The 54111-nt window shown below is 66.8% G+C and carries 60 protein-coding genes and 2 tRNA genes (1 of these 62 only partly in view); 31 read left to right on the top strand and 31 right to left on the bottom strand.

Annotated features, from left to right (window positions below; genetic code table 11):
* The 4 genes from CIW48_RS19480 to CIW48_RS19495 all read left to right on the top strand — a co-directional run.
* On the top strand, positions 1 to 434 hold the 3' portion of the coding sequence (locus CIW48_RS19480; protein ID WP_149312243.1) for a glycoside hydrolase family 19 protein. Its footprint begins 391 nt before the window's first position; the window shows 434 of its 825 coding nt (coding positions 392-825); the start codon falls outside the window, past its left edge; the stop codon is at positions 432 to 434.
* Position 435: 1 nt separating this feature from the next.
* On the top strand, positions 436 to 702 hold the full coding sequence (locus CIW48_RS19485; protein ID WP_149312244.1) for a hypothetical protein: 267 nt from the start codon (positions 436 to 438) through the stop codon (positions 700 to 702).
* Positions 702 to 1127: a hypothetical protein gene (locus CIW48_RS19490; protein WP_149312245.1), complete on the top strand. Its 426-nt coding sequence runs from the start codon at positions 702 to 704 to the stop codon at positions 1125 to 1127. The genes CIW48_RS19485 and CIW48_RS19490 overlap by 1 nt, the downstream gene beginning before the upstream one ends.
* A gap of 103 nt (positions 1128 to 1230) precedes the next feature.
* Positions 1231 to 1587 (top strand): hypothetical protein, encoded by a 357-nt coding sequence (locus CIW48_RS19495; RefSeq protein ID WP_149312246.1) that lies wholly within the window; start codon positions 1231 to 1233, stop codon positions 1585 to 1587.
* Between the two features lie 688 nt (positions 1588 to 2275).
* On the opposite strand, the gene CIW48_RS19500 is transcribed toward CIW48_RS19495, so the two are convergent.
* A complete protein-coding gene (locus CIW48_RS19500; RefSeq protein ID WP_149312247.1) occupies positions 2276 to 2602 on the bottom strand; it encodes a hypothetical protein in 327 nt (108 codons plus the stop codon).
* A 620-nt stretch (positions 2603 to 3222) separates the two neighbouring features.
* Here CIW48_RS19500 and CIW48_RS19505 point away from each other — a divergent pair.
* Positions 3223 to 4110, top strand: coding sequence for an FkbM family methyltransferase (locus CIW48_RS19505; RefSeq protein WP_149312248.1), 888 nt, complete (start codon positions 3223 to 3225; stop codon positions 4108 to 4110).
* Positions 4111 to 4471: 361 nt separating this feature from the next.
* On the opposite strand, the gene CIW48_RS19510 is transcribed toward CIW48_RS19505, so the two are convergent.
* A complete protein-coding gene (locus CIW48_RS19510) occupies positions 4472 to 5233 on the bottom strand; it encodes a hypothetical protein (RefSeq protein ID WP_149312249.1) in 762 nt (253 codons plus the stop codon).
* Between the two features lie 614 nt (positions 5234 to 5847).
* Complete coding sequence (locus tag CIW48_RS19515) at positions 5848 to 6489, bottom strand: DedA family protein (RefSeq protein ID WP_149312250.1); 642 nt, start codon at positions 6487 to 6489, stop codon at positions 5848 to 5850.
* A 229-nt stretch (positions 6490 to 6718) separates the two neighbouring features.
* Between CIW48_RS19515 and CIW48_RS19520 the strand changes: the two genes are divergently transcribed.
* The 4 genes from CIW48_RS19520 (at position 6719) to CIW48_RS19535 (ending at position 9962) form a co-directional block, all read left to right on the top strand.
* Complete coding sequence (locus tag CIW48_RS19520; protein WP_149312251.1) at positions 6719 to 7096, top strand: hypothetical protein; 378 nt, start codon at positions 6719 to 6721, stop codon at positions 7094 to 7096.
* A gap of 146 nt (positions 7097 to 7242) precedes the next feature.
* Entirely contained in the window at positions 7243 to 8331 is a 1089-nt protein-coding gene (locus CIW48_RS19525; RefSeq protein WP_149312252.1) for a phytanoyl-CoA dioxygenase family protein, read from the top strand.
* Between the two features lie 815 nt (positions 8332 to 9146).
* Positions 9147 to 9344 carry a hypothetical protein gene (locus CIW48_RS19530; RefSeq protein ID WP_149312253.1) on the top strand — a complete coding sequence of 66 codons (198 nt, stop codon included), beginning with the start codon at positions 9147 to 9149 and terminating at the stop codon, positions 9342 to 9344.
* A 159-nt stretch (positions 9345 to 9503) separates the two neighbouring features.
* Entirely contained in the window at positions 9504 to 9962 is a 459-nt protein-coding gene (locus tag CIW48_RS19535; protein WP_149312254.1) for a hypothetical protein, read from the top strand.
* A gap of 31 nt (positions 9963 to 9993) precedes the next feature.
* Here the strand turns inward: CIW48_RS19535 and CIW48_RS19540 are convergent, their stop codons facing one another.
* The 6 genes from CIW48_RS19540 to CIW48_RS19565 all read right to left on the bottom strand — a co-directional run bounded on the left by CIW48_RS19540 (position 9994) and on the right by CIW48_RS19565 (position 12360).
* On the bottom strand, positions 9994 to 10239 hold the full coding sequence (locus tag CIW48_RS19540; protein ID WP_149312255.1) for a hypothetical protein: 246 nt from the start codon (positions 10237 to 10239) through the stop codon (positions 9994 to 9996).
* Between the two features lie 12 nt (positions 10240 to 10251).
* On the bottom strand, positions 10252 to 10434 hold the full coding sequence (locus CIW48_RS19545; RefSeq protein WP_149312256.1) for a hypothetical protein: 183 nt from the start codon (positions 10432 to 10434) through the stop codon (positions 10252 to 10254).
* Positions 10435 to 10438: 4 nt separating this feature from the next.
* Entirely contained in the window at positions 10439 to 10645 is a 207-nt protein-coding gene (locus CIW48_RS19550) for a hypothetical protein (RefSeq protein ID WP_149312257.1), read from the bottom strand.
* Positions 10646 to 10829: 184 nt separating this feature from the next.
* On the bottom strand, positions 10830 to 11090 hold the full coding sequence (locus CIW48_RS19555) for a hypothetical protein (protein WP_149312258.1): 261 nt from the start codon (positions 11088 to 11090) through the stop codon (positions 10830 to 10832).
* Between the two features lie 391 nt (positions 11091 to 11481).
* A tRNA-Pro gene (locus CIW48_RS19560) sits at positions 11482 to 11558 on the bottom strand.
* A 58-nt stretch (positions 11559 to 11616) separates the two neighbouring features.
* A complete protein-coding gene (locus CIW48_RS19565; protein ID WP_149312259.1) occupies positions 11617 to 12360 on the bottom strand; it encodes a 4'-phosphopantetheinyl transferase superfamily protein in 744 nt (247 codons plus the stop codon).
* 130 nt (positions 12361 to 12490) lie between these two features.
* On the opposite strand from CIW48_RS19565, the gene CIW48_RS34090 reads away from it, so the two are divergent.
* The 5 genes from CIW48_RS34090 to CIW48_RS19580 all read left to right on the top strand — a co-directional run bounded on the left by CIW48_RS34090 (position 12491) and on the right by CIW48_RS19580 (position 17219).
* Positions 12491 to 12991, top strand: coding sequence for an MFS transporter (locus CIW48_RS34090; RefSeq protein WP_246695330.1), 501 nt, complete (start codon positions 12491 to 12493; stop codon positions 12989 to 12991).
* A 48-nt stretch (positions 12992 to 13039) separates the two neighbouring features.
* Entirely contained in the window at positions 13040 to 13477 is a 438-nt protein-coding gene (locus CIW48_RS34095; protein WP_246695331.1) for a hypothetical protein, read from the top strand.
* A 51-nt stretch (positions 13478 to 13528) separates the two neighbouring features.
* A complete protein-coding gene (locus tag CIW48_RS34100) occupies positions 13529 to 13780 on the top strand; it encodes a hypothetical protein (RefSeq protein ID WP_246695332.1) in 252 nt (83 codons plus the stop codon).
* A 64-nt stretch (positions 13781 to 13844) separates the two neighbouring features.
* Positions 13845 to 16277, top strand: coding sequence for an NAD-dependent DNA ligase LigA (gene ligA / locus CIW48_RS19575; protein ID WP_149312260.1), 2433 nt, complete (start codon positions 13845 to 13847; stop codon positions 16275 to 16277).
* Between the two features lie 72 nt (positions 16278 to 16349).
* Positions 16350 to 17219, top strand: coding sequence for a 3'-5' exonuclease (locus CIW48_RS19580; protein WP_149312261.1), 870 nt, complete (start codon positions 16350 to 16352; stop codon positions 17217 to 17219).
* 6 nt (positions 17220 to 17225) lie between these two features.
* Here CIW48_RS19580 and CIW48_RS19585 read toward each other — a convergent pair whose 3' ends face one another.
* Both CIW48_RS19585 and CIW48_RS19590 read right to left on the bottom strand, forming a co-directional pair.
* The gene (locus CIW48_RS19585; RefSeq protein WP_149312262.1) at positions 17226 to 18284 is read right to left on the bottom strand and encodes a GntG family PLP-dependent aldolase; all 1059 of its coding nucleotides are present in this window, start codon (positions 18282 to 18284) and stop codon (positions 17226 to 17228) included.
* Positions 18285 to 18299: 15 nt separating this feature from the next.
* Positions 18300 to 19208: an amino acid ABC transporter substrate-binding protein gene (locus CIW48_RS19590; protein WP_149312263.1), complete on the bottom strand. Its 909-nt coding sequence runs from the start codon at positions 19206 to 19208 to the stop codon at positions 18300 to 18302.
* A gap of 164 nt (positions 19209 to 19372) precedes the next feature.
* Here CIW48_RS19590 and CIW48_RS19595 point away from each other — a divergent pair, with 164 nt between their 5' ends.
* Positions 19373 to 20335: a LysR substrate-binding domain-containing protein gene (locus CIW48_RS19595; RefSeq protein WP_246695333.1), complete on the top strand. Its 963-nt coding sequence runs from the start codon at positions 19373 to 19375 to the stop codon at positions 20333 to 20335.
* Here the strand turns inward: CIW48_RS19595 and CIW48_RS19600 are convergent.
* Positions 20305 to 22506, bottom strand: coding sequence for a 3-hydroxyacyl-CoA dehydrogenase NAD-binding domain-containing protein (locus CIW48_RS19600; protein ID WP_149312265.1), 2202 nt, complete (start codon positions 22504 to 22506; stop codon positions 20305 to 20307). The two genes, CIW48_RS19595 and CIW48_RS19600, sit on opposite strands and share 31 nt — an antisense overlap.
* A 113-nt stretch (positions 22507 to 22619) precedes the next feature.
* Between CIW48_RS19600 and CIW48_RS19605 the strand changes: the two genes are divergently transcribed.
* Positions 22620 to 23399 carry an EAL domain-containing protein gene (locus CIW48_RS19605; RefSeq protein WP_149312266.1) on the top strand — a complete coding sequence of 260 codons (780 nt, stop codon included), beginning with the start codon at positions 22620 to 22622 and terminating at the stop codon, positions 23397 to 23399.
* A 30-nt stretch (positions 23400 to 23429) separates the two neighbouring features.
* On the opposite strand, the gene CIW48_RS19610 is transcribed toward CIW48_RS19605, so the two are convergent.
* From CIW48_RS19610 to ccmA, 6 genes are all read right to left on the bottom strand, one after another.
* A complete protein-coding gene (locus CIW48_RS19610; RefSeq protein ID WP_091781776.1) occupies positions 23430 to 23936 on the bottom strand; it encodes a hypothetical protein in 507 nt (168 codons plus the stop codon).
* Positions 23937 to 24057: 121 nt separating this feature from the next.
* Complete coding sequence (locus CIW48_RS19615; RefSeq protein WP_149312267.1) at positions 24058 to 25266, bottom strand: acetyl-CoA C-acetyltransferase; 1209 nt, start codon at positions 25264 to 25266, stop codon at positions 24058 to 24060.
* Between the two features lie 268 nt (positions 25267 to 25534).
* Complete coding sequence (gene dnaA, locus CIW48_RS19620) at positions 25535 to 27028, bottom strand: chromosomal replication initiator protein DnaA (protein WP_149312268.1); 1494 nt, start codon at positions 27026 to 27028, stop codon at positions 25535 to 25537.
* A 489-nt stretch (positions 27029 to 27517) separates the two neighbouring features.
* Complete coding sequence (gene rpsT, locus CIW48_RS19625) at positions 27518 to 27784, bottom strand: 30S ribosomal protein S20 (protein WP_007561677.1); 267 nt, start codon at positions 27782 to 27784, stop codon at positions 27518 to 27520.
* Positions 27785 to 28096: 312 nt separating this feature from the next.
* A complete protein-coding gene (gene ccmB, locus CIW48_RS19630; RefSeq protein WP_173009318.1) occupies positions 28097 to 28762 on the bottom strand; it encodes a heme exporter protein CcmB in 666 nt (221 codons plus the stop codon).
* Positions 28762 to 29400 carry a heme ABC exporter ATP-binding protein CcmA gene (gene ccmA, locus CIW48_RS19635; RefSeq protein WP_149312270.1) on the bottom strand — a complete coding sequence of 213 codons (639 nt, stop codon included), beginning with the start codon at positions 29398 to 29400 and terminating at the stop codon, positions 28762 to 28764. Before ccmA ends, ccmB begins: the two co-directional genes overlap by 1 nt.
* A 127-nt stretch (positions 29401 to 29527) precedes the next feature.
* Between ccmA and CIW48_RS19640 the strand changes: the two genes are divergently transcribed.
* Positions 29528 to 29713 carry a hypothetical protein gene (locus CIW48_RS19640; RefSeq protein ID WP_149312271.1) on the top strand — a complete coding sequence of 62 codons (186 nt, stop codon included), beginning with the start codon at positions 29528 to 29530 and terminating at the stop codon, positions 29711 to 29713.
* Here CIW48_RS19640 and CIW48_RS19645 read toward each other — a convergent pair whose 3' ends face one another.
* Positions 29714 to 30499, bottom strand: coding sequence for an RNA methyltransferase (locus CIW48_RS19645; RefSeq protein WP_149312272.1), 786 nt, complete (start codon positions 30497 to 30499; stop codon positions 29714 to 29716).
* Between the two features lie 206 nt (positions 30500 to 30705).
* Here CIW48_RS19645 and CIW48_RS19650 point away from each other — a divergent pair, with 206 nt between their 5' ends.
* Positions 30706 to 31920 (top strand): NADP-dependent isocitrate dehydrogenase, encoded by a 1215-nt coding sequence (locus CIW48_RS19650; protein WP_149312273.1) that lies wholly within the window; start codon positions 30706 to 30708, stop codon positions 31918 to 31920.
* An 82-nt stretch (positions 31921 to 32002) separates the two neighbouring features.
* Here CIW48_RS19650 and CIW48_RS19655 read toward each other — a convergent pair whose 3' ends face one another.
* Positions 32003 to 32182, bottom strand: a complete 180-nt coding sequence (locus CIW48_RS19655; RefSeq protein WP_149312274.1) for a hypothetical protein — start codon at positions 32180 to 32182, stop codon at positions 32003 to 32005.
* Between the two features lie 742 nt (positions 32183 to 32924).
* Between CIW48_RS19655 and CIW48_RS19665 the strand changes: the two genes are divergently transcribed.
* Entirely contained in the window at positions 32925 to 33149 is a 225-nt protein-coding gene (locus tag CIW48_RS19665) for a hypothetical protein (RefSeq protein ID WP_149312275.1), read from the top strand.
* Positions 33150 to 33188: 39 nt separating this feature from the next.
* Here the strand turns inward: CIW48_RS19665 and CIW48_RS19670 are convergent, their stop codons facing one another.
* Positions 33189 to 33626 (bottom strand): DUF3429 domain-containing protein, encoded by a 438-nt coding sequence (locus tag CIW48_RS19670; RefSeq protein ID WP_149312276.1) that lies wholly within the window; start codon positions 33624 to 33626, stop codon positions 33189 to 33191.
* Positions 33627 to 33764: 138 nt separating this feature from the next.
* Positions 33765 to 37001 (bottom strand): tetratricopeptide repeat protein, encoded by a 3237-nt coding sequence (locus CIW48_RS19675; RefSeq protein ID WP_149312277.1) that lies wholly within the window; start codon positions 36999 to 37001, stop codon positions 33765 to 33767.
* Positions 37002 to 37301: 300 nt separating this feature from the next.
* Here CIW48_RS19675 and CIW48_RS19680 point away from each other — a divergent pair, with 300 nt between their 5' ends.
* Positions 37302 to 39089, top strand: coding sequence for an acyl-CoA dehydrogenase C-terminal domain-containing protein (locus tag CIW48_RS19680; protein WP_149312278.1), 1788 nt, complete (start codon positions 37302 to 37304; stop codon positions 39087 to 39089).
* Between the two features lie 152 nt (positions 39090 to 39241).
* On the opposite strand, the gene CIW48_RS19685 is transcribed toward CIW48_RS19680, so the two are convergent.
* The 3 genes from CIW48_RS19685 to CIW48_RS19695 all read right to left on the bottom strand — a co-directional run bounded on the left by CIW48_RS19685 (position 39242) and on the right by CIW48_RS19695 (position 41097).
* Positions 39242 to 40522: an O-acetylhomoserine aminocarboxypropyltransferase gene (locus tag CIW48_RS19685; protein WP_149312279.1), complete on the bottom strand. Its 1281-nt coding sequence runs from the start codon at positions 40520 to 40522 to the stop codon at positions 39242 to 39244.
* A gap of 81 nt (positions 40523 to 40603) precedes the next feature.
* Entirely contained in the window at positions 40604 to 40819 is a 216-nt protein-coding gene (locus CIW48_RS19690; protein WP_091781807.1) for a hypothetical protein, read from the bottom strand.
* 35 nt (positions 40820 to 40854) lie between these two features.
* Entirely contained in the window at positions 40855 to 41097 is a 243-nt protein-coding gene (locus CIW48_RS19695; protein ID WP_091781810.1) for a hypothetical protein, read from the bottom strand.
* Positions 41098 to 41202: 105 nt separating this feature from the next.
* On the opposite strand from CIW48_RS19695, the gene CIW48_RS19700 reads away from it, so the two are divergent.
* From CIW48_RS19700 to CIW48_RS19710, 3 genes are all read left to right on the top strand, one after another.
* Positions 41203 to 41403, top strand: a complete 201-nt coding sequence (locus CIW48_RS19700; RefSeq protein ID WP_091781813.1) for a hypothetical protein — start codon at positions 41203 to 41205, stop codon at positions 41401 to 41403.
* A gap of 305 nt (positions 41404 to 41708) precedes the next feature.
* Positions 41709 to 43535, top strand: coding sequence for an ATP-binding protein (locus CIW48_RS19705; protein WP_149312321.1), 1827 nt, complete (start codon positions 41709 to 41711; stop codon positions 43533 to 43535).
* Positions 43532 to 45202, top strand: a complete 1671-nt coding sequence (locus CIW48_RS19710; protein ID WP_149312280.1) for an EAL domain-containing protein — start codon at positions 43532 to 43534, stop codon at positions 45200 to 45202. The genes CIW48_RS19705 and CIW48_RS19710 overlap by 4 nt, the downstream gene beginning before the upstream one ends.
* 552 nt (positions 45203 to 45754) lie before the next feature.
* On the opposite strand, the gene CIW48_RS19720 is transcribed toward CIW48_RS19710, so the two are convergent.
* The 3 genes from CIW48_RS19720 to CIW48_RS19730 all read right to left on the bottom strand — a co-directional run bounded on the left by CIW48_RS19720 (position 45755) and on the right by CIW48_RS19730 (position 47754).
* Positions 45755 to 45841: transfer RNA gene (locus CIW48_RS19720), tRNA-Ser, on the bottom strand.
* 78 nt (positions 45842 to 45919) lie between these two features.
* On the bottom strand, positions 45920 to 47077 hold the full coding sequence (locus CIW48_RS19725) for a tyrosine-type recombinase/integrase (RefSeq protein WP_149312281.1): 1158 nt from the start codon (positions 47075 to 47077) through the stop codon (positions 45920 to 45922).
* Positions 47074 to 47754 (bottom strand): hypothetical protein, encoded by a 681-nt coding sequence (locus tag CIW48_RS19730; RefSeq protein ID WP_149312282.1) that lies wholly within the window; start codon positions 47752 to 47754, stop codon positions 47074 to 47076. Before CIW48_RS19730 ends, CIW48_RS19725 begins: the two co-directional genes overlap by 4 nt.
* Positions 47755 to 47850: 96 nt before the next feature.
* Between CIW48_RS19730 and CIW48_RS19735 the strand changes: the two genes are divergently transcribed.
* The 3 genes from CIW48_RS19735 to CIW48_RS19745 all read left to right on the top strand — a co-directional run bounded on the left by CIW48_RS19735 (position 47851) and on the right by CIW48_RS19745 (position 50299).
* Positions 47851 to 48063, top strand: coding sequence for a helix-turn-helix domain-containing protein (locus CIW48_RS19735; RefSeq protein ID WP_149312283.1), 213 nt, complete (start codon positions 47851 to 47853; stop codon positions 48061 to 48063).
* 200 nt (positions 48064 to 48263) lie between these two features.
* Positions 48264 to 48551, top strand: coding sequence for a hypothetical protein (locus tag CIW48_RS19740; RefSeq protein ID WP_149312284.1), 288 nt, complete (start codon positions 48264 to 48266; stop codon positions 48549 to 48551).
* Positions 48548 to 50299: a DUF3987 domain-containing protein gene (locus CIW48_RS19745; protein ID WP_149312285.1), complete on the top strand. Its 1752-nt coding sequence runs from the start codon at positions 48548 to 48550 to the stop codon at positions 50297 to 50299. Before CIW48_RS19740 ends, CIW48_RS19745 begins: the two co-directional genes overlap by 4 nt.
* Before the next feature lie 32 nt (positions 50300 to 50331).
* Here the strand turns inward: CIW48_RS19745 and CIW48_RS34105 are convergent, their stop codons facing one another.
* Together CIW48_RS34105 and CIW48_RS19755 are read right to left on the bottom strand one after the other, a co-directional pair.
* Complete coding sequence (locus CIW48_RS34105; protein ID WP_149312286.1) at positions 50332 to 50574, bottom strand: DUF6522 family protein; 243 nt, start codon at positions 50572 to 50574, stop codon at positions 50332 to 50334.
* A 112-nt stretch (positions 50575 to 50686) separates the two neighbouring features.
* On the bottom strand, positions 50687 to 51055 hold the full coding sequence (locus tag CIW48_RS19755) for a hypothetical protein (protein WP_149312287.1): 369 nt from the start codon (positions 51053 to 51055) through the stop codon (positions 50687 to 50689).
* A 141-nt stretch (positions 51056 to 51196) separates the two neighbouring features.
* Here CIW48_RS19755 and CIW48_RS33365 point away from each other — a divergent pair, with 141 nt between their 5' ends.
* The 5 genes from CIW48_RS33365 to CIW48_RS19780 all read left to right on the top strand — a co-directional run bounded on the left by CIW48_RS33365 (position 51197) and on the right by CIW48_RS19780 (position 53661).
* Complete coding sequence (locus CIW48_RS33365; protein ID WP_173009320.1) at positions 51197 to 51478, top strand: hypothetical protein; 282 nt, start codon at positions 51197 to 51199, stop codon at positions 51476 to 51478.
* 627 nt (positions 51479 to 52105) lie between these two features.
* A complete protein-coding gene (locus tag CIW48_RS19765) occupies positions 52106 to 52387 on the top strand; it encodes a hypothetical protein (protein ID WP_149312289.1) in 282 nt (93 codons plus the stop codon).
* Between the two features lie 160 nt (positions 52388 to 52547).
* Positions 52548 to 53138, top strand: coding sequence for a hypothetical protein (locus CIW48_RS19770; protein WP_149312290.1), 591 nt, complete (start codon positions 52548 to 52550; stop codon positions 53136 to 53138).
* The gene (locus tag CIW48_RS19775) at positions 53135 to 53329 is read left to right on the top strand and encodes a hypothetical protein (RefSeq protein WP_149312291.1); all 195 of its coding nucleotides are present in this window, start codon (positions 53135 to 53137) and stop codon (positions 53327 to 53329) included. The genes CIW48_RS19770 and CIW48_RS19775 overlap by 4 nt, the downstream gene beginning before the upstream one ends.
* Complete coding sequence (locus CIW48_RS19780) at positions 53326 to 53661, top strand: helix-turn-helix domain-containing protein (RefSeq protein WP_149312292.1); 336 nt, start codon at positions 53326 to 53328, stop codon at positions 53659 to 53661. Before CIW48_RS19775 ends, CIW48_RS19780 begins: the two co-directional genes overlap by 4 nt.
* A 116-nt stretch (positions 53662 to 53777) precedes the next feature.
* On the opposite strand, the gene CIW48_RS19785 is transcribed toward CIW48_RS19780, so the two are convergent.
* Entirely contained in the window at positions 53778 to 53999 is a 222-nt protein-coding gene (locus CIW48_RS19785) for a hypothetical protein (protein WP_149312293.1), read from the bottom strand.
* Positions 54000 to 54111: the final 112 nt, after the last annotated feature.

Below are 54111 nucleotides of genomic sequence, written 5' to 3' on the forward strand. Positions count from 1 at the left end.
TGCTGCTCGGTGTGCCGCTGGCCGACGACCCGGATCTCGCGCTCGACCCGACCATTTCGAAGCGGATCCTTGTCGAGGGCGTCACCCGCGGCGTGTCGCAGAAGGGCGACTTCACCGGCAAGGCGCTGGAGGACTACATCCACGGCGACGTCTGCGATTACGTCAGCGCCCGCCGGACCGTGAACGGCACCGACAAGGCCGAGCTGATCGCCGGCTACGCTCGAAAGGCGGAGGCGGCGCTGGTCGCCGGCGACATGCCGCTCCTGGGCGCACGGATGCCCGATGCACTCGGCAAGCCCGCACCTGTCGCTATCCAGCCCGCGACGCCAGCCTCCTACGCCCCGGCCGCCTCGGTGGCGCCGGCCGGTCCGGCAGAGACCGGCTTCTGGGCGCGTGTCCACGCCGTGCTCTCCCGCAAAGACAAGGTCGCCTGACATGCGCCGCGCTCGCTTCCGCCGCCTCCGGCTCGGTATCCTGCGCTGGTACGCCGCCGCGCGCGGGTATCGGATCTACGCGCTCGCCCTCGTGCTGGCCGTGCCGGACATCCTCGACGCGCTGGCCGGTGTCGACTTCACCGTCCTGCTGCCGCCTGGCTGGGGCGCGAAGGCCGCCTCCGTCCTGGCGATCCTGCGCGTCGTGCTGGGCATCGTGATCCGGCGCCTCGCCATGGTCGGACCGCCGCCCGCCGGAGGGCCGCGCTGATGGGCGCCGTCCTCGCCATGGCCGGCAGCCTCCTCGTGAAGCTGTTCGGCTCCGGCATCGTCCAGGCGGTGCTCGCCTACCTCAACAAGCGCTCCGACAACGGCGTGCTGACGAACGCGCAAAACGTGACCGGCGACGTCACCGTCGCGCAGGCCCAGCTCACCGCCTACGTCGAGGAGCGCAAGGTGGTCGCGCAGGAGCGCGCCGAGCAGCACCTATCGCCGTGGACCGCGTGGATGATCCCGACGGCGTTCGGGTTCTGCATGATCCACTTCGGCGCGATCGTCCTCGACAGCACCTTCCGGTTCAACTGGCAGGTCGCAAAGCTGCCGGCACCCTACGACGCGATGGAATGGTCGATCGTCATGGCCGTGATCGGCGTCGCCGGCATCGCCCCAACCGTCCGCCGGATCTTCGGCAAGTAGCCCCTCACCCGCTGCACACAAACCGGCTTGCCTGTCACGGAAGGCCGGTTCTGCAACTCAACCTTCCCCCCTGCTTGGGGAGAGGCCGCGAAAGACCGCCGCCATGGACACGTCCTTCCTGTCGCCCGGGCCGATCACCTGGGCGCAGCTCGTCGCGCTCGCCGCGTTCCTGTTCGCGCTCGGCAAGGGCGTGGATTGGATATTCGGGAAGCTACGCACCGACACGAAGGAAGCGGTCTCACCGCTGACGATCGACATGGCAGCGACCAAGATCGAGATCCGCTCCCTCGACGAGAAGCTGAACGCCTTCAAGATCGAGGTGGCGCGGACCTACGTGACCGGCGACGTCATCACTCGGCTCGAGCGGCGCATCGACGACATGGTCACGTCGGTGCGGGGCGAGATGAAGGAGACGCGCGAGGCGATGCTGAAGGCCTTCATGCATCGGCCGCCCGACTGACCGGCGGCTGTTAACATCTGTCAACGCCCTTGGCGCTCTGGCTTCGGCCGGGGCGCCTTTCGTCGTTTCGGTCTCGGCGTTTTTTGCAGGGCGGCCGAAGGATCAGCTTCGTTGGATTAGCTCAGGCTCAAGCCGGGCAACGAAAGTGACTGCCACCGTGGTCATAGGGTGGTGATCGCCCGAGCCGCTGAAGGTAACGCTCAGGATTGGCTCTGATGAAGAAGTACGCTTTTCGTGCACACGCACGATTTCGGTCTGTCCTGTTCGCGGGTCATGAACGACATACCAGCCAGTTTCGTCCGGCTTCTCTCCAGCGGGTATCGGGCGAATGGCAGACTGCATGCCTTAACCTCAGCCTATCGCGCAGAGCGTACCGTCGGCGATCTTAGCTCGATCGTCTCGACGTTAAAGTCACTTTTGTGCGCAAGGCCTGCCTCCAATGCACTCAGCCCCGCCGGCATCCGCCGCGGGGCTTTTTCGTGCGCTGAACGGTGGTACGATCTCAGCCGACGTCCGCAGAACGCAGCAGACGTCCTCCAACTCAGCCCGTCCGGCTCACCGCCGCGGCGGGCATTTCTTTAACTACCAGGCGGCATCATGCGCATGGATCCAGCCGCGGCCAGGCCCCGAGGTATGGATCTGAGAAGCCCGCCCGGTTCGCCGGCGCTGGCTTTTTAGTGCCCGACTGTCAGCGTGGCTTCGGAGCCGGCGATCTCGGATCCTTGAAGAAGCCGCTGCGACCTTCGGCCAGCCCGGTGTTCACGAAATGCACCAGCGGGTTGTGGCCGGAGGCAGCTACGTCGGGGTTTGCAGCCAAGTAGCCGCTTGTGCTGAAGCCCGCGCTCGGGTCTCGGCCTTCCTTCCAGCCGTGGCGCAGGTAGTGGTCGAGCGGATTGAGGCCGGCCACGTGCACGTCCGGGTAGGCGTTCAGATAGTAGACCGGGTCGAAGCCCGGCAGCCGGACCTTGACGATCGAGGGGCGCCGCTTGAACGGCCGCAGCATGCGCAACTTCATGATGGATCCCCGAGCGCTCGAAGCATGCTCGATCCACCATCGCGCGGCGCGTCGCAAGCCTGAACCGGCAGATCTCGGCATCGGACGGCTTGCTCGTTGGGGTCCGCACGGCTCGGTAACCGCCGCCAGACATCCTGACGTCGAGCCAAGTTGCGTATCGGCTCGGGTCACTCGCTGGTGAGATCGGACGCTCCCCGCCCGGTGAGCAGATCGGGGCAGCGCCGAGCGGATGGTCAGCGGACCGGCAACCAACCATTCAGCCGTGCCGCGCCGGCATGTCCGACATACCGCCCGCCATCGCCTCCTGGCGCGAGCAGATCGAACGCCTGTCCGAGCCGGCCTCGTTATGCCGGTATCGCTCTAAAATTGGCGCCCAACCGATCGTTAACCACACGAGATCATGCTTTGACGTAAGCGCTACATCGGCGAGGTGTTCGACGCACCGGTGGGGTTGATGTCATTCAGGCATTTGACCTTCGCGGCCCGAACTCAGTGCCATTGTCCTTTATGTTCTATCCAAGGGGTGCGTTGTGAGCTCCAATCGACTGTCATCCAAGAGCGGAAGATTTGAATATCAGGGTGGTATTGATTTAGTTGATTGCGGAGATATACATCTCTTCATGATGATGCGGGACAATCTCTACAATATATGCGTCCCGCCCGATCGCAAGGGAAAAGCCCCCGCTGATTTTTATCGCAACGCTATTCAGAATGGGTATGCCCGACCTCCCGTTGATCGCGCCAGCATAAAGACTGAGCGCAGAGCACGATTTGCGCTATACAAAGTCGTCGATCACATGATCCGGAACTGTCCGGGCTTTACATTTTTCGACGTTGGAGCCTTTGTGGGCGACGTAAGCCTCAGGTTTGCAAATTATTGCCGGGCTGAGCAGGCCTCTTGCTCATTTGAATGCTTTGATCCGACCTTGGCTGGTGATCTGGTTCCGTTCAACATTGAATTAAACGGCCTGGAAAATTATATTAATCATCATAGTCTGGCTGTGTCCCATATCGACGGTCCTATATCTTTCGAGCAGCGATTGGGACACAGTGACTCGGGTAGTAGCGCTCTGTCCGGAGGCACAAAAAACACACTTGTACGATCCGTAAGGTTGTCAACAGTGTTGCAGGATATCGCGCCGCCTGCGGCGTTTATCAAAATTGACACCGAGAACTTGGAAAACGTAATCATCGAAGATTGCAATAGCTTCATTGCCGACGCTCCCAATGCGCTCTGCGTGGAGGTCAACGCGTCATCTGGGCCACTTTTCGACACTTTGGCGGAGCTGACGAAGACACACGCCTTATGGGACATCGGTTATGTTCCTCGGCCATTTCGTGCGAGGGCGGTGCGAGACATGCCTTCCTTGTTGCAGAATGTTCGAGGCCTTCCCTATGGTTACACGGATATTCTGGCTATCTCTCGTAAGATGCCGAATTTTGAGGAGATCGAAGCCGACCTCAATCTCGTTGAAGAAGAGCCGGTGGGGTATAGTCTAGTATATTGAGCTTCGACTGCCTTAAGTTGAGGCTGATCCAAGGTCGGCTTGGTGGTGCGCACTGAGCCGAAGCTCACGGTCTCAGCTGGACCGCGGAGCGACTCTTCGGCGCCCATCCGGAATACGGCTTCCTGCGCGTCGAGTATGCCGGCGCGCTGATGGTCAACGACCGGCCGGTGATCGCCGTCGAGCCCGACCGGATCGTGTTCGACCGCTTCTCCGGCTACCGGACGAAGCCCGGGCAGACCTGGGGGCGCCGGTCTGGGAGTTTGCCGCGTGTCGTATCTAGGCCTGACGCCCGACAGCAATCGCATCGCCCACCAGAGCAGTGGCGCCTAAGCAGATCACATCTTCAGCAACGTTCACATGTTTATCTAACGAGTTTGGCCTGAATTTGCGTCAACACCAAATTCATGGCCGGACCATACAGATTTTCGAAGTGCTCATAGGTGTCGGCAAATTGGTTCATCTCGGCGGCGCTGAGCATATCGTCCGCCAGTTTGCCTTGCACAATCGACGCGAGCGACACGCCCTCGGTTGGACTTTCGATCAAGAACCGTTCCGCGATCTCTCCGATGATGTAATCCGGCTGGTAACGTTCAATCATCTCATAGTCGAAGCCTGCCGCGTGCGTGAACACAACCTCGCTTACGTGAAGAGAAATTCCGTAGCAGAGATGCAAACTCGCGAAAGAGTCACCAAATATAAGGACCCGGCAGGGCGCGCCATAGGGATTGACAATTCGCGTGACGCATCCGCGATTGGTAAGGCCATTAGTTGTGATCTCAAGAGCAGGCGCGTTTGAAATCGCTCGCTCGCTTAGTTCCGGACAAGTCTCGCCTGGCTCAAATAGATCGAAACTAGTGACGGGCTTTATAGACCAAGCTGGTTGGAAATTATCCGTATCTATACCTAGTGTGTGCAGGATTTCAGCTGATGCTTCATAGCCGCCGAAGGTAGTCGTGTGGCTGTCGCCGACATGATACAATTCGTCGACCTTTTGATGTTTGATGCGGTCGTAGAAAACGTAATGCGCCCAACCGACATCAGCTAGAAATGTGGCGAACCTATCCGGCACTACTCGAAGGCCATTCGGCAGTAACTTTTCGTAGAGACAAGTCTTCTCCGGCATGATGAACGTTCTTGTGCGAGAACCGTATCTAAATGTTCGAGATCTCAGAACGTTCGACCATTGATGGCTTACGCTGCTCGACGCACGGGCTAATCCCGTCATCTGCGACATAGAGAGATTGTTGCCGTCGCCGAGGAAGCGCCAACCCTCGCTCCCAAGTAGGACACGGGGGAAGTTTTGGGCTGGGGCATTTGGCAAGGACATGATGGCGTACTTAGGTTGTGCTCGCTGAAGGCACCAGCGAAATCCATAGTTGGCGCCCTGGCTCAGCGAGCAACAGTCGGGCTGCCTGCCGCGTGGGTTTTCGGCTGACCTGAGAGTTCGCGGCCCGCGCCCGTTGACGATCGGCCTCATCCTCGGCCGAGCATCGCCTACCAGCTTTGCTATCCATGTGAATGCGGATGCCCTCAATCTCGGTAGGTTTGCGCGATCGAGAAGGCATCCGTCACTCATGCCGCCTCGATCTCCTGCGGGCGCCGCTTGAGACCTGTCGGCCGCCCGCGACTTCCCCGAGTCCAACTTCGCCCCGCCGCCACATGGTGCGCGGGCTTTTTCGTTTCGAGCGCCTGCCGATCTGCAGCGAGGCGATCTGATGTCGGCGACGGGTGAGGTTCTCAGGCGAGAGGACCCGGAATGGCTGCTTCTGCATCAACCATCAGGCGTGCCTCATGCCGACGCATGAAGAACCACAGAGCTACAGCGCCGAAGATCACGAAGGCCAGCAGCCCAAGACCGACCGGCCCCATGACGTTCTCAATCGAGCGGCCGCACAGATAGGCCCCGAAGCCCATGATCGACGCCCAGGCGACGCCGCCCAGCGCGTTAAAGGCGAAGAACCGGCGGGCATCGAGCTTGTTCACGCCTGCCAGGACGGCCGCGTAGGCGCGCAGCATCGCGGTGAAGCGGCCGAAGAACACAATTTTCCCGCCATGCTTCTTGAAAAGGTATTGGCCGAGCTTGAGCCGGCCATGATCGAGCGCGATCTTGTTGCCATGCTTCAGCAGGAGCGGCAGGCCCCAGCGACGGCCGACCCAGTAGCCCGCGTTGTCGCCGAGAATGGCTGCTGCTGCGGCGGCGGCGACAATAATACCGATGTTGAGGTTGCCGGTGCTGCCGGCGTAGGCCGCCGAGGTGAGCAGCACCGTCTCGCCAGGACAGGGCACGCCTGCGCTCTCCAGCGTGATGATCAGGAAGATAGCGATGTAGCCATAGTTCGCGATCAGGTCGGCGATGGGTAGGTCGTGTAGGAAGGCCACTCAGCGTCCTCCGATTTGGCGGGCGTGAACGCTTGAGCCGTTGTTCGTGGCGGGAGCGAGGCGCCGGCGTCGCGACTGCGGGCGTGGTCGGGCAGCCCCGAGCCAAGTTGCGTATCGGCTCGGCTCACACGCTGGTGAAATCAGGCGCTCCCCCGCCCCGTGAGCAGATCGGGGCGGGGCTGCGGGGACGGTTAGCGGACCGGCAACTATTCGGCTCTACCCCGCCGACATGTCCGACATACCGCCCGCCGTCGCCTCCTGGCGCGACCAGATCGAGCGCCTGTCCGAGCACGCCTCGCCGTGCCGATATTTGCTGCCGGCGAAGTGGAAAGCGATGCGCGAGAACGCGCTGTCCTTCCTCGACGAGCACGGCGCTGAGGCGCACCGACTCGGCTGGACAGCACCGCAGCTCTTCGGCGTGCATCCGGAGCATGGCTTCCTGCGCGTGGAATATGCCGGCGCCCTGATGGTCAACGACAGCAGGGTGATCGGCGTGGAGCCGGACCGGATCGTGTTCGACCGCTTCTCCGGCCACCGGACGAAGCCCGGGCAGACCTGGGGGCCGCCGGTCTGGGAGTTTGCGGCGCGGGTCAGCCAGAAGGCCTGAGGCCTCCTGCTGCGCGAAAGAGACACTGCATGCCAGATCTCCGCCGGCCGCCCTTACCTACTTCCGCCGCGATCGGGTGGCTCGTTAGGGTTGTGGGGACTTCTGTGATCGCGGCAACAATGGCCGCGGCGGGATAGGGTAGAGAGATGGCTCAGGGACTGTCGCGAGCTGCGGACCTTGCGCGCACCGTCAAGACGACTGTGCGCAATCTCACACTCGGCCGTGATGATGCGCTGCCTGTCGCACCAGAGCCGCCACGTGGTCCATCCTACACTGTCGACGCCGATGTGCCGGTGGACATCGGCTGCATCAAGGTTTTCCGCGCCGAGAGCTTTCCCGAGGCCGGCCCGAGCCCCTGGCTCGATCAGCCCGATGCCAAGGAGATCATCGAGCGGCGCGTGGCGCGACGGGAAATTAGCCCCAAGCAGGCCGAGATCTGCCGGTACTGGGAAGAGCACGGCTACTACGTCCTGCGCGGCGCGATCGATCCGGACACGATCGACGAAGCTTGGGGCGCCTACGAGGCCGCGGTCGCGCGCGGCGACCTGACGCTCGCCCCTGAAAAAGCCGCCGAGGATGATCCCCACCCAGGCCGCTACCTCAACCCACACCTGAAGGTTGAGGAACTCGATCACCTCCTGAAGCACCCGGTGCTGGTCAACTTCAGCAGCATGGTGCTCGGCCGCCCAGCAATCCCGTTCCAGACGATTGCCTCGCACAAGGGCAGCCAGCAATCCGAGCACTCAGACTCGATCCACATGACGACCTACCCGCTCGGCTATCTCGCCGCCTGCTGGATTGCGATGGAGGACATCCACGCGGATGCAGGGCCGCTGGTCTACTACCCCGGCACGCATCGACTGCCGTACCTGTTCAGCCACGACGTCGGCATCTCCACGGACGACTTCCGGGAGCGCGGCTACAGCGCCTATTCCGAGCGCTACGAACCCGCCATCAAGCACGAGATTGCGGAGCACGACGCGAAGCCTGAATACTTCACGGCGAGTAAAGGCGACGTGCTGTTCTGGCACGCCAACCTGCTGCATGGAGGCTCAGCCCGCGCGGACATGCAGCGCTCCCGCAAAGCGCTGGTGCACCACTACTTCGCTGAAGGCTGCATCTGCTACCACGACCTGTCGGCGAGCACCTCGGCCGTTCATGGTCCGGTCGAGAGCCTACCGACCTGTGGTGCGTCGAGCCCGGATATAAAGGTACGTGGCAAGATCGCGTCTTAGCTTCACTGGCAAATCAGGGCCGCCGGTCTGAGAGTTCGCGGCCAAGGGGCGCTGAACCCGCTGCTTCACCGCCGAAGCTCACCATGTCCTGATATCTCGACGGTCGTCCCATCCAGGGCCTGCTTGACGCTCGACGAGCCCCCGCGAGACGAGCGCGCTCCAGACTAGCGTGACCGCTGTCGTAATGACGGGCGCAGATAGCGCCGCAATCAGCTTGAAGGTCATGCCCAAGCCACCGGCGAACGATAAAATATGTTTCCGGTTTCGCCGACGATTTCGATCACCCAGGCCTTCGTCGCGCTGCAATTAGCCGTCGCTGTTTTTTGGCATGCTTGCGCCATCCTGTCAGCTATCTGCATAGCTTCGGCGAATGCTCGGGTTTCCATCGGAGATGGCGACCGCCAAACGGTCAAATCGAGGGCTTTTATTTGCAGACGGAACATGCGGCGAGCTTTAGCAATAGGAGCGCGATAGCAGGCAAGCCTATGCAGCTTTCACATAGTGCACGCAGTGTCTTCCGCGCCACATATGCTCTCATTGACCACTTGAGCCGGGATTTGGGACGCTTGGACAACTCGCTGAGACGCACAGTCAACAAACTGGCCGCCTGGCCTGTGGAAAGGTAGGCGGTGGGCGACAGGATAAACCGATGGGACTTCGCTCATCCTCTGGCTGATCGCGCCTGTGATCTGCGAGGATGTCGGGAGCAACCACGTCTTAGGCGGCACAGGTTGTTGCGTCCGCCAAGCCATTAACGCGGCTGGTCTTTTCGCAGTGCATCATGCCGGTATGTCCTCTCGCATACCGAGCCAGCCATGCACTTCGAGATCCGTTCGACCGGGCGCCACCTCTGGACCTGGGTGCTGCTCGACGCAGCGCATATGGCGGTGATGGAATCGGACCGGACGTTCCCATCCGAAGCTCAGGCTTCCGCCGCCGCGTTTGCGTTCTCGAAGCTCGTGACCCGCGCCGGCAAGACGTTGACCGCCGGGCCGGCGGGCGGCCTGCTCTGATCCGACCGTCCTTTCCGCGCAAGCCGATGTCGCGGCAAACGAAATCGGCCGCCATTCACATTCGTCCACCGGTCGCGAAGATCGTCGGCGCCGACGCCTTGAAGGAAGCCGTCGCCTCAGGTTTGTTCCGTATTCGTTCGCGAGCGGAGGGCCACCAGAATGGGGCGCCTGGGGGATGCGGTGCCCGGTCGGGTGTATGTCGACTGCGCTACCTGCAAGCGTTCGGGCCGCTACACTGTCGCCAACCTGGTCGGCCGCTACGGGGTCGACATCTCGACGATCGACCTACTCCGGCACCTGACGGCCTCGTGCCGCTACCAGCGCCCGCCCGGGGCGCCCCCCGCACGGAAGTACGAGCACCTGTGCCTCGCCGCGATCACGCTGCCGCCCGCGAAGCAGATCCCGCCGGTTCCTCCGGGCGTCCCTTACACGGTTGAGGTCTGGCGCGAGACCGGCGGCAACATCGAGCTGCACCTGGCGACGATCTATCCGCTCTCCATGGCGATCGTTGCGTTCGAGGCCGCCTGCCTGGAATGGCCGATGCACGAGGTCACGCTTCGGGATCGCGCCCGGATCGTGCGGAAGCGGGAGCGGCCGCCGCGGAGCGCCACCGAGTGAGGTTCTGCCGGGCTTGCCTGTCGATCGCGCCTCATTCCGACCGCGTCTCATCGCGGCCGACCTCGGCGAGCATCTCGCGGCCGGCACGGGTGAGGAACCACGCAGGCTGCGATCGGCCCGGGCCACGCACGTGGCGCTCCTCCATCAGGCCCAGGTCGACTAAGGCCGGCATGTAGCTGGGATAGGCGCTGCGCCGGAGCCCTTGCGGTTGGGCAGCCGCGGCGCGCAAGGCCTGGAGCGCACGGCCACGGATCGGTGCTTTCGGTTCGGAAGGCATGGTGGCGTCGAGCTATCGCGAGTCACCGTCCTCGACCAGCCCGCGGCTCGCGGCGAGGCGCCACAGCTCGGAATCCGAGAAGATTAGATCGCCGACCTGCCAGCGGTCCAGCTCATCGCCGATCGGCACGGCCCTTACGCCAGATGCCCACAGCGCCGCGGCCGCCTCGAGGATCGGATCATCGTCTTCGTGCATGCCGCTACCCCAGCGCGATAAGCATCCAAGTCCGCGCCTTGGCCATCAAGTCGCCGTCGCTGGCCGACGGATCGGACTCGATCACGCGCTTTATGATCTCGCGCGCCTCATTGCCGCTCATCCCGATCCCCTGCGCGAAGCCACTCAACCGCTCCATGAGACGTTCGGCTGCCGCCGCGCGTTCAGGCGCGGATGCGGGATCGTCGCTCACCACTGCCCCTATCGGCTCGTCGTTGGCTTAGCCACCAGAAGCGCGGGTTCACGAGGACGATCATCGCCATGGCGTACAGGCCCAGCCCGGCCCATGCTCCGAGCCTGAATGCCTCGAAGCCGAGAGCCAGTCCGACCGCCAGGATTGCGGCCATCCATCCGAGAGCTGTCGGGTTCATCCTCGCTCATCCCTTCACCGGGTGCGCCAGCAGGATCGCGGTCCGGACCATGTTCCGCTTCCATGCCGGCTTTTCGGTAGTCAGCGCTTCGGCGGCGTGGGTATTCGTGCGGAGCGTCTCGACGAGGTCGAGGGTCCAGCCCCTCGCGAGCGGGTAGGCCTCGGTCGCCAGATCGGCGAGCACGGCATCGACCGCGGCGTCGATCTCCTGGTCGGTGATCTCGGCCGCCTTGCGCAGTTCGGAGACGGTCGGGGGATCCTTGGCCATGGGCTCGGCTCTTTGGTTAGCGTCCGGTCGCGCCTATCGCGAAGCGCTATCTGCTGACGCGCTGGCAAACTAAGTGCGCGCTGGCAGCCGTCTTATACCCCGTTCTCGCGAGCCATCAGCACGTATGGGTCCAGCGTCGGCCGGCGCTCAGATGCCTGTCGCTGACATTCAGCATAGGTCGAGCGCTGATCCATGGTGATCGGAGGTGCCACGGTTTGGCCGGCAGCGTTGAGGATTATCAGGACCGCGACGGTGTCGAGCAATTCGCTTGTCCCCAAACGCCCGTCAGCTCACCGTGAGCGGCGGCCCAGGCGACAGGTTTAATGGATAGAGATAGGCGGTTTCTGTCGGGATAACTGTCGGGCCAGCTATCTAGGACAGAGCTAAGTATTGGTCGGAGTGGCAGGATTTGAACCTGCGACCCCCACGTCCCGAACGTGGTGCGCTACCAGACTGCGCTACACTCCGAAGGCCGACCCGCGTGACCGCCAGGGCCGGCGAGCGGGTGTATAGCCGCGCCTTTCCCCTACCGCAAGCGCGGTGTTACGCCTTTTCGGCCGAGATGGTCGGGCCAGTCGTCGGAGAGCCGGTGACATGTGACCGCTGCCTCGGCCGCTTGGACCGCTGCCGTGGCGACATGGTCTTCGCCGCAATCGAGATCGGTCAGAGTCCAGGGGCCGTCCAGGTCCCAGGATTCGTCGCCGACGGCCCGGAGAAGGCGCGGGACATCGGGGGGGATGCTGACGCTGAACCGATCGAGGGGCAGCGACAGACCGCTGCCGAGCGCCTTCACCACAGCCTCCTTACGCGTCCACAGGCCAAAAAAGCGTCGCTCGACCATGCTCAGCGGAGCTTTGGCCAGGGCAGACACCTCATCGGCGGCGAAATGCCCCCGTGCGATACGCAGCGCGTCCGACATTGGCCGCACGGCTTCGACATCGACGCCGATCGGCGTGTCGCGCGCGAGGCCGATCAATGCACGCTCACCGGAATGCGACAGGTTGAACTGCAAGACGCCCTCCGCCGCGCCCGCAAGCTCCGGCTTGCCGTTGGGGCCGACCGCAATCTCGACCGCGGCCGGTAAGACACCGAGCGCATCGGCGAGGATCAGGCGGAGCGCCGCGTGGCTGGCAACGAAGCGCGCCCGATCGGCCGGCCGCAGGAAACGGTCGGCGCGCAGGCGTTCCGCACCGTCGAGGACGGCTCCGCACCGGTCGAGATCGCCCGGACGGAGGGCGAGGTCCACGACCCAGACCTCAGCCGCGCTCACGCGATGCCTCGCGGGGACTGAGCGTTGGCGCTAGCGTCGGCAGGGCGAAACGGCACGGGCAATGATCCGGTGAGGACGGTGTGAGCAGCATCGGGAACCGGCCTGTCGCGTGCAAGAAGCACGGGACTTCATGACGTTCGACGTCGCGGATCTCCGCAGCTTTCCCTCCCGACGGCTGAATCTCGGCCGGGGGATCGTCCGCTATGGGGTGTTCTTCGTCACCTGTCTCAATCCGGGCCTGATCGCGGGCTTCTCCCTGACCGCGCTTGCCAACCACCTCGCGGCGCAGGGCGTTTCGTCGGCCGAGGTCGGCCTTCATTTCGCCCTGGTGGACCTGCCCTGGACGTTGCAGCCGCTCCTCTGGGGCCCGTGGGTGGACCGGGCCGGCGATACGCGGATGGGACGGCGCCGGCCCTTCGCGATCGCCGCGCTCCTCGGCTGCCACGCAAGTCTGGCGCTCCTCCTCGTCGTCGGAGACGACGCAATCGGTACACTGGGCTTGGTCTTCCTCGTCCACAGCCTGTTCGCGTCCCTCCTCGACACCGCCTGCGACCGGATGATCATGGACCATGTCCCGGCTCATGAACTCGGCCGGGTCAGCGCCTGCACCCGCGCCGGCTTCGTGGCCTGAACCAACCTCAGCGCCGCGCTCCTCGGCTGGATGCTCGCGACCTGCGGCTTGGCGGCGAGCACCCGCTGGCTGCTCGCCGCCGCGCTCCTCGCAAGCCTGCCAACGCTCTTGGTTCGCGAGGCGCCGATGGACGCGTTCCTGTCGCTCGAACGCCGCGGACCGGCACCGCGACGCGTCCCGTTCCGGCGCTTCCTGCGCCGGACCGTCGTCGCGCTTCAACGGCCGCGTGCCTTGCGGCTGCTCGCTCTGTACTTCGGCCTGGACGCGGCGCTCGGGCTGTTCGAACGGCCGTTCTCAATCGACCTCTTCCAGCACCAGGGCTGGGAGGCCGCCGGTCTCTCGCGCCTGCGGGCGATGCTGACGCTGGCGAGCGGCACGGCCGGCGCCGTCGCGGTGGGCGTCTGGCCGGACGTGCCGGGCCTGACGCACACATGCGCACCCTGCTTCTCGGGAGCGCCGTCACCTTCCTGCTGGCCGGGACCCTGATCGACGCCGGCCTCGTCGGGGCCGCGGGACCGATGATCCTGGCTTACCAGCATGCTGCCCGGCCTGCTGATCGTCGCCCTCATGCCGGCCCCGCTGCAGGCGAGTCGCGGGCACCCAGGCGCGGCCACGCAGTTCGAGGTCTACTTGGCGACCATGAATCTCGGCTCCGTTGCCGGCACCGCGGTTGCGGGCTGGCTGGCACCGGTGCTGCCGCTGCAAACGGTCGCCGGCCTCGTCGGCGCGACGTTCCTGGCGGCCTTCCGGATGGCGGGACGCGGCGATCTGCTCGGCTCCAGCGCTTGAGGGAAGCGGGGACTGTACGCTGCGGGCGACTCCCCCTCGGCCGCCGATGCGTTAGAACCCCGGCATGGCCGTCACGAAATCCGAACCGCTCGATCTCGACCTCGGCGCCGAGGAAGCGCGCGCCGAGTATGCGCGTCTCTCGGACGCGATTCTGGAGGCCGATCGCCTCTACTACCAAGAGGATGCGCCCGAGATCTCGGACGCCGAGTACGACAAGCTGCGCCGTCGCATGGAGGCGATCGAGGCCCTTTATCCGGATCTCGCCGGCACCGGGGCGGCCAGCACGTCGGTCGGCGCCAAGCCCTCTGAAAAATTCGGCAAGGTGCGGCATGCCGTGCCCATGCTGTCGCTGGGCAACGCTTTCGACGATGCGGAGGTGGCCGAGTTCGTCGCGCGCGTGCGCCGCTTCCTCGGCTGGCCCGAGGCGACGCCCCTCACCTTCACGGCTGAGCCCAAGATCGACGGTCTGTCCCTGTCGCTTCGCTATGTGAACGGGCGGCTCGAAACCGCCGCCACCCGCGGCGACGGCGAGGTCGGCGAGAACGTCACGGCCAATGCCCGCACGGTGCAGGACATCCCGGCGACGCTTTCGGGGTCCGGTTGGCCGGAGATCTGCGAGGTGCGCGGGGAGGTCTACCTGTCCCACGCCGATTTCGCCGCCATCAATGCCCGCCAGGAAGCGGCCGGCAAGCCGCTCTTCGCCAACCCGCGCAACGCCGCCGCTGGCAGCCTGCGCCAGCTCGATCCCGGGATCACCGCGTCCCGCCCGCTGCGATTCTTCGCCTATGCCTGGGGCGAGCTGTCGGCGCCGATCGCCGATACGCAATCCGGCGCGCTCCAGTGCTTCACGTCCTGGGGGCTGCCGGTGAACCCACGTACCGAGACCTTCACCGACATGGAGGCGATGCTCGCCCATTACCGCCGCATCGAGGCGGACCGGGCGGGGCTCGGCTACGACATCGACGGCGTCGTCTACAAGGTCGACGATCTCGGCTTGCAGAAGCGGCTCGGCTTCGTCTCGCGCTCGCCGCGCTGGGCGCTCGCCCACAAATTCGCCGCGCAGGAAGCGACGACGATACTCGAGGACATCGTCATCAATGTCGGCCGCACCGGCTCGCTGAACCCGCTGGCCAAGCTCCGACCCGTGACGGTGGGCGGCGTCGTCGTGTCCAACGCCACTCTCCACAACGAGGGCTACGTGAAGGGCGTCGGCGCCGACGGCGAGCCGATCCGTGACGGCCGCGACATCCGCGTCGGCGACACGGTCACGGTGGTCCGGGCCGGGGACGTCATCCCGAAGGTGATGGATGTCGATCTCACCAAGCGCCCGGCCGGGTCGCAGCCCTACGCGTTCCCGGAGACCTGCCCGGCCTGCGGCAGCCGCGCCGTCCGCGCCATCAACCCGCGCACCGGCCGGCCCGACGCGGTGCGGCGCTGCACCGGCGGACTGATCTGTCCGGCGCAGGGCGTCGAGCGGATGAAGCACTTCGTGTCGCGCAACGGCTTCGACATCGAAGGTTTCGGCGAGACCTACATCGAGGTCCTGTTCGAGGCCGGGCTCGTGCGCCAGCCCGCCGACCTGTTCCGACTCGATTTCGAGACGCTCAAGGCCGCCATCGTGGCGCGGCGCGAGGCACTGTCAGCCGAGCGGCGCACAGAAGCCGCAACGGCCGAGCCGCCCAAGAAAGCCGCCAAGAAGAAGGGCGAGGAGGACGACAAAGCGATCAAGAACCTGCTCGCCGCCGTCGAGGCGCGCCGCGCGGTGCCGATGAACCGCCTGCTCTTCGCACTCGGCATCCCGCAGATCGGCGAGGCGACCGCCAAGGCACTGGCGAAGCGTTTTACCGACATGCCGACGCTGATCACGGCGATCCGCGAGGCCTCGGCGGCTCAGCCCGGTCCCGACTGGATCGAGCTCACCGCCGTGCCGCGCGTCGGGGGCACCACCCGGGACCGTCTGCTCGATCTCGGCTTCCCGGAGGACGAGGCGGCGCCGGCCAAGGAGCGGGCGCGCCTGAGCACCGTTCAGCGCGAGAACCTCCTCGGCCACTACGGCGATGCCGACGCGGTGCGCGCGGCGATCACGCGGGCGGCGGCACAGCGCCCCGGGGATGCCTACCGGGTCTTCGCCGACGATGGTGAGATCGGCCCGGTGGCGACCGATGCCCTGATCCTGTTCTTTTCCGAGCCGCACAATTCCGACGCCGTCGCGGCGCTGCTCGACGCGGTCGCGGTTGAGCCGATGGAGCAGGCCGCCTCGGCCTCCGCCTTCGCGGGGAAGACCGTGGTCTTCACCGGAACCCTGGAGAAGATGACCCGCAACGAAGCCAAGGCCGTGGCCGAGCGCCTCGGCGCGAAGGTCTCGGGCTCGGTCTCGGCCAAGACCGACCTCGTGGTGGCCGGCCCGGGGGCGGGCTCGAAGCTGAAGGATGCCGAGAAGCACGGCGTCCGCGTCGTCTCGGAAGATGATTGGCTGGCGATGGTGGCGCAGGGTTGAAGCCCGAGTCGTGGCGGCCTAGACCGCTCGGAGAACACCCCGAGAACTCACACCCGGCACGGTTAAACCGCGATGACGGTCCTGGCCCTCGACTTCGAGACGGCCAACGAGCGGCGTGACAGCGCCTGCGCGGTGGGTCTCGCCTGGATCGCGGATGGCCGAGTCGTGCGCCGCGAGAGCCACCTGATCCGGCCGCCCGAGTTGCGGTTCGCGCCCGGCAACATTCGCGTGCACGGCATCCTGCCGGCCGACGTCGCCGACAAGCCCGATTTCGCCGGCGTGATGGCGCCCTATCTCGGCGATCTCGGCCGCGGTCTGATCCTGGCGCACAACGCGAGCTTCGATATCGGCGTCCTGCGCGCCGGCCTGACGCGGGCGGGCTTGCCGGTCCCCGATCTGGCCTATCTCTGCACCGTCCAGGTGTCGCGCCGGGCCTTTCCCGCTCCGGAGGGTTGCGGGCTCGGCAAGGTGGCGCGACGCCTCGGCATCCACTTCGAGCACCACGATGCCGGCGAGGACGCCTATGCCTGCGCGGAGATCGCGCTGGCCGCGATGCGCGAGCGGGCGGTCGCGGACGTGCACGCCCTCGCGGCCGCGCTCGGATTGCCGGTCACACGGGCGCTTGGCGGTCCGGCCGTGCCGCGTCGCAGCGCGGGGGCAATCAGCGGCCGGGTTCTGGCGGCCTTCGGCGACGAGCCCGCGGCCCTGCGCTTCGCCATGCGGGGATCGACCGGCAACCGCTACCACGTCAGTTTCGAGGAGCGACCGGGCGGCCCGCAGCTGCGCTGCACCTGCACGGCCGGTCGCTACGGGATGCGCTGCCGCCACGTGAAGGCGCTGGAAGTCGGCGACATCACCGACCTGCTCTCGGACAATGCCGGCGACGTCGTCCTCCTCGCCCGGATGCTCGGAGGCAAGACCCCGGTCGCGGGCGCGGCCTGACCCAGCTCAGGCCGCGTCGAGGCAGGCGCGGAAGGCCGCCAAGGCGCGCACGATATCATCAGCCGCGATGTGCCGGTGCGTGACGAGCCGCAGCCGCCGCTCGCCGAGCGGGCGCGTGCGGATGCCGGCCGCGTCCAGATCCGCGACCCAGCGCGTGCTGTCGCGGCCGGTCCGGCCGAGATCGACCTGCACGATGTTGGTCTGCGGCGCGTTCGCCGACAGGCGCGGCAGGGCATTCAACCCGTCGCTCAGCTGCCGGGCGCGGTCATGATCCTCGGCGAGGCGCGCGCCCATGACGGTGATCGCCTCAAGGCCGGCCGCGGCCACGATGCCCACCTGTCGCTGCGTCCCGCCAATCATCTTCCGCAGGCGCCGCGCCGCCGCGATCACCGGCCCGTCGCCGGCGAGCACCGCGCCGACCGGGGCGCTCAGGCCCTTCGACAGGCACAGTGACACGGTGTCGACATGCGCGGTGAGAGTGGCCGGCGCGACCCCGAGATGGGTCGCAGCGTTGAACAGGCGTGCCCCGTCGAGATGGACCGGGATGCCGCGCGCCCGTGCGACGCTCGCCACCGCGGCCATATGGTCCGGCGGCAGCACGGTGCCGCCGGCAGCGTTGTGCGAGGTCTCCAGCGCGATCATGGCCGTCCGCAGCGGGCTCGCGCCCGGCCGGAGGGCATCCTCCAGCCGGTCGAGGTCCATGGCGCCGTCCGTGCCGCCGATCCCGTACAGGAACGCACCCGTCAGAGTGGCGGCCCCGCGCTCGGTGTGAAGCATGTGGGCCTGGGCCTCGAGCAGGACCTGCTCGCTGCGCTGAACCTGGGCCAGGATCGCCAGAAGATTGCCCATCGTGCAGCTCGGCACGAACAGGCCGGCCGCCTTGCCGAGCATCGCGGCGGCGGTCTCCTCCAGCGCGCAGGCCGTCGGGTCCGCGTCGAGCCCGTCGTCGCCCAGCGGCGCCGTCCGCATCCGCGCGTACATCGCGTCAGTCGGCAACGTGACCGTGTCGCTGCGCAGGTCGACGACGGCCGGTGTCCCCGCCGCTTGGGTCTGATCGTTTCGCATCTCGCTCTCGCCGCCCTATCGATACGCGGCCTCGTCACCGGAATCGGTCGGATGGGCCAGGGCCCGCTTGAGAACGTCGCTCATCGGCAGCTCAAGGTTGATGCCCCTGGGCGGGATCGGCTGCTCGAAGTAGCGGCTGTAGAGGCGGCTCACGGTGCCGTCCTGGATCAGCTCGATCACCACCTTGTCGACGGCCGCCTTGAAGGCTGGGTCGTCCTTCGGCTCCAGGATGCCGTAGGGTGCGAATTCCAGGCCCTTGGTGCCGATCTTGTAATCCGCCGGCCGCTTGGCGCCCGCCACCGTCGCGTGGGCCAGGGCGTCGTCGTTGATGGCGCCCGTGGCGCGGCCGGTCTCGACGAGCAGGAATACTTCCGCGGTGTCCTTGGCCGGCATCACCTGGATGTCGAGCTTGTCGCGGACATTGATCCGGGTGGCGACGCGCTGGGTCTCGCCACCGGCCTGCGCCGCAATGGACTTGCCGCGGAACGAGGCGATGTCGTCGACATCCACCGGCGTGTCCTTCCTGGCGACCAGCACCACCTGCGCAACGAAGGTGGTCGGCGCGAACGAGACCAGCTTGTGCCGCTCGGGCAGATTGCTGGCGGTGCCGCATTCCAGATCGATCGTGCCGTTGTTGATCAGCGGGATCCGCGTCGCCGACATCACCGGCACGTGCCGCACGTCGAGCTTGGGCAGGCCAAGCGTCACCTTGAGCTTCTGCGCGACGTGCTCGCATATCTCAAGCGAATAGCCCACCGGCTTGGCATTCTGATCGAGGAAGCCGAAGGGCGGCGACGCGTCCGGGAAGCCGAGGCTGATCTGTCCGGTCGCGCGGATCTTGTCGAGGCGCCCCTCCGCAAAGGACGGTGCGGCAAGCCCGGCCCAGCATAGGGAGGCCAGCAGAAGCGACAGCGTCCTCGACATGATCCGAACCCCCTCGTTATGTCTGACCCGGCGAAGCACCGAACCATCGTCCCGCCCCGGACTCGGCCGGAAGCTTTGCCGCACGATCCTAGGAGCGGCCGCGCGCCATCGTCCAATGCCGATTCACCCGCCGAGCATACGGATCTGATATGGCCGGACGGCGCATGTCCTTCCGGCACATCGAGGCCTTTCGGGCCGTGATGGCCACCGGGTCGATGACCGAGGCGAGCCGCCGGCTCCACACCTCGCAGCCGCAGGTGAGCCGCCTGATCGCGCAGCTGGAGGCGATCACGGGCCTGCCCCTGTTCGATCGGAGCGGGAGCCGTGTTGTCCCTTCCCTCGACGGGACGCGCTTCCACGCAGAGGTCGAGCGCGCCTTCGTGGGCCTCACGAGCCTCGAATCAGCGGCCGCACGGATCCGTGCCTTCGGCGCCGAGCGGCTGCGTGTGGCGGCGATGCCGCGTCTGGCGGGAGGGCTCCTCGCGCGGGCAGTCGTGCGCTTCCGCGCCGCGCATCCGGACGTGATCGTGGCGATCCATTCCGGCGACGACGGGACCGTGAACGAGTGGGTCGCCACCGGCTTCTGCGATGCGGCGCTGACAATGCTCTACGGCGAAGCCCCGGAAGCTCGCCTGGAACAGGTCGAGACGCGCGCCTGCGTCGCCGTCCTGCCGCAGGATCATCCGCTCACTGCGCGGACCACGCTCGCACCCGAGGATTTTCGCGGCGTTCCCTTCATCGCCTCCTCGCTCGGGAGCGCCCTGCGCAGCCGGACCGAGGCCATCTTCGAAGCGGCCGACGTCGACCTGACCATCACCGCCGAGGCGGGCCTCGGCGCGTCGATCTGCACCCTGGTCTCGGGCGGGCTCGGGGTCAGCGTGATGAACCCGCTGGCCGCCTATGAGGAGGCGAAGGTCTCGCCGATCGCGATCCGACCCTTCGCCCCCGCCCTTCCGGTGCATTTCGCGCTGCTGTTTCCGCCCGACCACGCCCGGGGCCGGCTGATGCGGGCCTTCGGCGCCTGCGCGCGGGCAATCCTCTTGGAGGAACTCGCCCAGCTCCCGGACGCCGCGAACGGGCGTCCGGCCAGTCGACCTCAGGCGGCGCGCTTCTCGGCCCCCGCGTAGAAGGTGCTGCCACGCTCGGCCATCGCAGACAGGTTGTCCGGCACACGGAACCGGGGCCCGTGCTTGGCCTCGAGCTTTCGCGCAAGGTCGACGAACGCCGCCGCGCCCATGAAGTCGATGTAGGACAAGGCGCCACCGGTGAACGGCGCGAAGCCGAAGCCGAGGATCGAGCCGACATCGGCCTCGCGCGGGTCGGTGACTACGCCCTCGCCTACCGTGCGGGCCGCCTCCAGCGCCTGCACCACCAAGAGCCGCTGCTTCAGCTCGGTGAAGTCGACGGAATCGGGATCGAGGCGGTTCGGCTGCAGATCCTTGAGGCCGGGCCAGAGGCGCTTCGGCGCGCCCTCCGGATAATCGTAGAAGCCCTTGCGGTTCTTGCGGCCGAGGCGACCCTGGTTCTCGACCATCTCGGCGAGGATCGCCTTCTGCGCCGGGTCCACGGCGCCCTGCCCCACCTGGGCCTCGGTGGCCTTGGCGATCTTGAGCACGAGGTCGAGGGCAACCTCGTCGTTGAGCGACAGGGGCCCGACCGGCATGCCTGCTTGCCGCCCGGCGCTCTCGATCATCGCGGGCGGCACGCCCTCGGCCAGCATCTTGTGCCCTTCGAGGATGTAGGCGCCGACGCAGCGGTTGGCGAAGAAGCCGCGGGCATCGTTCACCACAATCGGCGTCTTCTTTATCAGGCGCACGTAGTCGAGGGCGGTGGCGAGCGCCGCGTCCCCGGTCGCCTCGCCCTTGATGATCTCGACGAGCATCATCTTCTCCACGGGTGAGAAGAAGTGGATGCCCACGAACTGCGCCGGGCGCTGCGAGCCCTTCGCCAGCCCGGTGATCGGCAGGGTCGAGGTGTTGGAGGCGAAGATCGCGTCGGGGCGGATTACCGCCTCGACCTTCTGGATCACCTCGGCCTTCACCTTCGGATCCTCGAAGACGGCCTCGATCACGAGGTCGCATTCGGCAAGCGCGCTGTAATCCGCCGTGGCGGTGATCCGGCCGAGCAAGGCATCGCGGTCGGCGGTCTTGGCCCGGCCCTTGTTGATCTGGCCGGTGATGAGCGTGTGGGCGTAGGCCTTGCCCTTCTCGGCGGCCTCGACCGACTGGTCGATCAGCACCACCTCGAGACCCGCCTGCGCGGTGACGTAGGCCACGCCCGCGCCCATGAAGCCGGCACCGATCACGCCGACCTTGCGCAGATTGGTGGCCGGCACGTCCTTCGGCCGGCGGGCGCCCTTGTTCAGCTCGCCCATGGAGATGAACAGCGTGCGGATCATCGCCGCCGCCTCGGTCGATCGGAGGATGTGGGCGAAGTACCGGCTCTCGACCCGCAGGGCGAGGTCCATCGGCAGTTGCAGACCCTCGTAGACGGAGGCCAGGATCGCCTTGGCGGCCGGGTAATTGTCGTGGGTCTCGCGCCGGTAGATCGCGTTGGCCGGCGGCCAGATCATCATGCCGGCCGGCGAATAGACCTTGCCAGACGGGGCCTTGAACTTCGGCACGTCCCAAGGGGCCACCGCGGAGCCGCCCTCGCGGATCCAGGCCTTGGCGCGCTCGACGATCTCGGCCTGCGGGGCCACGGCGTGGATCAGCCCCATGCCCTTGGCCATGGGCGCGCGGATCTGCTCGCCCTTGAACAGCATCTGGAGGGCGTCGCCGGTCTGCATCAGCCGGGCGACCCGCTGCGTGCCGCCGCCGCCCGGAAACAGGCCGACCTTGATCTCCGGCAGGCCGACCCGGGTCTTCCCGTCGTCTGAGGCGACCCGGTAATGGCACGACAGCGCGAGCTCGAAGGCGCCGCCCAGGCACAGGCCCTGGATCGCCGCCGCGAAGGGCTTGCCGCAGGTCTCCAGCCGCCGGAACAGCAGCGACAGGCGCCGGGAGGCCTCGAAGAAGTGGCGCATCGCCACCTCCTCGCCCTGCTCGGCCTTCAGCTGCTCGTAGGCCCGGCCGAGCCCCTGGAGCATGGTGAGGTCGGCGCCGCCGGAGAAATTGTCCTTGCCGGTGGCGATGACGCAACCCTTGATCGCCGGGTCGGACGCGACCTGCCCAATGACCTGCTCGAGCTGGTCCATCACGCGTTCGGTGATCACGTTCATCGAGCGGCCGGGCATGTCCCAGATCGCCAGAGCGATGCCGTCGGGATCGGTCTCGAAACGGAAATCGGTCAGCGTCACGGTGCCGTCCTCCCTGGGTTTCGCCGACGATCCGCCGGCGCGCTTGCGTTAAGGTTGTGTTGAGCGCGGCCGCCCATTGTCCGCTCGCCGGGGGCAATCACCGAAAGCCGCACATGACGAAGGATTCCGGCTGCCGCGCCTGTCGCGCCGGCACCAAGCTCGACTTCGACTTCACGATGGCCTTCCAGCCGATCCTCGACCTCGCGGACGACACCGTCTGGGCCTATGAGGCGCTGGTGCGCGGCCCGAGCGGCGAGCCGGCCTACACGATCCTCGATCGGGTGACCGACGAGACCCGCTACCAGTTCGATCAGGTCGCCCGCGTGAAGGCGATTGAACTCGCAGGCGCGCTGTTTCCGCGCGACAGCGCCACGCGGCTCTCGATCAACTTCATGCCAAACGCGGTCTACGAGCCGAATGCCTGCATCCGCGCCTCGCTGGAGGCGGCGCGGCGCATCGACTTCGAGCACCGACGGATCATGTTCGAGTTCACCGAGCAGGAACGCTTCCGGGACCTCGATCACGTCAAGGGCATCGTCGCCGCCTATCGGAAGCAGGGCTTCCTGACCGCCCTCGACGATTTCGGCGCGGGCTTCGCGGGCCTGAGCCTGCTTGCCAATTTCCGCCCCGACCTCATTAAGATCGACATGGACGTGCTGCGCGGCCTCGACAGCGATGCCGGACGATACGCCATCGTCTCCGGTGTCGTTGCCATCGCTCGCGCCCTCGACGTGACGGTGCTCGCCGAGGGGGTTGAGACCGCGGCGGAGCTCGAGGCTCTGCGCAGCATCGGGATCACGCTGGTTCAGGGCTATCACTTCGCCAAGCCCCTTCTGCAGGCGTTGCCCCGGGTCGCGGGCTTCACACCCGTGGCGGCCGCGCGTGCAGCCTGAGGCCGGCCCGACACGCGCGGCCTCCATCGCCTATTTCGGGGCCGGAGCCGGCGCCGCAATCGGCGGCACCGGCGCGGCGCCTGGCTTCGGGGTGTTGTCCGTCGCTGAAGCGACCGCCAGCATGTTGAGCAGCTTGGTGACGGAGTTCTGCGAGATCGCCGTCACCGACGAGTTCGGATCGGCGTTCATCGTCTGGAACTTGAGGTAGGTCGGATCGGAGTAGATCTCGTCGAGATGCTTCAGCTCGGTGAGGCTGAACTTCTCGGCGTAATCCTTCGACAGTCCCTGGACCATGAGGGTCCGCTGCTTCTCGAACTCGTCCAGCAATTCCTTGCGCACGGCCTCGGCACGGGCCTCCGGCATCGGCGCCACGGTCTTCTCCAGGGCAACGTTGAACCCGGTCTGGAGGTTCTTGATCAGGGTCTTGTTGACCAGCGTCGTGGCCGCGGCGACGCGGTCCGCGGCTTCATCGGCACGTGCAGCGACCGGCAGGCTCAGGGTGACGCCCAGACAGAGCGTCGCAATCAGGCGGTTCAAGGGCTTGTCTCCCGTTGTTTTATCGTCCGGCCCAATGATGGGGCCGGACGTCGCCCGCGCCTCTAGCAGCGTTCCCGGACTTTGGGGAGCGGCGGTGCGCCGCTCCCTCACACGCGGTGGTTCACACCCGCTCGATGATGGTCGCGGTGCCCATGCCGGCGCCGATGCACAGCGTGATCAGCGCGCGCTCCTTGCCGGTCCGCTCCAGTTCGTCGAGCGCCGTGCCGAGGATCATCGCGCCGGTGGCGCCCAGCGGGTGGCCGAGGGCGATCGCGCCGCCGTTCACGTTGACCGCCTCCGGGTCGAGGTCGAAGGCCTGGCAGAAGCGCAGGACGACCGCCGCGAAGGCCTCGTTGACCTCGAACAGGTCGATATCCGACAGGCTCAGGCCCGACTTCGCCAGGACCTTGCGGGTGACGTCCACCGGGCCCGTGAGCATCAGGGCCGGGTCCGAGCCAATATTGGCAAAGGCGCGGATCCGGCCGCGCGGGCGCAGCCCCGCCGCCTCGCCGGCCGCCCGGGAGCCGATCAGCACGGCGGCCGCGCCATCCACGATGCCGGAGGAGTTGCCGGCATGGTGGACGTGCTCGACCGTCTCGACGTCCGGATGCGCGTCCGTCGCAACGGCGTCGAAGCCGCCCATCTGGCCCATCTGCACGAAGGAGGCCTTCAGCGCGGCCAGCGACTGCATGTCGGTGCCGGGACGCATATGCTCGTCGCGGTCGAGGAGCGTGATGCCGTTCACGTCGCGGACCGGAACCACGGAGCGGTCGAACAGGCCCTCACCCCAGGACTTCGCCGCGCGCTCCTGCGAGCGCACCGCATAGGCGTCGCAATCGTCCCGGTTGAAGCCGTACTTGGTGGCGATCAGATCCGCCGACACGCCCTGCGGCATGAAGTAGGACTTGATGGCGATCGCCGGGTCCACCGGCCATGCGCCGCCCGATGCGCCGATGCCGATGCGGCTCATCGATTCGACACCGCCGCCCACCGCCATCTCGTGCTGGCCGCTCATGACCTGCGCGGCGGCGAAGTTCACGGCGTCGAGACCGGAGGCACAGAAGCGGTTGATCTGCACGCCCGGGACATGCGCGCCGTAATCGGCCACCAGTGCGGCGGCGCGGGCGATGTCGCCCCCCGCTTCGCCGACCGGATCGACGCAGCCCAGCACCACGTCGTCGACGAGGCTCGTGTCGAGGCCGTTGCGGTCCTTGAGCGCGCGGAGCGCCGTCTCGGCCAGCCGCAGGGCGGTGACTTCGTGGAGGGAGCCGTCCGCCTTGCCGCGCCCGCGCGGCGTGCGAACGTGGTCGTAGATGAAGGCGTCCGTCATCAGCACTCCCCCGGGGCGTCGATCTTCGCCGGTCGGCGACGCGGCCTTACAGGGCCGTCTCGGTTCGCGCCAGTCTGCCACGGCGCGCGCACCCTCCGCCAGCCCCGAAAGCAGGGCGCTGGCGAAAGGCGCGTGACAGCAGCAATGATTTGGCAGTGATCGTCCGGGGGCGGCACCGATCACGCCGGCGCGGGAAGATCCCCGCAGCCTTTCCGGAACGAACCTGCTCCGGCGTGGGCAGGTTCTTCCAGAAGATCAAGATGCTCGACTAGTCCTGGAGCATCCTCTTCAGCAGCTCGACTTCATCACCGAGCACCGAATCTTCGCCGATCTGCTTCTCGATCTTGCGCACGGCATGCAGCACCGTGGTGTGATCGCGTCCACCGAACCGGCGGCCGATCTCCGGCAACGAGCGCAGCGTCAGCACCTTCGAGAGGTACATGGCGATCTGACGCGGCTTGACCACGGCGGCGGTCCGCCGCTCCGACAGGATGTCCGAGCGCGAGACGTTGTAGCGCGAGGCGACCAGCTTCTGGATGTCCTCGATCTTGATGCGTTTCGGCTCGCGGTTCTTCACGAGGTCGCGGATCGCGCTCTCGGCGGTCTCCATCGTCACGGCGGTGCCGGTGAGCGTGGCGTGGGCCAGCAGGCGGTTCACCGCGCCTTCGAGGTCGCGGCCGTTGGCGGTGATCGCACGGGCCACGTAGGCCGCCACCTGCGGCGAGACATCGAAGCCCGGATGGGATGCCCGCACCGCGGCAAGCCGCGCCGACAGGATCGAGACGCGCAGGGCCTCGTCGAGCGCCGTGATCTCGACGACGAGGCCGCCGCCGAGCCGCGAGCGCACCCGCTCGTCGAGCGCTTCGAGCTCCGTCGGCGGCCGGTCGGAGGCGACCACGACCTGGCGGCCGGCATCGATCAGCGCGTTGATCGTGTGGCCGAACTCGGCCTGGATCGATTTGCCCTGGATGAACTGGACGTCGTCGAGGATCAGCAGGTCGATGCCCCGCAGGCGTTCCTTGTAGGCCAGCGCCGATTGGGTCTTCAGGGCGTTGACGAAGCCGTACATGAACCGGTCGGCGGTCAGGTAGATCACCCGGCGCCCGGCTTCGCGAGCGGCGTGGCCGATTCCGTGCAGCAGGTGGGTCTTGCCCAGCCCGACGCCGGCATGGAGGTAGAGCGGGTTGTAGAGCGCGCCCTCCCCCTGGTGATTGGCGACGCGCTCGGCAGCTGCATGCGCCAGGGCGTTTGAGCGCCCGATCACGAAGCTCGCGAAGGTCAGCCGCGCGTCCAACGGCGTGCCGCTGAGATCGCCGCCGGCCTCGGCATTGCGCGCCTCGGACGTGGGCGAGACCGCGGCGACCGGCATCGGCGCGCTGGTCGCGTGGAGGCGGGCGAGCGGGCCGCTCGCCGGGCCGGGCTTCGAAACGCCTGCGGCGACCGGACGGACCGGGGCGCCGGTCCCGCGTACGCCGACCTCGATCCGCGCGATCTCCTCGACCTCGGCCTTGAACGTGTTGAGCACGCGGTCGAGATAGTGCGACTCGATCCAGCTCTTGAGGAAGCGGGTCGGGACCGTCAGTCGGGCCGTTCCGCCGGCAACAGCCTCCAGCTCCAGACGGGCGAACCAGCTCGCGAACACATCTTCGCCAAGCTCAGCCCTCAGCCGGCGCTTCACCCGCGCCCAGGCGGACCCGTAATCCGCGTTGCCGCCGCTGCGGCCCCCGTCGTCTTCGCTCGCCACCGTTCCGTCGACACGCATCACTGGCTCTCCCGACGCTGCCCGCGGAAGTCCGCAGGCCGCGCGTACGCACGAATTACGCCTTCAGCGTCCCGCAAGAACGGGCGGGACAGAGTCCTCTTGACGGAGTCAACCCCACCGCGAGGAACTTTTGCCGATTGGGAGAGCCTATCAACAATTACCTACGGTTCCTTTAACAGTGGGACTTGTGGGGACGGCGCGGATTCCCATTCGCAAGTGTTCCCGGAGGCGCAGAACACGGACGCTAGAGTCTTGGCGAATCAGATTGATTCGTATGAGTCCCGAAATCGTCGTGTTTTGCTTGACCAGGGTCAGTTTCTGTTAAGCTACACGCGGTTTCCGGACTCCGCAATCGCGTTGATTCTTGGATAGGGTTAACAGTTCGCGGCGACGCGGAACCCGGGGGCGATCACCCGAGCCAGGACAACGCGCACGAAAAAGCCCGGCGCGAAGGCCGGGCTCGAAATCGTCTTGGAGGTGCGTGACGTTTTAGGCAGCGAGTGCCTTCACCCGGGCGGCAAGGCGCGAGACCTTCCGCGAGGCGTTGTTCTTATGAACGATGCCGTGCTGGGCGGCGCGCATCATCTCGGGCTCGGCGGCGCGGAGGGCGGCCAGCGCGTCCTGCTGGTTGCCGGTGGCGATGGCCTCCTCGACCTTGCGGACGAAGGTCCGCATGCGCGAGCGGCGCGAGCGGTTGATCGCCGTGCGCTTGGCGATCTTGCGGGTCATCTTCTTGGCCGAAGCGGTGTTGGCCATGTACGTCCTCGTGTTTCTCGTCGGGCGATGCCGACGGGCCGGCTGGGCCGGGAATCGGTCGTCGCGTCAGGTTGTCTGGCGATGGCCGAGACGCAGCGCGCGCGAAAGCGCGGCCCCTCGGCGAAGCGGTTTGTATAGTGAGGGGGGCGCCGCGCGTCAACGCGCTCAGAGGCAATTCCGGATCGCGGGCTTCGGCCACGGCCCAGGACCTGGGAAGCACTCGGCGTGCCCGACCGTAGTCATCCTGAAAGCAGACGGCAGCACAGCCGGTACAACGACGCGCGCTAGCCGGCTCACGCCAGCGAGCTTCGACTATTCGGGCCAGCGCAACGCCGCCGCCGCCGCCAGCGTCCCGACCACCGCGGCGATCAGCGTCAGCGCCGCCAGCACCGCCAGCGGCACGAGGAACGGCACCGTCCCGCCGCTCGCCGCCTGCGCGGCCGAGACGCCGAAGATCAGCGTCGGGATCATCAGCGGCAGGACCAGCACGGCCAGGATCAGGCCGCCCCGGCGAATCGAGGCGGTCAGCGCCGCGCCCACCGCGCCGATGAAGCTCAGAGCCGGCGTGCCGGCCAGCAGCGTCAGGGACGTCGCACCCATCGCGGTGCCGTCGAGGGCCACCAGCAGGCCGAAGAGCGGCGCGGCGAGGGCGAGCGGCAGCCCCGTGGTCAGCCAGTGCGCCGCGACCTTGCCGAGCACCACCAGTTCGAGGGGCACCGGCGCGGCAGTCATCAGATCGAGGGAACCGTCCTCCTCGTCGGCCTGGAACAGGCGGTCGAGGCCGATCAGCGTCGCCAGCACGGCGGCGAGCCACAGGATTGCCGGGCCGATCCGCGACAGCAGATTGAGATCGGGCCCAAGCGCGAAGGGCACCAGCGCTACGATCATCAGGAAGAAGACCAGCGACAGGGCGCCGGAGCCGCCGACCCGGCCCGCGAGGCGCAGGTCGCGGGCGATGAGGGCGAGGACCGCGCGCATCACACCCATTCCTCCAGCACGTCCGCGACCGGTGCCGCGGCGGCCTTCTCGATGCGCAGCTCCGCCGCGCCGGCGAGGCCGAGCGACTGGTGGGTGGCGGCGATCACGAGGCCGCCGCCGACCCGATGGCCCTCCATCAGCTCGGCGAGCACCGCCTGCGAGGCCGTGTCGAGGGCGGCAGTCGGCTCGTCCAGGAGCCAGAGCGGCCGTGCGCAGACGAGGAGCCGCGCCAGGGCCACGCGCCGCCGCTGGCCGGCCGAGAGATAGGCCACCGGCAGGTCGTGTGCGTGGCCGAGGCCGAGCCGCTCCAGCGCGGCGCGCGGGTCCAGCCGCGGCGCGCCCAAGAGCCGCTGCGCGAACAGGAGATTCTCCCCCGCCGTCAGGGAGCCCTTCAGCCCGTCGCGATGGCCGACCACGTGCAGGCATTCGGTCAGGCTCGCTTCGCCGACATCGCCGACCGTGATTCGACCGGAATCGGGACGCAGCCGGCCCGACAGGATGGCGAGGAGGCTCGACTTGCCCGCGCCGTTCCGCCCGGTCACCGCCAGGGCATCGCCGGGTCCGAGGGCGAAGGACAGGTTGGCGAAGATGCGGCGGCCGGAGCGGCGGCAGGCCAGATTGTCCACGCTGAGCCGCACCCGATCCCCCGCCCTCGTTCCGGCGCCGCGCGGCCGCTCCGCGAATCGCCGCCTCCATGCCTGATTGCGCCGCGGAACGGAACCGCACGGCTCAGCTGTGCTTTCGTTCTGCAACGGAGGATTGCCCATGGCCGAGGCGAGAAACCCGAGCGAGACCGAGGTTGCCGCAACGCCCGACGCGGTGGCCGGACGCGCGAAGGTCGAGGCGCGCATGGCGCAGTGCACCCCCGAGGAGCAGACGGCGTTCTGGGAGGCGGTCGGCCGGTGCTTCGGCGGCGGCAAGCCCCCGGAGGTGAAGCCGGCCTCCGGCTGATCAGCCGCCCTTCCGCGTCAGGGCCCGCAGCGCCCCGCGAAACGTCCGCACGTCCTGCTCGGTCAGGCTCATGCGGTGGAGCATGTCGCGCATGTTGCGGGCGATGATCTCCTTCTTTTCCGGCGGGTAGAAGCCGGCCTCGCCGAGGGCGGCTTCCAGGCTCCCGAACAGCGCAACCAGCGCCTCGCGGGTCGCCGGCGGCGAGAGCAGCTCGCCCGTGAAGGGCAGCTGCGCCCGGCCGCTCGCCTGCCGCCACGTGTAGCCGACCAGCAGGACCGCCTGCGCCAAGTTGAGCGAGGGAAAATCCGGGGAAACCGGGAAGGTGATGATCGCGTCAGCGAGCGACACCTCGTCGTTGGTGAGTCCGACCCGCTCACGGCCGAACATCACCGCGGTGCGCTGGCCCTCCCGGGCCACGACTTCGGCCATGGCCTCGTCGGGCGCGAAGACCCGCTTCATCTGCCCGCGCTCCCGCGCTGTGGTCGCCAGCACGTACCGGCAATCCGCAATGGCCTCGGCGACGCTGTCGAAGATCACAGCGCCGTCCAGGACGTGCGTCGCGCCGGAGGCCGCCTCGCGAACGCCCTTCTTGGGCCAGCCGTTCTTCGGGTTGACGAGGCGCAGCTCCGACAGACCGAAATTCGCCATGGCGCGGGCCGTCATGCCGATATTCTCGGCAAGCTGCGGCTCCACCAGGATCACCGCGGGGGCGATCCCGGGCGGCAGTTCGGTGACCTTCCTGGGGGCATCCTCGGGGGTGTCGCCCCGTGCGTCTCGGCTCGTCATGGCGGCCGTCTGGCATGACGAACCCGCGCCCGTCGAGGGGTGAGTGACGATGCCGCCCGGATGACAGCGCGCGCCTTCCGTCGCCGGATGGCCCGCGCTATGTCGCGGGGCGATTCCGGCCCGGGGCGCCCGACACGGCTCCCGGGACAACGACCGCACGGCCCTTGCATGCCGTGCGCGGGGACAACGCGGGAAGGCATCGGTCCATGGCGAAGATCAAGGTAGCGAACCCCGTCGTCGAGCTCGACGGCGACGAGATGACCCGGATCATCTGGGCCGAGATCAAGAACAAGCTCATCCACCCCTATCTCGACGTCGACCTCGAGTACTACGACCTCGGCGTCGAGCACCGCGACGCCACCAACGATAAGGTGACGGTCGACGCCGCCGAGGCGATCAAGCGCCACGGCGTCGGCGTGAAGTGCGCCACCATCACTCCCGACGAGCAGCGGGTGCAGGAATTCGGCCTCAAGGAGATGTGGCGCTCGCCCAACGGCACGATCCGCAACATCCTTGGCGGCGTGATCTTCCGCGAGCCGATCATCTGCAAGAACGTACCCCGCCTCGTGCCCGGCTGGACCCAGCCCTTTGTGATCGGGCGCCATGCCTACGGCGACCAGTACCGCGCCACCGACTTCAAGGTGCCCGGCAAGGGCCGCCTGACCATCAAGTTCGAGGGCGATGACGGCACGGTCATCGAGAAGGAAGTGTTCAAGTTCCCCGAGGCCGGCGTCGCCATGTCGATGTACAACCTCGACCAGTCGATCATCGACTTTGCCCGGGCGTCGCTGAATTACGGCCTGGCGCGCAAGTACCCGGTCTACCTGTCGACCAAGAACACCATCCTCAAGGCCTATGACGGCCGGTTCAAGGACCTGTTCCAGAAGGTCTACGAGGAGGAGTTCGAGGCGAAGTTCAAGCCGCTCGGGATCACCTACGAGCACCGCCTGATCGACGACATGGTCGCCTCGTGCCTGAAGTGGTCGGGCGGCTACGTCTGGGCCTGCAAGAACTACGACGGCGACGTGCAGTCGGACACGGCCGCGCAGGGCTTCGGCTCGCTCGGCCTGATGACCTCCGTGCTGATGACGCCGGACGGACAGACTGTCGAAGCCGAGGCCGCCCACGGCACCGTCACCCGCCACTACCGCGAGCACCAGAAGGGCCGCGAGACCTCGACCAACTCGATCGCGTCGATCTTCGCCTGGACCCGTGGCCTGTCGCACCGCGCCAAGCTCGACGGCAACGACGATCTCGCGAAGTTCTCCGCGACTCTTGAGAAGGTCTGCGTCGACACGGTCGAGGCCGGCTTCATGACCAAGGACCTCGCGCTCCTCGTCGGGCCGGACCAGAAGTGGCTCTCGACCACCGGCTTCCTCGACAAGGTCGATCAGAACCTGAAGACGGCGATGGGCGCCTGAGGCTCCTGCACCGGCGCGAAACGCGGCGGGTGTCCTTCGGGGCGCCCGCCGTTTTTGTATCCGCGTTCCGCCGGCGGCCGCCTCACGCGCCGCTTGCGCGCTCCTGCGGACACGTCGCCGCCAGGGCCTCGTCGACATCGAGAAGCAGGAGATCGATGGCGGCCCGCGTCAGCAGATCGCCGACCGTGTCGATGAGCTCGCGGAGCCGCAGGCACCGCGCGGCGAGCGCGTCCAGCGCGCTGTCCTCGCGGTCGAAGATCATGGTCAGGCCACCTGGTAAGCGGGTTCGGAGATCAGGACCGAGCGTGGCGTAGCGATCCGCGTTGGCGGGGGTGCCGATTTGGATCACGAAGAAACCTCACGTTGACAAGGCGTGGATTGTCTTCGTTCCGCGAGGGCCCGGATACTGCGAGAAACCGCAGGGTTCCGGCCGGTAAGCCTCCATGACGACAGGCACTTGCCGCGATGCGAGCCGTTGCGATCGCCGCGCGCGGACGGGCTGTTCTGCCCCCCTGCCGTCTCTAACTAAGTTGTCGGTCCGGCCCGGAGCGCCTGCGCCACGGCGCTCCAGTCGAACGGCGTCGCGCTGGTGCAGAGCCGGCGGGTCATGGCGGGCATAGCCCTGCGTCACAGACCGGCGGCCCCATCCCTCCGGCATGGTGTTCGCCAGCACGAAGCCGGCGTGCCGCCGCGCCGGAAGGGCGGGTTCCGCGACGATCCCGGCCATGATGTACAAGACCCCCGTAGCGGGCGAAGGCGCCGGCAAGCGGGTGCGCGATCTCGACGGGCGAGGCGGCACGCTCCAGATCGCGCATCACGCTGAAGGTCCGGTCCAGGTGCTTCGAATGCGGCATGCCCGATCACGAAACTGATGCACGCATTGCGACAAATGATGTGTCGAGCGCAACCTGAGGATGGAATCGCGGACGCTGAAAGGCTAGGGTCGCGCCGGAAAGCTCCGCCGTTCGACATGGTCCAGGGGGTGGAGTGCGAGTTTCAGCGGCATGACAGACGACGTGACTCCGCCCACGACACGCTGGCTGCTGGAACGGATCGCAGCCACTCTGAATGTCGGTCCGACCTATTTCCTGCAGACGGATCGGCTCGCGGAAGCGGATCAGACTGACCGCGAATGCGCGGAGGTCACCGCGCTGTTCCGGGCGCTCAAGTCGCCGGCGCGCCGCAACGCCGTGCTGAACCTCCTGCGGGAGATGACCCGCGAATCCTGACGGCTTGCGCACGACCCCCGCAGGGTTCAGCGCCCGGCCTCAGGCCGCCACGAGCAGCGCAGCCCCGGCAACGCCCGAGAGGACCAGGCGCAGACGACCGAGCCAGAGCGGCGCGAGGCCGCGACGGGGCAGATCCTGATCGATCAGCCCCCAGGCGAGCACCAGACCGCCGAGGATGCGCAGATCCCACGGTGCGGGCGCCGCCATCGCGGTCCAGGCCACCAGGGATGGGACAATGGCCACGAGATAATCGCCATTGCCGCCGTTGCGCGCCGCAGCGGCACCCCAGCGGATCCCGCCCAGGAACGAGGCGATCACGGCTCCATAGGCCGACAGGATGGTGCGCGGCGACAGGCCGATGCTGCTCAGGCCGCCATCGGTACCCGAGACGGCCAGGGCCGCGAAGCCGAGGAAGGGAATGAGCCCGGCAACGCCGAGTACCACGGCGCTGAGCGGGACAGAGTTCCGGTGCGCCATCCATCCTCCGGGCGTCGGCAAGCGTTGGCGACCCACGCGATCCGACCCCCGGTCCGACGCCGCCATGCCGCAGCGTTCCCGCATCGCCGCACGGTGGTCAAGGTCGAAGCCGCGGTGGGCCCAAGTCCCGGCCTGGTCTCAGCCCCGACGCGGCGGCGCGGCGGCCGGCACGGCGCTGGGCAGCGGCGCGCCGAGCAGGGACATCGGGGCAGTGACGGGGGCCTTCGGCGCGGGCGGCTCGTTGACCGCCGCGTCAATCTTTCGCGGCTTGAAGTTCGCCGCGAGGCTCTTGGCGCTGGCGAGATCGGCGGGGCTCAGCTTGTTGGCCACGTCGTCGCGCTTCTTCCCGGCATCGTCATCGCCCTGGCTCGCGGCGGCCGAGAACCATGCGTAGGACTGAACGAGATCCTGCGTCAGGCCGAGGCCGCGCGCGTAGAGGACGCCGAGATTGTACTGGCTGTCACGGACGCCGAACTCGGCGCCCTGGCGGAACCACGAAGCCGCGGACGCGAAGTCCGGCTTGCCGTTCGCGCCGGGGTTCTCGGCATAGAGCACCGCAAGATTGTGCATGGAGCGGGCATGACCCTGCTCGGCGGCCCGGCCGTACCACAGCTTCGCCTTGTCGAGGTCGCGAACGAGGCCCGAACCCTTCTCGTAATGGCCCGCGAGCTTGTACTGGGCCGGAGCGTAGCCGGCAGAGGCGAGCTTCTCGTAGAGCTTGGCCGCGACCGAGAGGTCGCGCGGCATGCCGCGGCCGTCGGCCTCCCGGGTGGCGAGATCCCAGATCGCGGTGCCGTCGCCGTCCAGCGCGGCGAGCTTCACCTTGGCCAGAGCCGGAGGCAGGTTGCCGAGATCGGCCTGCAGGCTGTTCATCCCGGAGACCTGCGGCACTGCCGGCTTGGCGTCGGAACGGACCTCCGCGGGCGTGGGATTGGGCAGGGCCTGCGTCGTGGTCGGATCGGTCACGGTCGGCTTCGCCTCCGTGACATCCTTGGCCGCCTCCTTCGGGGCTGCCTTCTGGACATCGGCCGCATCGTCGCGGGATGGCGCACTCTGGCTCGTCGGGGTCGCCGGCCGCGGCTCGTCCGCGCTGTGCATAGTGATCGCCTGGAGCGCGCCCAATGCCAGCACGATGGCGGCGAGTCCGAGCAGCAGCGGCCGGCGGCGGCGATCGATCTCAGCGCGCAGCCGACCGAGGCGCCCGCTCGTCGCCCCTGGAACCGCCGCGACCCGATCCCCCCGCGCCTCCCGGCGCTCCGCCGGTGCTTCGGCGGCGAGTTCAGCCTGCGCCGCCTGGGCAGCGCGGCGTGCGGCGGCGATGAAGCTGGTCTTGATGTCGTTCTCGGACTTGGGCTCGGCCGCGCTCCGTGCGGCGGCGACGTCGCCGGGCCGCTCCTGCACCGGCCGGCGGCCGGCCGGCTCCCGGGCCGTGCGCGGCTCGCGCGTCGGGCGGCCGCTGCCGGGCTCCAGCAGGTCGTCGAGGCGCGCAGCTTCGACGCCGTCGCGCCGCGGCTTGGCGCGCGGTCCGGCGGAGACGATGGGCACCTCCTGGCTCGTCGACGACATCAGGCGCTCGTCGAGGGACGGAGCCCGCGCCGAAGCGGCCTCGGCTGGACCGAGCCGGACGAGGAGGCGCTCGAGGGCCGACTGAACCCCGTCGAGGGTCGCGCCGAGCCGCTGATCGGACGCGACCTGACGGGCCTGCATGTCCGCCAAGCTGGCGCGCAGCAGACCGATCTCGCCGGATTCGGCCGTGCCGAGGCCGGAATTCTGAAGGGTCTGGGCCACCGCGTTGCGCGCGGCGCGCTCCACGACGGCCTCGCTCGGCGCCGAGTCCCGGAGCGCCGTCACCTGCCGCAGCAGGTCGCCCATGGTGCGCTCCAGACCGGCCAGGGCCGGATCGGCGCTGTGCGGGGCGTCGAGGCGGCCCGCCAGCGAGACGACCTGCCGCTCCAGGGCGTCGAGGCCTTCGTGCTCGGACCGGGTGCCGACTTGGTCGACCTTCTCGGCGAGGCTGCGCAGCATGGCGTGAATGGAGGCCATGTCGCCCGAACGGGCGATGTTCGCGTCGCCCGCACGCTCGGACCAGTCGTCGCGCGCGCAGAGCACGTCGACCTTCTCGGCGAGCGACTGGATCTGCTCCGCCAGCGCGGCGGGCGCAGCGATCTTCACGTCGCTGCGGATCTCCTCGAGGATCGGCCTCAGGTCCGGACCGGCACCCATTCGCTGAAGCTGCGCAATCTGCGCGCTCACCGCCTGGAGGCTCTGCGCGAGGCCCTGGATCCGCTCCGGGCCGGCGAGCGCGCCGATCTGGCGGCGGATCTCCTCGAGCTCGGCGAACAGACCGGCGAGGGTGTGATCGTCCGCATCGGCGGCGCGCGTCGCCGCCGCCGAGTCGAGGCGCTCGGCCAGGCGGCGGACATCCTCGGCGACGCGGCTGTGGACGTTCTCCGCCACCTCCTCGGCCAAGCGCTCGACCTGGGCCCGGACCTGCTCGATCGGGACCGCGATGGCGGTGAGATCGGTGCCAGCCTGCGCCCGCTCGATGCCGCTCGCCAGGGAGACGACGGCCTGCTCAAGGGCGCCGATGTCCCGGCTCGTCGCCAGCTGATTGATCGCCTCGCGCAGCCGCGTGGTCTCCTGCTGAAGCTCGATCAGGGCGGTCGATGGCGCGACGCCCTCCTCGATGCGCGCCTCGAGGCGGCGGGCGAGATCCAGGCGCATGCTGGCGACGACGCCGCCGTCGGCCGACACCGCGCCGGCTCCCGGCTCGCCGGCTTCCGCCAACTCGCGCTGGCGCTGACGGATATCCTGGACCGCGCTGCGGATATCGGCGGCGGCGGGGCGCGCGCGGCGGCCGGGCTGGCGTGTCGCGGCGACCTGATCGCCGAGCTGGGACATGCGGCGCTCGATATCGCCGAGCCGCTCGGTCACCTGCTGGACGGGGGCGGCCTTCAGGGCCCGCTCGATCCGCGCCTCGATCTCCGCGAGCCGCCGCGCCTCGGCCTCCTGCGCGGCGCGCCGCTCGTGGTCGAGGGCGCGGTCGAGACCGTCCAGGCGGTCCATCAGCGCGGCGATGCCCTGGCCGTAACCGTCGGCGCGCGGTGCGGGGGCATGCGCCGGATGGTCGGATCCCGAGGTCACCGGCGCAGAGCGCTCGGCCGTGGATTCGAGCCGGGCACCGCCGTGGGCGAGCTGCTCGGCGCGGTGGCGACGGCGATGCCGGCGATTCCCCGGGGCGGCCGATTGCTGCTGCGGCATCACCGACGCGATCCAGGTCTCGAGCGGAACGCCCGCCCGCGCCGCCACGTCACGGGCCGCATCGAGCACCTCGGGATCGAAACTGTCGAGCTGCGGCATCGCGTTGCGGGTCATCGGTGGCCTGTCGTCGGCAGCGTTCGGCGTCCGCGTCCTCGGCGCAGAGCGGCACCGGAATTCGGTATCCGCGAACGCACGCGTCGGATCGTTCGAGCGTGACCATTAACTTTCTTGGTAAACACGAAGTTAAGGTTCGGTTGCCGCGGTAATGGCTGCGGCCGAGGCGCGGCGTGAAACACCCGGGCGTGTCGCGTGCTCGCAGGGCGGAGCCGTTGCTCCGGAGGCAGCGTCGCGTTTACATGCAGCCAACGCAGCGGGCCGATCCGAGAGGCCCGCGCAACACGGGGGAAGCCAGAGATGCCGCAGTATCGCGCTCCGGTTGAGGACACGCTGTTCTTGCTCACCGATGTCCTCGGATTCCATGCCCGAGACAATCTGGCCGGGTTCGCCGACGCCTCGCCCGACGTGGTCGAGGCGGTTCTGCGCGAGGGCGCGAAGCTCGCCGAGGAGGTTCTCGCTCCGCTCAACCGGACGGGCGATATCGAGGGCTGCCGGCGGGAGGCCGACGGTTCGGTGCGTACGCCCACCGGCTTCAAGGCTGCCTACGACACCTATGCCGGCGGCGGCTGGATGGGCCTGTCGGTGCCTGAGGCCTATGGCGGCCAGGGCCTGCCCCATACGCTGAACACGGCGATCCAGGAATTCGCCTCGGGCGCGAACCTCGCCTTCGGCATGTATCCCGGCCTGACGCAGGGCGCGATGGCGGCGCTGCTGGTCCACGGCACGGAGGAGCAGAAGGCGCTCTACCTGCCCAAGATGGTCGAGGGCGCCTGGACCGGCACCATGAACCTCACCGAGCCGCATTGCGGCACGGATCTCGGGCTGCTCAAGACCAGGGCCGTGCCGAACGGCGACGGCTCCTACGGCATCACCGGCACCAAGATCTTCATCTCGGCCGGCGAGCACGACCTCGCCGCCAACATCGTTCATCTCGTCCTGGCGCGGATCGAGGGCGCGCCCGCGGGCACCAAGGGCATCTCGCTCTTCGTGGTGCCGAAGGTTCTGGTGAATGCCGACGGCTCCCTCGGCGCGCGCAACGGCGTGTCCTGCGGCTCCCTCGAGCACAAGATGGGCATCCACGGCAACGCGACCTGCGTGATGAACTACGACGGGGCGACGGGCTGGCTCGTGGGCCAGGAGAATCGCGGCCTCAACGCCATGTTCGTGATGATGAACGAGGCACGGCTCGCCGTAGGCGTCCAGGGGCTCGGCCAGTCCGAGGTCGCCTACCAGAACGCCGCCGCCTACGCGAAGGACCGCCTGCAGGGCCGGGCTCTGACCGGCGCTAAGGCGCCCGACAAGGCCGCCGACCCGATCATCGTCCATCCGGACGTACGGCGCACGCTGTTGCAGATTCGCGCCTTCAACGAGGCAGCCCGCGCCCTGATGCTCTGGACCGCGCTCCAGGCCGACATCCTGCACCGCTCGGAGGACGCGAAGGAGCGCCAGACGGCGGACGACCATCTCGGCCTCCTCACGCCGGTGGTGAAGGGCGTGCTCACCGACAAGGGCTTCGCCAACGCGGTCGAGGCGCAGCAACTGCTCGGCGGCCACGGCTACATCGAGGAATGGGGCATGTCGCAGTTCGTGCGCGATGCCCGCATCGCCATGATCTACGAGGGCGCCAACGGCATCCAGGCCATGGACCTGATCGGCCGCAAGCTGCCGAAGGACGGCGGTCGGGCGATGATGACCTTCCTGGGCGAGGTCCAGACCTTCCTGAAGGACAACGGCGAGGATCCGGCCATGGCGGCGTTCACCAAGCCGCTCCAGACCGGGCTGAACGATCTCCAGGGGGCCGTGATGTGGCTGATGCAGAACGCCTTCAGCAAGCCCGACAACGCCGGGGCCGGCGCCACCGATTTCATGCACCTCTTCGGCCTCGTGGCCCTGGGCTACATGTGGGCGCGGATCGCGAAGGCGGCGCTGGCGAAGCACGCCGAGGCGCCCTCCCCCCGCTGGGAGTCGAAGCTGACGAGTGGCAGGTTCTTCATGGAGCGGATGCTGCCGGAGACCGCCCTCCGCCTGACCCGCATCAAGGCCGGGGCCGAGAGCACCATGGCGCTGGAGGCTGAGGCCTTCTGAGCGGGCTGCCGTTCAACGTCCTCACCGCGCCATCGTCTTTGCGAATGAAGCGAAGCTATCCAAGAACGCGACGCTGATCCAGGGCGCGATACCCTGGGTCGCTTCGCTGCGCTCGCAATGACGGCGGAATTGCACGGCGGAGCGAAAATCCGTCAGCCGGCGAGCGCGGCGTCGAGATCCTCGATCAGGTCCGCCGGATCCTCCAGGCCGATCGAGAGACGCACCACTTCCGGTCCCGCGCCCGCGGCTGTCTTCTGCGCGTCGGTGAGCTGGCGGTGCGTGGTCGAGGCCGGGTGGATGATCAGCGAGCGGGTGTCGCCGATATTGGCGAGGTGCGAGAACAGCTGGAGGTTCGAGACGAGCTTCACGCCCGCCTCGTAGCCGCCCTTCAGACCGAAGGTGAACACGGCACCGGCGCCGTTCGGCGTGTAGCGCTTGGCCAGCGCGTGGTACCGGTCGGTCTCGAGGCCCGGATAACTGACCCACGATACGGATTCGTGCCGGGACAGGTGGGTGGCCACCGTCAGCGCGTTGTCGGAATGGCGCTGCATGCGCAGCGGCAGCGTCTCGATACCGTTGAGGATCAGGAAGGCGTTGAACGGCGACAGCGCCGGCCCGAGGTCGCGCAGACCCAGCACCCGGCAGGCGATGGCGAAGCCGAAATTACCGAAGGTCTCGGCCAGCACCATGCCGGAATATTCCGGCCGCGGCTGGCTCATCATCGGGTAGCGTGCGTCGCCGGCCCACTGGAACGAGCCGCCGTCGACGATCAGGCCACCGATCGAGTTGCCGTGACCGCCGAGGAACTTGGTGGCCGAGTGCACCACGATGTCGGCGCCGTGCTCGAAGGGCCGGATCAGGTACGGCGTCGCCATGGTGTTGTCGACGACGAGCGGGATGTTGTGCTTCTTGGCAATCTGCGAGAGGGCCGCCAGGTCGGTGATGACGCCGCCGGGATTGGCGATCGATTCGCAGAAGATCGCCTTGGTGCGCGGCGTGATCGCCGCCTCGAAGGAGGCGGGATCGTCGTTGTCGGCCCAGGCCACCGACCAGCCGAAATTCTTGTATGAGTGATTGAACTGGTTGATCGAGCCGCCGTAGAGCTTGTTCGAGGCCACGAACTCGTCGCCCGGCTGCATCAGGGCGTGCATGGTCAGGAACTCGGCCGCGTGGCCGGAGGCGACCGCAAGGGCGGCGGTTCCGCCTTCGAGCGCGGCGATGCGCTCCTCCAGCACGGCGTTCGTCGGGTTGGTGATCCGCGTGTAGATGTTGCCGAAGGCCTGGAGCCCGAACAGCGACGCGGCGTGGTCGACGTCGTCGAACACGAAGCTGGTGGTCTGGTAGATCGGCGTGGCCCGCGCGCCCGTGGCTGCGTCGGGGGCGGCGCCCGCGTGGATCGCCAGCGTGTTGAAGCCGGGCAGGCGGTCGGACATCGTCGGGTCTCCTCAGAGCACCCGAGCCTGTACGCCCGCCCGGGAGTTCGGCGCAAGACGTCCTGCGGCACGACGGCGGGGCTACGCCTCCGGCTGATGGCAGAGATCGATATGCGGCTGGCCCGCATCGACCAGTGCGCGGTCCACCGCCTCAATGGCGAGCAGAGTCCGGGTCAGGTCCTCGGCCATGGAGATCGGCGCCACGTCGAGGCCACCCAACCGCCGCGCGATGGCGTTCCTCTGCCGTGCCAGGGCGGCACGGGCCCGGTTCAGGTCCTCGATCTCGTCAACGGTCATCCGCGCTCCCTCTCCATTGGCTCCCGGTGCCTCAATCAACCGCCCGGCGTCCAGTCGATGTTCGGCCGCTGGGCCAGCATGCGCTCGAAATAGTTGGCCACGGCCTGCGCCCCGTCCGTGTGCATCATCGCGACGGGATGCGCGAGATAGGCGCGGGCGAGATCGGCAGGAATTCGGCCGGCCTGGAATGCGCTCAGCACCTCGTCGATGAAGGCGTCATTCGCCTCGTTGAAGTCGCTCGACAGCTTCTTACGGTCGTTGAGGGCCTTGATCGGCATGCGGCATCCTTGGAAAGGCGCAAAGCGCGCCCGCGCTCATACGACTCCGTAACCCTTCACGCACGGCCCGTGGAGCGGATTTCCACGCTCGGACGTTAACGGGACATGTCGATCGAAACATTGCGCTCCCATACGGTCGAGATCGTTCCGTGCCTGAACGATCCCCGATGTTTCCGCTGGATCATCCGCAATCGCGGCGGGGCGGTGGTGGAGCACTCTCCCTACGCGTTCGTAACGCAGAACGGCGCGCGCATTTCCGGTGAATGCTGGATGCGCGAGCTTTTCAGCGACGGAAAGGCTCCCTAAGCTCGGCCTGGCTGGGACGCCGTCGAGTCCGCCTTGCGGAAGCGGTGGCAGCCGGAGGCGCTGCGCTGCGCCCGACCCCGACGCCCTGCGCAAGGCTCCGTCACGCTCTGACCGGCTCGCCGTACCGAACTGGTTTCTGCGGCTGCGCGGGCCTCAAATCGGGAACATCCAATACAACCTTGCCGATGGTTTGAACGCATAAGGCAACGGTTAAGCATCCCTCCGTCGGGCGATATTCTTTGTCAGAACTTTAATCATGAGTACCCAATATCCGGCCGACTCGAATTCGGATCAGGGTGCGGATGATGCTGAGCGGCGACGGGACATTTCGGGACGACGATGCCGCGTCGCAGATGGGCTTGGTGACCTCCGTCGAGGGATCGAAGGTTCATCTGGAACTCATCGTGCGGGACGGGCGTCCCAAAGTGCGGGTCACCGTCGGCAATCTGGTCCGCATCCGGGCAGGCGACGCCGTGCTTGTCGGCATCGTCACGACATTATCATCGGGCACCGAGCCCGGGCGACAGCCGGGCGCCTATGCGAGCCTCGATCTGCTGGGCGAGATCGTCGCGGCGCAGGGCGGACACCGCTTCAGCCGCGGCGTAACCTGCTACCCGGCGATCGGCGACACCGTCGGATTGCTGTCGGCCGCGGATCTCCGGATCGTCCACCACGTGTCGGCGGCCAACACGGCCGCCGTGGGCGCTCTCTACCAGGACCCGGACACCCCAGCCTGCATCAAGATCGATGACCTGCTCTCGAAGCACTTCGCGGTGCTGGGCACCACCGGCGTCGGTAAGTCGAGCGGCGTGACCGTCATTCTGGATGAGGTGATGCGCGCCAAACCGGCGGTGCGCATCTTCTTGCTAGACGTCCACAACGAATACGCCGCCAGCTTCGGTGACCGCGCGAGCGTGATCAACCCGCGCAGCCTGAAGCTTCCATTCTGGCTGTTCAACCTCGAAGAGATCGCCGACGTCGTTTACGGCGGGCGGCCGGCCGTGGACGAGGAGATCGAGATCCTGGCCGAGGTGATCCCCCTCGCGAAGAGCAAGTACGCGCAGTACAAGGAAGCGAGCGATCGGCAGATCGTGAAGCGGACGTTCGGCAAAGGTGCCGGCTACACGATCGACACGCCGGTCCCCTACATGTTGCAGGACCTGCTCGCGCTCATCGACGAGCGGATGGGGCGGCTCGAGAACCGCGTTTCGCGGATGCACTATCATCGGCTGATCACCCGGATCGAGGCGATCCGGAACGATCCCCGGCACGGCTTCATGTTCGACAACGCCAATGTGGGCGGCGACATGATGGGCGAGATCCTGGCGCACCTTTTCCGGCTCGATCCGGACGGGCGGCCGATGACGATCATGCAGCTCGCCGGCCTGCCGATGGAGGTCGTGGATGCCGTCGTCTGTGTCCTGTGCCGGCTCGCCTTCGAGTTCGGCGTCTGGAGCGAGGGCGCGGTCCCCTTGCTGTTCGTCTGCGAGGAAGCTCACCGCTTTGCCTCGGCGGATCGTTCGGTCGGCTTCACGCCGACGCGTCGCGCCCTGTCGCGGATCGCCCGCGAGGGCCGGAAACACGGCGTCCATCTCGGCTTGGTCACGCAGCGTCCGGCCGAACTCGACGCGACGATCATGTCGCAATGCAGCACCCTGTTCGCCATGCGGATGACCAATGCCCGCGACCAGGCCTTCCTGGCGGCGGCCGTGTCAGATGCAGCCAATCTGCTCACCTTCGTGCCGTCGCTGGGCACGGGCGAAGTCATCGCCTTCGGCGAGGGCGTCCCGATTCCGGCGCGGATGACCTTCCGTCCGCTTCCGTCGGCGCGTCACCCGCGCAACGATGTGAGCGGTCGCGCAGGCGAGGACGGCGCGGCGATCGCCGGCGCGGCCTTCGTGGGCGCTGTCGTCGAGCGCTGGCGGGGCGCCACCATGAACAAGGCCATGGGACACGACGCCGAACCGGCCGCCGCGCGTCTCGGCCGCGAGACGGGCCCGGAGGGTCTGCACGGCGCCGCACTGGACCAGGTGCATCGCCGTCTGCTGCGCCGCCCCCTCGAGGCCGGCGACACCGCCACGCAGACCGGCGCCCAAGCTGCCAAGCCGCTCTGGCAGCAGGGCGGGGCATGAGCGAACCCATTTTCCCGGAGCCCGAGACACTGCTCGAAGCGGCCATACAGGCCCTTCCCGTGGGCGTCGTGGTCCATGATCGGCATGGCCACTGCATCCTGGCCAATGCCGCCGCGCGTCGCCTCGGCGACAAGGCCATCCATGCGCGTCCCGCCGCAGCTGTCGGCGAACGGGACGTCACGAATGTCGAGCTCATCGACGATCGGATGGTCGAGACGCAGACGCAGCCGGTGCTGGAGGGCCGGACCGGCTTGACGCTGACCACCCTGACCGACGTCACGCACCATCATCGGATTCAGCGGGAGCTGCTCACCAAGGCCTTCATCGACGCCCTGACCGGGCTTCCCAACCGGACGATGTTCGAGCAGAGCATCGCGGATGTCCTGGCGGGATCCACACCGGGGGACCAATTCGCCCTGGCCTTCATCGATCTCGACAACTTCAAACACATCAACGACTACTACAGCCACGCCGCGGGTGACGCGCTTTTGCGCAAGGTGTCCGACCGGATCGGCGGGGCGCTGCGTCAGACCGACCTTCTGGCGCGCATCGGCGGCGACGAGTTCGTGCTCCTGCTTGCCCCCATTGCCGACGCGGATGAGGCGCTCGCGGCGGTGCGCTCCATCTCGGAGCGCCTGAAGCAGCCGTTCTTCATCGACGGGCACGAGATCTTCGCCTCCGCCTCCATCGGCCTCAGCCTGTTTCCGGAGCATGGCGACACCTACGAGACCCTCGCCCGACAGGCCGACAACGCGATGTACCGGGTGAAGGGCGAGTTGAAGGGTGGCGTCAGCCTGTTCGACGACGCGATGAGCCAAGCCGCAACGGCTCGCATGGCCGTGGAGCAACGCCTTCGACTGGCGATCCGCGACCGCTGCTTCTGCTGCGCCTTCCAGCCGAAGGTCGACATGCGCAGCCATTCGGTCACTGGCGTCGAGGTTCTTCTGCGCTGGCGGGATGAGCTGGGCATGATCCAGGCGCCCGGCGAATTCATCGCCCTCGCCATCGAACTGGGGCTGATCAACGAGATCACCCTCCAGCTCCTGACCGAGACTGTGCGGGCGATGCCCGATATCGATGAGGTGTTCGGCCCGGGCGTCACCGTGAGCCTCAACATCGCCGCCAAGCAGGCCTGCGATGTGCCGTTCATGACCGGGTTCTGCGCGGCGCTTGGCGAGACCGGCCTTGCGGAGCGCTTCGTGCTGGAACTGACCGAGGAGGCCTTCTTCACCACAGGCCACTTCCAGCGCGAGGTTCTGCCGAAAATCCGGGCGATCGGCGCGCGGGTCTCGATCGACGATTTCGGCGTCGGCTACTCGTCACTGGCGGCACTGGCGGACATCACCGCGGACGAGCTGAAGATCGACCGCTCGTTCATCACCGACATCGACAAGCGGCCGCGCAGCCAGATCGTCCTGAAGGCGATCGAGTCCCTCGGTGCGGCACTCGGCATGACGGTGGTGGCCGAAGGTGTCGAGACCTTCGAGGAGGTCGCCTACCTGCTCGGCGCGACGCAGATCCGCTGCGCGCAGGGCTACTACTTCGCCCGCCCCCTCTTGCTCGACCAGATCCGCCAAGCCGAGCCGCGCCAGCCCGGGTCGCGCGTCCCAGCCACGCGGAGCCGTGCCTCGGAGTTGCGGATATCCAGCCAGCTTCGGCGCGCCTGAAGACCGTCCGGTGCGCCGGGCGGACTGGCCCGCCCGCCATCAGTGGAGCCTTGTGCGACGAGCAGCGGTCGCCGCACGCTCGCTGCGTCGGCGGTCATGGCGCAGATCATCGTTTCGTCGGCTGAGCGGCGCACCTCGACCCCGTGCCGCACGCCGTGAGCGAGGCGTGTCGCGATGCCGAGGTTGAAGCCGTGGCGGCCGTCGCCCCCCTCGCCGCTGCGATGTCGGCCCGGTACCCCGCCGCCGTCACCGCAGCGATCGTGCCGTCGATTACGATGTCGCGGCACACGGGGCCGTCGGGCTGCGCCTCGTCCCGGGTTCAGTCCATCGCGCACCGCGCCGTCCATGCGGAGCGCGCACCGAGCCAGCCACGCCCGCACGGGACCCGAACGCGCCGGTGCGGATCACGCGCCGGCCCACCGGATCAGGCGCCTGCGCAGCGCAGCGAGCGGGCGCCGAACCCTGCTGGACATGCCGATGGCCATTCGAGGCATGGGCCGCCCGCGTTTGCGCATGGGAATCCGGGATTGCCGCGTTCCCGCCCGGATGCGGCGGAAGGGGTGGGATTCGAACCCACGGTGGAGTTGCCCCCACGGCGGTTTTCAAGACCGCTGCCTTAAACCACTCGGCCACCCTTCCAAGCCGTTGTCCCGCTTGGATAATCCGCCTCAAAGTGCAGACCCGAAAAGCGGCGTTTGCTACCGCTTTGCTACCCAATCATCCGGCGGACCTGTCTATGGCCGCCCGGAGGGCAGCGTCAACCTTCGCGGCCGCGTCCTCCTGCATCCCCGGCAGCACGTGGGAGTAGAGGTCCAGCGTTATCGCGATCGAGGAGTGGCCGAGGCGCTCCTGAGCGATCTTCGGATGGACGCCGTTCACCAGCAGCTGCGTCGCGTGGCTGTGCCGCAGGTCGTGAAAGCGGACCCTGGGCAGCGTCTTGGAGAGCGCCAGGATCCGGACGAACTCGTGCGTGAGACTGTTGGGCTGAACCGGCCGGCCATCGGCCTGGGCGAACACGGGGTCGTCGTCATTAAGGCGCACGCCGAGAGCCAACAGCTCCTCGGCCTGCCGGGATCGATGCCGGCGCAGTTCCTCGACCGCGAAGGACGGGAGGGCGACCCGACGGGATCGGCCGCTCTTGGTGTCCTTCGTTCGAGTGCCGGCCTTAGTCTGCTCGGTGCTCTCGATGATTGCGAGATGGCCGGTGGCGAAGTCGACAGCGCGCCAACGCAGTGCGGTGACCTCGCCTCGCCGCAGTCCACAGAGGACGCCGAGCAGAACCGGCACGAACATCCTGGTCGGTCGGAAGTGCGACAGCAGCGCGGCGGTCTCGTTCGCGTCCAGCGCCCGCATCTTGGTCCGCTCAACCTTCGGCGGGTCCACGGCATCAGCCGGGTTCCGCGCCAAGATGCGCCATTTCACGGCCTGCCTGAGCGCCTGCTTGAGGATCCTGTGCATGTGATGGACAGAGCGCGGGGCCAGTCCTCCGGTGCCGTCGCGTCGGCCGCTCACGAGCGCCTTGGCGTAGGCTGCCGAGATCTGCTCCGGTCGGAGGCTCGTCAGTACGGAGCTGCCGAGCAGCGGCACGATGTTCTTGCGGGCGAGTTCGGCATAGCGCTCGTGGCTACGGGGCGAGATCAACGTCCGCATGTGCTCAAGCCACCGATCAAGGAACGCTGCCACGGTCTCCTTGGCCGGCTCGACGTAGTCCCCTCCCCCAATCGCAGTGATCAGCCGGGCACACTCCTTCTGCGCCTCTCGCTTCGTGCCGGCGAACGAATGCCACTTCCGCTTGCGTTTCCCGGTCTCCGGATCCCGCAGATCCAGGATAATCGCCCACTTGCCGGGCGAGCGCTCACGGATATGGCCCTTCATGATTTCTTCGCTCGCTTCTTTGGTTTGGATCCGAACTCTTTTTCCAACTCAGCCTCAAACGTCGTCCTGTTTTTCTTCGATCTCTCAAATATCGGCAGCAGATTTTCCGGGATTTCTGCCACTCGCTTGAACGGCAAGGTCGCTGTTTCAGCCAGATCGCCTAGGTCATCTTTGAGCCGGCCAATAAGCCGCTCTTCATCACTGGCGGGATTTGTGCGGAAGCCAAGAGGCGCCTCCTTGATCTCACGCAAGAGTAGAGCGGCTCGGAGTCGGCCCTGCTTATTTCCTCCATGATCGAGACCCTTCACAGCCGACGGAACTTCACCTTTCGGGCGTATCATCTCAAGAACGGTGCTCACCGCCTGAACTGCTTGATTGAACAAATATGGATCCTTGGTCCAGTCGGCGTTCGGATCTTCCAGATTTGTGACTGCCTCGATCGAGGAGTGGATCAACTTGAGAATGGCGTAGTCGCGACGACTACCGAAATAATCATTGATCTTATCATCGTCGTAAAAGCTCCGACGCAACCGGTGCTCTACTTCACGAGATAGGCCTTTGCCGTTCTTTACAACCTCCTCATCCAGGCGGCTGCGCAGATCGGATGTGATCCGAACCGATAAGACCGAATTCTGTGAGGCGTACTCGCCTTTGGGCGCCGGCCCACGCTTACCCATGTCGCTCTCCAAAACACGCTTACAGGAGTTTACGCGATGGCTTGCGACGGTCAAGGACCGACAGTAACCTTCTTTCAGTTGTAAGGAGGTATCGTAATGGTTTCTCACCAACCGGGACGCGCTGCAGCGAAGACCATCAGCGTCGAGGAAGCGGGCCGCTGGCTCGGGATCAGCCGCAATTCTGCTTACGAGGCAGTGAAGCGCGGCGAGATCCCGACGATCAAGATCGGCCGTCTGCTACTCGTGCCCGTTGCTCCGTTCGAGCGGATGTTGGGCCTCTCCGTCAACACGAGCGCGGAGGCTGCCTAAGCCATGAAGCAGAAAACCCGCGCACAGCGCGGGCTGCGGCGGGTCTCCAAGAATGTCGGTTTCGCGGTCGACGTTCAGAGAGATACGACAGCCCAGACGCTTAGGCAAGACCTACTGGCTCGCCGCTTTGGATTGACTCCGTCTATGGCGGCCGTCGTCGCTGAGCTGGCTTTTGCCACCAATGACCGTTGGGGGCGCGCATGAGCGGCCCCTGCCTAAACCCCGACGACTTCGAATTCGGCGATCCGAACAAGCTTCGGGCCCACATTGCTGAGCTGATGGCGCTGGTCAGCATGCGCGCCGATATGGTCAGCGACTACGCCGTCCTGCGCGATGATGCTGGCCTCCGGTACACCATGAAGTGCGCGGCGGCCGAATTCCGTGCCGCCCTGAACTTGCTCGGCGATCTGACCGAGCAGACCGAACGCGAGCGCCGCCAGGCCGCGCCTGCTTCTCATCCGCATTCGAATTTGGAGGCGCGCCTATGAGAGCGCAGCACTTCGCCGCCGAGGTCGCGCGCCTTGGCCCGGCCGCTGACGATCACCATCGTAATGACTATGCCAAAGCTAATGGCGCCAACGGCACTACTGGCACAGGGGCAGCTGGTTCCTGGCCGGAGCCTGACCTGAGCCTACTCGGCACCGGTCGGCGATCCCCGCCGGCCTTCCCGCTGCATCTGCTCGGCTCGTGGGCCGGGTGGTGCGAGCGTAAGGCCAAGGGAGCGTCTGCGCCGGTCGACTACGTGGCGGTTGCCCTGCTCGCCAGCGTCGGCGCCACCATCGCCAACGTCCGCTGGCCGCAGGCGGGCACCGCGTGGTCGGAGCCGCCGGTCCTGTGGTGCGCCGAGGTTGGGCCGCCGTCCTCATCCAAGTCGCCGAGCATGGATGCCGCCTTCAACCTCGTGCGGTTCGCCGAGGATCGGATGGCGGACGGCTTCGAGCAGGTTCAGCAGGAGCACGCCACCGCCAAGCAGGCCTGCGAGGCCCGGATCGAGGCCTGGAAGGTCGAGGTCAAAACCGCCGTGAAGACAGGCAATCCGCCCCCCACCGTGCCCGACGACGCCCGAGAACCGCCCGCGCCGGTCCGGCCGCGGATCCGAGTGGCCGACGCCACCGTCGAGGCACTGGGCGCCCTGGCTGCGGGGCTGCCCCGCGGACTCCTGCTGGTCCGTGACGAACTGGCCGGCTGGCTCGGTGCCTTCGATAAGTACGGCGGCGGCGGGTCTGATAGGGCGTTCGCGATCGAGATGTACGGCGGCCGGGCCTACGTCGTCGATCGGATGAAGAACCCGGAGCCGCTGCGCATCCGGCACCTCAGCATCGGTGTGCTGGGCGGCGTGCAGCCCGACAAGCTGGAGATGATCCTTAACGGTCCCGACGATGGGTTGGCCTCTCGACTGCTATGGGCGTGGCCGGAGACCAAGCCGGAATTCCACTTGGCACGCGGCGCGCAGGACGACGGACCGATGCAGCGGGCCTTCGCCCGGCTCACCGACCTGCTGCAGATCCATGACGAGTTCGGGCACCCTGAGCCGGTTCTCGTACCGCTCGCCCGCGAGGCTGAGGATCGGCTGGAGGCTTTCGCCCGTGACATCGTCGAACGCTGTCACGTAGCCAGCGGCCTGCTCGCCGGCACGCTCGGCAAGGCCCGGGGGCACTGCCTGCGTCTGTCCGCAGTACTGGAGTACCTGTGGTGGTGCGGAGGCACTGAGGAGTCGGAGCCGAAGGCGATCTCACCAGAGTCTGTGACCGCTGCGGCCGACCTGCTGAACGCTTACTTCCTGCCGATGGCCGAGCGTGTATTCGGGGACGCCACGATCCCGGTGGCCGAGCGGCGCGGGATGCTCTTGGCACAGCACCTCAGGCAGAACCGACTGGCCGAGTTCAACGCCCGCGAGGTTCGGCGGCAGATTGGCGGCATGCTGCGCGACGCGACGGACATGGAGGCGGCCTGCAAGCAGCTGGTCGAAGCCGGCTTGATCCGCCAGCGGTTCACCCGAGCCGGCGAGGGCAAGGGGCGCAAGGCCCTGAACTACGAAGTCCACCCGGAGGTGCAAACCGACCGCCCTTTTGGCGTCAGCCCCGTTCCTGAAAAGATCTCCCCCCTTGTGCCGACAGTGCCAATGGCGCCGATAGCTCCGATTTCGATGCAAACGGCGCCAACGGCACAAACGGCACAGGGGGGTAAGATATTTTCGGACGCGGCTCCGAATGGGTCAGCCGAGTTGCTGCCATGACGCCCGCCGATCAGCGGGAGGCGCGGCTGACCTCACCACGCGTCTTCGCTGATGAGCGCACCGCCCCGATCGAAAGTGCCCGACCAACCCCTGTCAGGCAGGCGAACCGTGACGCGCGACAGGCCAACGTCATGGCCGTCGCCGGTTGCGAGTTTGGCGTCGACCTGCCCTTGCCGCTTCAGGCGCTTCAAGTCTCTGACGCGCACATCGAGCCGCGCAGCTAACTCGCGGGGATCGACGACCCAATCGCCGTGACGACCTAATGTGAGCCGCATGGAGTAGCCCTCCAACAGCTCGGCAGCAGGTGCTCGGCTGAACCCGAGAATAACACCTCATACGCTCTGCCGCACGCTCCTCCTTAAAGGAGGTTGCCCGCCAATCCCTGCTTCAGATGCCAGCGCTCGTGGCGCCCGCTTCCGCCGCCTGTCTGACGGTGGCTCCGTTCCGAAGCGCCGTAGCTATCTCGGACGACATGGTATCGACGGCGGCAGCACGATCCTGGCCGTGATCGTAGGTGCCGCTCTCGTTAGTTCCTAACCTAGCGCGATAATTGTCCGGAAACCGTCTATCCATACGAGCCTTCAGTATGTCCGTAGCCTCCCGGTAGTCATCGTCAAAATTCCTAGCTCTGACGAACCTATTACCGCCAAGAGCTTCCTTTTCCTGCTCCATATTCTCAGACGCGCTTCTTCGTTTATCGCTGCCGCCAGCGACGAATTGGATGAACCTAGCGATCAGCAAAATGAGAGCGTTCATCGTAATTCCCCATCCGGACTAGGCTTGATCTAATTAAGCCGGCACGTAGCCGGTATCTACAATGACAAGTCTTACTGCGATGACAGCTGCGCTGTTGTCCCTGAATTTGCCAAGTACAGCATCCACGCGACCATAAAGATCATGAACATGAATATCGTAGTGATGATCAACGTTTTCCAACTGGCGGGAGCGTGGGCAACATGGTCGATGGGCATCTGCAATTCCTCGCTCTCGTCAGATGAAAGCGATGGCAGCAACGAAAGGTCCGGTTTCAGCCCGTGCGTGTCGAATGGCCACGGAGAACGCAGGCTTGGATCGGAAGTCTCGGGACAGCGGCCGATGGTAAGCGACGCGACGGAGGACGACGCCGCGCCGCAACGTTCACCCAATGACGATCCGGATTATCAGGGCAGCCACCGCTGAGCCTGCCAGAGCGATCCCAAGCAAGTACGGGCTGGGAAGCTGGTCCGTCGTATCAACGTCCTCACCTCGACGGTGGACGGTCCTATTAGCGGCCTGATTGCTCGCAGAACTGGTGTTCACGTCGGGATAGATACGCGCTTTCATGGCGAACTCCTTTCAGCGAAAAGGCTGATACGGAACTCTCTGACCGTTCACGGCGCAGCTCAGTCTTTAGGCCCCTAAGTGAAAAACGCCCTTCGGGGTGCGACATATTGGCATAAATACTCCAGGCTGGATATAACAAAACACAACAGCTCGTAACTACGGACAACGAAATGGCAGCGAGCGGGATTTAGTCAGATCCCCCCAAACTCTTGCCGCATCGCAGTAAATGCACATAGTTGTCGCTACGCAGTGTTTGAGGCGTAGCCACATCATGACTAACCCACTTCGTCGAGATGCTTTGCTCCGGCTGAAGGTCGAGACCGACCTCGCCCGAGCTGTCGAGACCACAGCCCGCCAGCGCGGCCAGACCATGAGCGAGTACGTCAGACAGAGCGTGCGAGCGCAGTTGAGCCGTCATGGTGTCCGGCTTGATCCTGACGACGGCCCGGCCGGTCCTTCAGCCGCCCTGAGGCGCGCAGCCTGATGGTGTCCGATCCCGTCTTCGGCCTCGCGCAGCACCTTGTGCTCGACGCCGCGCGGCGGTCGCCCAACCTCGTCGCCTATCTCCTGACGAAGAGCCACGACCTGCCAGACGAGCCAGGAGCGGCAGCGATGGCCCTACAGGGGCGCTGGCCTGATCTGACCGAGGAGGACCGACGCGCCGGCTTCGCGGCCGCCTGCGGCGTCCTCAACGCCATCAGCCGGGAATGCATCGAAAGCGTCGAACGCCTCGACCTGCTGTCTGGTGAAACGGGACGGGGCTGAGAGGTGGGACCCAACCGGGCTCTCCGCATGGAGGGTGTCCTGATGCGAGTTCTCGGGTCCTGGGGTTCTACGCCCACCCCCGAGGGTCGGCACTAGTCCAGCTTCTGTCTAGGTTCAGGCGCTGAAAACGACTTAACCCTTCACAATCGGTGGCCGACTCATGGCAATCACAACTAAGGCTGCACTTGCTGCCGAACTGAAGATTTCTAAGGCGCGCGTCAGCCAATACGTGAAGGCTGGCCTGCCAGTACGCTCGGACGGCAAACTGAACCGCGAGGAAGCTCTTAACTGGATCAACCGGACTCAGTTAAGCCAGACCTACGAAGACAAGGGCGTGGTGCGGGCACGCAAACTGGCTGCGGATCGGCCACGCCTGATGCGGAATGCCTTTCTGGTCGACGGCTACGAGCCCGAGGTGGCGATCGCGCGCAGCATCATCGGGCGGGCGGAAACCATCGTGGCGCGGAGTGCTGTTGAGGCTGGCGCCCCGATAGAACTCGCCTACGCCCTCAGCGTCCTGGTCGCGAACGGTCTCGACGAAGCGGCGGCACAGGCTCTCGGGGCCCGTGGGTTCGAGGGCTTCTCCCAGGGCTTCACCGTAGGCGAGCTGTGCGGCACGGCGGACTTCCCGGGCCCTGACTGGACCGCCCTGGCCCGGCAGATCGGATCCGCCTTCGATGAAGCCGCCTGCGAGACGTTCCTCGCCAAGGTCGAGGCCAGGGATGCCGCCAGCGAGAAGGCAACGGCATGACCGAACATCCCGCATCCCGCTACGTCGAGGTCGTCAGCCTCAGGGCTGAGCCCAGCTTTGTCGTCCTGAAAGCCCAGAAGCGGCAGATGGAGGACGCACCCGAGCCGGGCTTTGTCCTTGATCCCAACACCGGCAAGGCTCGCCGAGCCTGGCAGCCGCGCCGTCGCGCATGGCTGGAGTTTCCGCGTTGATGGAGGTGCGGTCGCACCCTTCCTTCGCGGATCCGGTCCTGGCCGACCTGATCGAGCGCGCCCGCGCGGCTCAAAGTGTTGCCGAGGCAGCGCAGTCGGCAGTCTGGGCTTACATCACCGAATGCCAGCAGGGTGCCGGTGCGGCCGTCGAGCCGGATCACTGGCCATTGAGCGCCGACCATCCCGACCTACTGACCGTCGCCCAGGCCGCGGCGCGTGCCGGCCGCCACGTCGACACCATAGGTCGGTGGTGCCGGGAGCGCGACGTCGGCAAGATGTACGGTAAACGCTGGCGAGTGTCGCTCCGCCGGCTGAATAGCCTTCTAGCTTGAGGTCCGAACTCAATCGACGTGACCGCACTAAGATCCGAACAGGATGGCGAATGGAGCAATAAACAAAGATTTAGCAGCACACTAATGCTATCTATCCCGATTTTACAAAATATTTCTCATGATTTTCCTGGATTTATCTCCTTAGACTTTGGTCTATACAACAAGTCATCCAACTCTTTCTCGGCATCGCGTAGCATTTTAATAAAATATTCCCTTTGCTTATAGCCAATATTAGCCGATCTCCAATGGATCAAAGAAATTGCCTCCTTGTATCTGGCAATATTATTCACAAGTAAAAACTTTTTCATTTCAGGGCCGGGGTCGATGAATTTAGTCATAGAACCCTCCAACAATAAGCCTGAGGAATGATAAATGCTTCAGAAATTAACCCTGCTCTTATCGGCGCCCCATGTCCAATTAATTGATGGAAAAACCTCCCGGCTCCGCTCA

The sequence above is a fragment of the Methylobacterium sp. P1-11 genome (genome assembly GCF_008329595.1).
Classification (GTDB): domain Bacteria; phylum Pseudomonadota; class Alphaproteobacteria; order Rhizobiales; family Beijerinckiaceae; genus Methylobacterium.

Bases quoted from the DNA above. Each gene is read 5' to 3' on its own strand.
- CIW48_RS34090 (WP_246695330.1), top strand. From the start codon at position 12,491: ATGACGTTCGACGTCGCGGATCTCCGCAGCTTTCCCTCCCGACGGCTG.
- CIW48_RS19545 (WP_149312256.1), bottom strand. From the start codon at position 10,434: ATGCACGAAGACGATGATCCGATCCTCGAGGCGGCCGCGGCGCTGTGG.
- CIW48_RS19530 (WP_149312253.1), top strand. From the start codon at position 9,147: ATGCACTTCGAGATCCGTTCGACCGGGCGCCACCTCTGGACCTGGGTG.
- CIW48_RS19525 (WP_149312252.1), top strand. From the start codon at position 7,243: ATGGCTCAGGGACTGTCGCGAGCTGCGGACCTTGCGCGCACCGTCAAG.
- CIW48_RS34105 (WP_149312286.1), bottom strand. From the start codon at position 50,574: ATGCGGCTCACATTAGGTCGTCACGGCGATTGGGTCGTCGATCCCCGC.
- CIW48_RS19700 (WP_091781813.1), top strand. From the start codon at position 41,203: ATGTCGATCGAAACATTGCGCTCCCATACGGTCGAGATCGTTCCGTGC.
- CIW48_RS19585 (WP_149312262.1), bottom strand. From the start codon at position 18,284: ATGCGAAACGATCAGACCCAAGCGGCGGGGACACCGGCCGTCGTCGAC.
- CIW48_RS19770 (WP_149312290.1), top strand. From the start codon at position 52,548: ATGGCAATCACAACTAAGGCTGCACTTGCTGCCGAACTGAAGATTTCT.
- CIW48_RS19655 (WP_149312274.1), bottom strand. From the start codon at position 32,182: ATGATCTTCGACCGCGAGGACAGCGCGCTGGACGCGCTCGCCGCGCGG.
- ccmB (WP_173009318.1), bottom strand. From the start codon at position 28,762: ATGCGCGCGGTCCTCGCCCTCATCGCCCGCGACCTGCGCCTCGCGGGC.
- CIW48_RS34100 (WP_246695332.1), top strand. From the start codon at position 13,529: ATGCTGCCCGGCCTGCTGATCGTCGCCCTCATGCCGGCCCCGCTGCAG.
- CIW48_RS19595 (WP_246695333.1), top strand. From the start codon at position 19,373: ATGTCCTTCCGGCACATCGAGGCCTTTCGGGCCGTGATGGCCACCGGG.
- CIW48_RS19740 (WP_149312284.1), top strand. From the start codon at position 48,264: ATGAGCGGCCCCTGCCTAAACCCCGACGACTTCGAATTCGGCGATCCG.
- CIW48_RS19580 (WP_149312261.1), top strand. From the start codon at position 16,350: ATGACGGTCCTGGCCCTCGACTTCGAGACGGCCAACGAGCGGCGTGAC.
- CIW48_RS19615 (WP_149312267.1), bottom strand. From the start codon at position 25,266: ATGACGGACGCCTTCATCTACGACCACGTTCGCACGCCGCGCGGGCGC.
- CIW48_RS19725 (WP_149312281.1), bottom strand. From the start codon at position 47,077: ATGAAGGGCCATATCCGTGAGCGCTCGCCCGGCAAGTGGGCGATTATC.
- CIW48_RS19510 (WP_149312249.1), bottom strand. From the start codon at position 5,233: ATGCCGGAGAAGACTTGTCTCTACGAAAAGTTACTGCCGAATGGCCTT.
- CIW48_RS19590 (WP_149312263.1), bottom strand. From the start codon at position 19,208: ATGTCGAGGACGCTGTCGCTTCTGCTGGCCTCCCTATGCTGGGCCGGG.
- CIW48_RS19670 (WP_149312276.1), bottom strand. From the start codon at position 33,626: ATGGCGCACCGGAACTCTGTCCCGCTCAGCGCCGTGGTACTCGGCGTT.
- CIW48_RS19605 (WP_149312266.1), top strand. From the start codon at position 22,620: ATGACGAAGGATTCCGGCTGCCGCGCCTGTCGCGCCGGCACCAAGCTC.
- CIW48_RS19755 (WP_149312287.1), bottom strand. From the start codon at position 51,055: ATGAACGCTCTCATTTTGCTGATCGCTAGGTTCATCCAATTCGTCGCT.
- CIW48_RS19735 (WP_149312283.1), top strand. From the start codon at position 47,851: ATGGTTTCTCACCAACCGGGACGCGCTGCAGCGAAGACCATCAGCGTC.
- CIW48_RS19520 (WP_149312251.1), top strand. From the start codon at position 6,719: ATGTCCGACATACCGCCCGCCGTCGCCTCCTGGCGCGACCAGATCGAG.
- CIW48_RS19695 (WP_091781810.1), bottom strand. From the start codon at position 41,097: ATGCCGATCAAGGCCCTCAACGACCGTAAGAAGCTGTCGAGCGACTTC.
- CIW48_RS19675 (WP_149312277.1), bottom strand. From the start codon at position 37,001: ATGACCCGCAACGCGATGCCGCAGCTCGACAGTTTCGATCCCGAGGTG.
- ligA (WP_149312260.1), top strand. From the start codon at position 13,845: ATGGCCGTCACGAAATCCGAACCGCTCGATCTCGACCTCGGCGCCGAG.
- CIW48_RS19730 (WP_149312282.1), bottom strand. From the start codon at position 47,754: ATGGGTAAGCGTGGGCCGGCGCCCAAAGGCGAGTACGCCTCACAGAAT.
- CIW48_RS19535 (WP_149312254.1), top strand. From the start codon at position 9,504: ATGGGGCGCCTGGGGGATGCGGTGCCCGGTCGGGTGTATGTCGACTGC.
- CIW48_RS19685 (WP_149312279.1), bottom strand. From the start codon at position 40,522: ATGTCCGACCGCCTGCCCGGCTTCAACACGCTGGCGATCCACGCGGGC.
- CIW48_RS19640 (WP_149312271.1), top strand. From the start codon at position 29,528: ATGGCCGAGGCGAGAAACCCGAGCGAGACCGAGGTTGCCGCAACGCCC.
- CIW48_RS19680 (WP_149312278.1), top strand. From the start codon at position 37,302: ATGCCGCAGTATCGCGCTCCGGTTGAGGACACGCTGTTCTTGCTCACC.
- rpsT (WP_007561677.1), bottom strand. From the start codon at position 27,784: ATGGCCAACACCGCTTCGGCCAAGAAGATGACCCGCAAGATCGCCAAG.
- CIW48_RS19785 (WP_149312293.1), bottom strand. From the start codon at position 53,999: ATGACTAAATTCATCGACCCCGGCCCTGAAATGAAAAAGTTTTTACTT.
- CIW48_RS19765 (WP_149312289.1), top strand. From the start codon at position 52,106: ATGGTGTCCGATCCCGTCTTCGGCCTCGCGCAGCACCTTGTGCTCGAC.
- CIW48_RS33365 (WP_173009320.1), top strand. From the start codon at position 51,197: ATGAACATGAATATCGTAGTGATGATCAACGTTTTCCAACTGGCGGGA.
- CIW48_RS19500 (WP_149312247.1), bottom strand. From the start codon at position 2,602: ATGAAGTTGCGCATGCTGCGGCCGTTCAAGCGGCGCCCCTCGATCGTC.
- CIW48_RS19775 (WP_149312291.1), top strand. From the start codon at position 53,135: ATGACCGAACATCCCGCATCCCGCTACGTCGAGGTCGTCAGCCTCAGG.
- CIW48_RS19690 (WP_091781807.1), bottom strand. From the start codon at position 40,819: ATGACCGTTGACGAGATCGAGGACCTGAACCGGGCCCGTGCCGCCCTG.
- CIW48_RS19665 (WP_149312275.1), top strand. From the start codon at position 32,925: ATGACAGACGACGTGACTCCGCCCACGACACGCTGGCTGCTGGAACGG.
- CIW48_RS19745 (WP_149312285.1), top strand. From the start codon at position 48,548: ATGAGAGCGCAGCACTTCGCCGCCGAGGTCGCGCGCCTTGGCCCGGCC.
- CIW48_RS19710 (WP_149312280.1), top strand. From the start codon at position 43,532: ATGAGCGAACCCATTTTCCCGGAGCCCGAGACACTGCTCGAAGCGGCC.
- CIW48_RS19540 (WP_149312255.1), bottom strand. From the start codon at position 10,239: ATGCCTTCCGAACCGAAAGCACCGATCCGTGGCCGTGCGCTCCAGGCC.
- CIW48_RS19555 (WP_149312258.1), bottom strand. From the start codon at position 11,090: ATGGCCAAGGATCCCCCGACCGTCTCCGAACTGCGCAAGGCGGCCGAG.
- dnaA (WP_149312268.1), bottom strand. From the start codon at position 27,028: ATGCGTGTCGACGGAACGGTGGCGAGCGAAGACGACGGGGGCCGCAGC.
- CIW48_RS19490 (WP_149312245.1), top strand. From the start codon at position 702: ATGGGCGCCGTCCTCGCCATGGCCGGCAGCCTCCTCGTGAAGCTGTTC.
- CIW48_RS19505 (WP_149312248.1), top strand. From the start codon at position 3,223: ATGATGATGCGGGACAATCTCTACAATATATGCGTCCCGCCCGATCGC.
- CIW48_RS19705 (WP_149312321.1), top strand. From the start codon at position 41,709: ATGCTGAGCGGCGACGGGACATTTCGGGACGACGATGCCGCGTCGCAG.
- CIW48_RS19650 (WP_149312273.1), top strand. From the start codon at position 30,706: ATGGCGAAGATCAAGGTAGCGAACCCCGTCGTCGAGCTCGACGGCGAC.
- CIW48_RS19485 (WP_149312244.1), top strand. From the start codon at position 436: ATGCGCCGCGCTCGCTTCCGCCGCCTCCGGCTCGGTATCCTGCGCTGG.
- CIW48_RS19645 (WP_149312272.1), bottom strand. From the start codon at position 30,499: ATGACGAGCCGAGACGCACGGGGCGACACCCCCGAGGATGCCCCCAGG.
- CIW48_RS19495 (WP_149312246.1), top strand. From the start codon at position 1,231: ATGGACACGTCCTTCCTGTCGCCCGGGCCGATCACCTGGGCGCAGCTC.